The organism is Paucihalobacter sp., from assembly GCF_036825875.1.
In the GTDB taxonomy this organism is placed as follows: Bacteria; Bacteroidota; Bacteroidia; order Flavobacteriales; family Flavobacteriaceae; genus Paucihalobacter.
The window spans coordinates 1-41,222 of the sequence record NZ_DAISXK010000028.1; the positions used below are offsets into that span (position 1 = coordinate 1).

Here is a 41,222-nt window from a genome sequence, read left to right on the forward strand (position 1 = left end):
CATAACTGTCGTAAAGTAACATGAAAATCAAAGGTTTGATTATAGCGTTCCTGGTCTGTTCAACACAGATGTTCTATTCTCAAGAAGATGATGGAGTAGTTGCGCTTGCTTTACCGGTACGAAATTCTTTGATGTTCAACCAGTACATGATCAATCCAACCTTTAGTTTTGTCAGACAACAAAACAGGTTTATAAATTTCACCAATAAGCGCGAATGGGTTCAGTTTAATAATGCACCTGAAACTTATATTTTTGGTTATTCAGGAAGGTTTGCTGAAAACATTGGTGCTGGTGTAGGATTGTTTCAACAAAATTTTGGTGTTTTAACAACCTTTGGAGGTGTTGCCAACTTTGCTTACAACGCACGATTAAATACCGATAGCAATCTAACTTTTGGCCTTAATGTGGGCGCTTATAAAAGTGGTTTGAATAGTGGCAGCGTTATAACAAATTTTCCAGATCCTTCTTTAAACAACATTCCTTCAAATTTTTTACTTACCATAAACCCAGGTATCAATTACGGTATGGCCTTTTTAGATATTGGAGTGGCCATTAATAATTTGGCGGTTTACAACTTTAATACCTCTGAATTAATTCAAGACAATCCTGAACAAAGCATTCAAGCCCATTTGATGTACACGGGTTATTTGGATAGCTACGGATTTTTTGCAGAAAGCAGATTTACAGGCTTGCTCCGATCAGAATTTAAAAAAGACCAAACAGTCGTTTCAGGAATTGCGATGCTTCTAGTTCCAAAAGGAATATGGGCACAAGTTGGTTATAATAGCTTGTATGGCGCCTCAGGTGGATTGGGTTTAAACATTACCAAACAAATTGCCATAGAATACAATTATGAAATGGCCATCGGTGAGTTGATGGATTTTGGTCCATCGCACGAAATCACTTTAGCATATAAAATCAGTAGCTACCGAAACTACGATTACAGTCGCGAAGATGAAATAAGCGCACTTATTTCTGGTGATAAGAAAAGAAAACCAGCAGTTAAGAGCACTATCACGAGTGCTCAAGTAGCGGCCAATAAAGAAGCCAAAGCGAATGCATTAGCTGAAGAAAAGGCTAAAGCTGAAGCAGCAGCCCAAGCCAAACAATTAGCGGACGCTAAAGCGAAAGAAGAAGCTGAAGCCGCTAGAAAAGAAGCGGAAGCGAAAGTAGCGGCGATCGAAGTAACCGCAGAAGAAGCACAAAAAGCCAAAGCAGCTGAGGAAGCGAAAGCTAAATTAAAAGCTGAGAACAAAGCCAAAGCGGAGGCTGAAGATCGTTTACGTCAAGACGCTCAGGAAAAAGCTAGAATCATTCAGCAGGCTAGAGTGGAAGCTGCGGCAAAAGAAAAAGCTGAGCAAGAAGCCAAGAAAGCAGCCGAGGCCAAAGCAATTGCAGATGCTGAAAAAGCAAAAGCAGAGGAACAAGCAAGACGCGATGCCGAAGTTTTAGCAAAAGCGGAAGCCGAAAAAGCAAAAGCTGAAGAACAAGCCCGATTATTGGCTGAGGCTAAAGCGCTAGCCGATACTGAAGAAGCAGCAAGATTAGAGGCAGAAGCCAAAGCAGCGGCAGAAGCTTCATCACCAACAGTACTAGATGATAATATGGCTGCTTCCGTGGATGCTATTGATAAATTGACTGAAGATTCCAATGCCTTGATGGCAAGATTCCAGGCCGCAATTGAGAATAAAAATAAAGATTTAATAGATTTAAAAGAGGAGAATGATTTAAGTGATCAAGGCATTGTTACAGATCCAAAACCTTTCAAGAGTGTCACTGCCGAAAACAATGCCATTGAAGCGATAAAAGCTGATTTAGACGAAGTGATAAAAAAGCGAGAAATACGAATAAAAGAATTGGAAGAATTGTATGATGAAAATCAAAGATTTGCTACCATAGTTAATGATACTGTGATGTTATTCTATAAAAACACCATAAAAAAATTAAAGGCAGAGCAACTAAAATCAATTCAATCTAAAGCACTATTAACAGCCACTTTAAAAGATATAAATGAAGCTACCGAATTTGAAAGAAAGCGTCGCATTAAACGTGCAGCTTTTGATAGCGAAAAAGATCGAAATACTCAGGATAAAGCCACTTTACAACGTATTAAACAAACCACACCATTAAGTTCTGAACCCTTAAAAGAAGCGGATTTTGATTTTGGAGAAGAGCAAAGCGGAAATATTCAAATTTTAAAGAATATTAAAAATATTGAGGAAGGTTATTATGTGATTCTTGCGGTACATGGTGCTGTTGACAAAAGAGATGATTTTTTAACCAAGGTGGTCGCAACAGGAGAGAAAAATATCGACTTTTTCTATGACGTGAACACCAGTAAATACTATGTATACTCTCAAAAATTTGAGACTATTGAGGAAGCTAATGATGCATTAAAATCGAAAGGAAGCAAACCATTTAATGGCAAACTATCCATAGTTAAAGCAGAGAATTAAGATTAAATATAATTAAGGTAAAGACCTATTTTTTTACAGTGCCCCATGTGAATAAATAGAATAAAAAAATGATAACCATGAAAAAACCTACTTTTTCAAAAACCGTACTTATTGTTTCCTTTGTGCTATTGGGATTACAATCATTTGCCCAAAACTATGTACCGTTCACACCGCGTTACAATGAAGACATAAAAGGCGATATCGTCCTTATCGGAAACAACATTTTGGGTCCGAATAATGACGCATTTAACGATGTTACCATGTTTAATCACTTGGTCGATATGCAATATATTGATATTGATAGCGATCCATCAACCTTTAGCTCTTCTAGTGCAGACCTAGAAATTGCGAATCCAAATTGCTACCAAATAAAACACGCAGGTTTGTATTGGGGAGCAGTAACCGCAGGAGATGCCTCTATCACCAATGTAAAATTTAAAGGTCCAGAAGGTGATTATTACGATATAGTAGGCGATATTATATTCGATGCAGATGGCACCTCTGTTGATGGTGGTAACAGCTTCTCTTATGCTTGTTATGCAGATGTAACATCTATAGTTACAGGTTTAACAAATGATTTAGGAACTTACACCGTGGCCAATGTTTCAAGTGCAACTGGTAGAACAGCTTCATTTAATCCCTATAATGGAACAGGTTATTCAGCAGGATGGTCTCTTTTTATAGTTTATGAAGATCCTACCTTACCAGGAAAGTCAATTACAAGTTTTGACGGTTTTAGTGCCATTAGCGTGGCTGGTGCAAACCCAACTCTCGATATTCCTATTACTGGATTTAGAACAGTACCTGCACCAACTCCGGTTAGAGCCAACTTTGCATTTGCAACTTTGGAAGGTGATGCACCCATTCAAGGTGATAGATTGAGGTTGAATGGCGTAACATTGTCAACTGCTGATAGGCCAGCAAATAACTTCTTTAATAGTACAGTTACCCAATTAAGTGCCTTGCCTGTAAATAATAGAAATCCGAATAGTGCTAACACTTTAGGATTTGATACTGGTGTAATGGTAGTACCCAATCCTGGTAATACAGTTATTGCCAATGATGCGACTTCTGCTACCGTACGATTAGAAACGAGTCAAGATACTTATTTTCAATATTTTTTCGCTTTTGCGGTTGAAATTATAGAGCCCAATATTGTTCTAACTAAAATAGTTGAAGACGATTTAGGAAATGACATAGGTGGTCAAACCGTAGGACTCTCACAACCATTAAATTATGTTATTGGCTTTCAAAATACTGGTAATGATAATGCTACCAATTTTCAAATTAGAGATATTCTTCCTATCAATATCATTTTTAATTATCCCGAAGACCTTGTATTACCTCCTGGTGTCACTGTCTCTAGTTACGATTCCGCTACCCGAGAACTCGTTTTTGATATTGAAGATTACCTTGTTGAAGAGAATGATCCAGCCTATGAAATTCGAATTGAGGTTATGACCGTTGAAACTTGTAACCAACTTGCCGATGCTTGTTCAAATATTATAAATAATCAGGCATATGCCACCTATAACGGTTTTTTTAATCCCAATTTTACAGTTACAGACGATCCTAGTTTTAGTATAAACACAGGTTGTTTAATAACGCCTCAAGCGACTAACTTTTTAGCAGATCTAGACGATTGTATTTTTCAAGAAGATATCATTCTTTGTGGCGCTACGGTTGAACTGACTGCAGCTAACGGTTACGATGCTTATTCATGGTCAACAAGCCCAACAGGAACGCCTGTAATCGGCACAACACAAACAATCACAGTGTCATCTACTGGAATTTACTACGTTCAAAATACAGCAACAGCACCTTGTCAATCTATAGAACAGCAATTTAATGTTACACTTTTTGGGGGTGATATCTCCAATCCTGTAATTCCATTTGCTGATGAGGTAGTAATCTGTCCAAATGATGGAAAACTACTACCGCTTATATTATTATGCGGTGAAAATGATTCAACCGAAATTCAAACCAATATTTCTGGAGTATCCTCTATTATTTGGGAACAATTAAATGAATCTAGCTGCGATGCTGTATCCAATCAGGATTGCGCCAATGAAAGTACTAATTGTAGCTGGAACCAATTAGGAACCGGACCTAATTTCAATGCGAATTCTGCAGGGCAATTCCGATTAACAATCAATTATTCTGGTGGTTGTTTTAACAGATTCTATTTTAATGTTTATCAGAATCTGTTGAATCCCAATGTAACAGCTACAGATATAGTTTGTAACACTCCGAGCAGCATTACGGTTGGCGGTGTGCCTTCAGGATATGAATACAGTTTAGATGGTATAAACTATCAGCCAAGTAATATTTTTTCGGTTACTTCACCTGGTATTTATTCAGTAAATATTAGACAAATTGGTGTTGATACAAATCCATGTATTTTTTCTGTACCCGATGTACAAATAAGAGAGCGCAATTTTACGGTTTCAACTGTTGTTGAACAACCGCTTTGTAATGGTGATTTGGGAAGCATTTATTTGGCAGCAAATGATGTGGATCCGCAGTATTTCTTTTCACTTTATCAAGGTGCAACTTTAGTGAATAGTGTAGGACCCATCGCCGAAAACACTTATATATTTGCCAACTTAAATCCAGGCACTTACACCGCGAATATTGAAACAGAAGATGGATGTACGCATTCAGAAGATATAGAAATTATTGAACCACCTTTACTAACAGCCACCGCAGCCTTAACCATACCATTAACCTGCACCGATGGTGAGATTACGGTTTATCCAGAAGGCGGAACAGCACCTTATTTTTACTTTGTTAACGGTTCATCCGATTTTCAAACTGTGCCGGAAATTGAGGTTACAGCACCTGGAGTTTTTAATATCTTGGTCATTGACTCCAACAATTGCGAAGCCAATACAACCATTACTGTCGAGGCTATTCCACAGCCAGAATTCGATGTTTCTTTTACAGATATTCTTTGTATGGATCCTAATTCTGGAACCATATCAGTTAATGTCAGTAATGCCAACGGAAATACTTTACAATATAGTATAGATAGTGGTTCAACTTTTTCAGGGTCGTCAGTATTTACAGGTTTATCGGCTGGTGACTATGAGGTTGTTGCTCAGTATAGTTTTGCTTCGTCGGTTTGTTTATCAGATCCGCAAACTATTATAATTTCTGCTGATGATCCTATAATTGGAACCGCAACTTTAACTGCGCCTTATACTTGTGATTCTGACGGAACCATTACTGTAACAGATGTTTCTGGTGGCTCTACACCATATACTTACAGTATTGATGGTGTTAATTTTCAAACAGGAAATACTTTCACTGGCTTGGCAAATGGAACCTATACAATTACTGTACAAGATAGCAGCGGGTGTGCTGAGAATATTAACACCATTACCATAGAGGCTTTAAATCCACCAACCGATTTAACATTTAGTAGTAGTGCGTTGTCTTGTCCATCAAACACTTCAACAGTTACTATCACAGGAACATCCGGTGGTGTTGCACCTTTAGAATATCAAATAATTGCACCAGCATCTGCTGCAACAGCCTACCAAACTTCCAATGAATTTGCAGATTTAGCACCAGGAACTTATACCTTTCAAGTTAGAGATGCTAACGATTGTACCTACAGTGAATCGTTTACCATAACAGCTTTAGATCCTATTATTGTGGTTGGCCAAATTTTGAATGATGTTTCATGTTTTGGGGCAGATGATGGTTCCGCTCAATTCACTGTGTCTGCTACTACTAATTTTTCGTACACTTTTAACGGTGGTACCGCCACCGCAGGTACTTCGCCTGTAATCTTATCAGGATTAGTAGCTGGAACATATACCATTGTTGTGACTGATAATACCACCAATTGCGATGGAACTGCAACGGTTACCGTCAACCAAGCGGCCGTTGACTTGTCTATCACAACAAATGTAAATCCTATTACTTGTTTGCAAAATGGTAGCGTTGTAATCAATGCATCTGGTGGTTGGGGCGGAAATGTATTCAGTTTGACCTTGCCTGACGGAACTGTATTACCCAATCAAAGCAATAACAATTTTACAAATTTAACTCAAGATGGAACCTATACAGTTACTGTTACCGATTCTAACGGCTGTATTGCAACAGATACATTTGATTTGAATACGCCAAATTCGCCTGTCGCTTCCATAGATACAACTTCAGATTTTTGTTACGATACAACCAATGGAGCAAGTATTGAAGTTACCGTGACCTCAGGAGAAGCGCCTTTTGAATACAGTTTGAATGGTGGAGCTTTTCAATCTAGTAATATTTTTAACAATTTAACCCCAGGTGCTTACACAGTTACAGTGAGAGATGCCTTTGGGTGTGTTGTTACCCTATCAGAACAAACCATTGCGCCTCAATTATCTGTGAGTACTGTTTTAACAGACGATTTAGACTGTACCGCTTCACCTGATGCTTTGATTTCAGGAACTATAGTTGGTGGCTATGCCCCGTTTAATTATGCTGTATCTGTTAACGGAGGAGCCATTACTGCTCTGGGAACAACAGGTCCAAATTTTACCTATTCTACAGGAACAGCTGGAACCTATCGTTTTGAGATTACCGATGCCCAAGGCTGTATCATCCAAACAGGTACCACAACCATCAATCCAATTACACCACCAGCTATTAGTACTGTATTACAAACCCAAGATATTTTGTGTAATGGTGATTCTAATGCTGCAATTCAAGTGAGCATCGATACATCATCGGGAACAGCGCCATTTGTTATTAATGTGAATAACGATACAACAGGCGTTAATTACGGCACACAAACTTCAGGATTGCCAGCCGGAACTTATACGGTGACTGTTACTGATGCTAGATCTTGTACTGCTACAGAAACAATTACTATTTCTGAACCAGATGATATTGTTGTTGACTATTTTACCATACCAATTACATGTACCACTGGCGGTATTTCACAAGGTTCTATTATTATTAATAGTGTAAACGGTGGAACAGCACCTTACAATTATTTTGTAACCGGAACCAATGGTTATTCTAATTCTGAAATGAACGCCACAGGTTCTACTTCGGTTAGTTTTGATGTGGTAGATTTTGGATTGTACCAAATTAATGTAGTTGACGCAAACGGATGCTCGGTATTGTTCCAAGATGTTTTGGTGGCTTCCCCACCAGATGATTTGGAAATTACTATCAATACCTCAGTAGATTGTCTAACGGGAGGAGAAGCGGTGGTAAGCGTTAGTTCTACCTTAGCTAGTTCTGGTCCGTTTTTCTTTAGTATTTACCAAGGACCTATTTCGGTGTATCCAAACCCTGCTGGGTCATGGATTCCAGAAGATTCCCCAGGAAGCCAGTCGGCTACCTTTACGGGATTAACTCCTAGTGTGTTATATACATTTATTGTTTACGACGAATCAACGCTATGTAGTTACTACGAACCAGCAACTACACCAATTCCAACCAATTCAACTTTAACAGCCTCTACTGTTTCTGCTAATAATATCACCTGTACAGGCAGCGCCGATGGCAATGTCACTTTTACTGTGAATAGTGTTTATGGAACAGCAACCAACATTTCTTACGAAATTTTTGATTCCTTGTCTCAAAATACTACTGGTATTTCTGGAACAGGCGTTGTTCCTGCATCAGGTTCTGTTACCGTAACCGATTTAGGTCCGTTGCCTTTCGGGAATTACTATGTGCTGATCAGTGAAACCTCTGGCCCAAATACAGGCTGTAGTGTGGTAACTGTAGCGTTTAATATTACTGAGTCTGCTATTCCTTTAAATTTATCAGTTTCAGTTGATCAAAATGCGAATTGTAACGCCGCTTCAGGGGTTATTAGTGCCATTGGTCAAGATGGAACTGCACCGTATCGATATCAAGTGACTACAACAGCTGCGGCTCCATTAGCATCAGACCCGTTATGGGCTTCTGCGAGTAGCTTCAACTTAGACGCTGGTAATTATTATGTACATGTATTAGATGCTTATGGATGTATTGTAACGTCTTCTGAGGTTATTTTACCATCAAATCCTTCACCTGCTATTTCAGCAACAGTCACTAATGATTGTACAGCGGTTGAAGGCGCTTTTGAGATTGATGTGACCTTAGCTTCTGCTGGTGTTGCACCATATAGTTATCGCATTAACGGAAGTGCTTTCCAAACACAAACATTACCATTCACCATATTTAATTTAAACTCGGGTAGTTATACCATTGAGGTAAGAGATGTTAATGGTTGTAGTGATGTGGTGACGGTCGATATTGAAGCACCTATAGGATTAACACCAGCTATTACAGCTTTACCGAGTTGTACAGACGATGATGGTGCGATTACCATGACAGGAATAGGTGGAACTGGAAATTACGTTTATACTATTAGTCCCAATCCAACTTCAATCACCTTATCTGGCAATGTGTTTTCTGGAGTGCCTTCAGGAACTTATACCATCACCATGACAGATACCGTTACCTTGTGTACGGAAGATGTTTCAGTAACGCTTCAAAATGCAACTCCAGTCATTTTCACTACTACTGTAGACGAAGTAAGTTGTCATGGAGGTAGTGACGGTATGATTACAGTTAACTTACCACCAAGTAATAATAACCCGGTATATACATACGAAATTATTGCGCCCATCAGTATTGCGGCTCAAACCTCGAATGTCTTTACAGGATTAGCTACAGGAACCTACACAGTTCAGGTTACCTCTGGTAGAAATTGTGTTGCCACGGAAGATGTTACTATAGGAGAACCTTCGCTATTAGATGTATCGGGAACAGCAACCGATTTTGCTTGTGCTATTGATAATTCGGTGAATACATCTACTCTTACTATTACAGAAGTAGGAGGTACTGCACCTTATTTATATAGCATTAATGGTATTAATTATTTCAGCACAAATACCTTCAATATTATTGATAATGGCAGCATCCAAAACATTACTGTTTATGTGCAAGATGCTAACGGATGTATAGCAACCAATTCAGTAATTGTTAATCCTCTTGAAGAATTAACATCAGCAATAGCAGCGATTGCCACACCTATTGATTGTAACAGTACAGGTACTGTTGAAATTATGGTTACCGGTGGTTCAGGTAATTTTACTTATGAAATGCTTCCAAGCGGAACGCCACAAGCTTCCAATATTTTTGATATTTCAAGTCCAGGCGATTATTATTTCCAAGTAAATGACATTGGTACCGGTTGTTTTATTTCGACCGCACCAATTACTATCGCCCCATTTAATTTAATTGATGTGACGGCGACTGCTAGTACTGATATCACATGTTTTGGAGATACTAACGGTGCAATTCAAATAAATGTGAGCGACTACAATGGCAATTATACATATCAAGTTTTTGACGGTTTAGGAACTGCGGTAACTGGAGTTATTGCTGCCAATACAACTGCTAATCCACAAGAAATAACAGGATTATCAGCTGGTAACTTTACCGTTGAGGTCAATGCAACTGATAGTCCATTTTGCACTGCAACATCCAATGTTGTAACAATTGTTTCACCGCCAACCCCATTAACATTAACACTTACAGAAACAGCAAATGTTACTTGTGATAATAATTCAGGAACGATAACTGCCATTGCTAATGGCGGATTTGGAGGTTATGAATATGAATTAACAGGCACTGCCTCGGTTGCTTATTCTCCTAATGGAAGTTTCACGGGCTTATCGGCTGGTAATTACGTAGTGAATGCGAGAGATGCTGGTGGCTGTATAGTGTCAGAAAATATTGTTCTAATTGAACCAGCTCCAATTACGACAACGTTCACACCGAACATCACTTTGTTATCTTGTTTTGGAGACCAAAATGCAAGCATCACAGTAAGTAACGTAACAGGCGGACAGGGAAATAATTACAGTTACACCTTAAATACCATTTTACCAACTTCAAGTTCGTCAGGGCCACAATCATCGCCAGTATTTAACAATTTAGCAGCTGGAACATATATAGTAACCGTAACAGACGCCTTAAATTGTGATTTCACATCATTAGAAATTGTAATTTCTCAACCAACTCCAATTAATGCAAATCTCGTCGTTGCATCTACACAAACATGCGAGACTGAAACAACACTTACTTTAAGTGCTAATGGTGGAACAGGATCTTATGAATATAGCACTAGCAGCAACTACGCTTCGGTATTGGGAACATTTGTATCATCAGTTACCTTTCCGGTATCCGAAGGAACCTATGCTTATTATGTGAGAGATGCTAATGGATGTGAGGCTAATATTTCTAATGAAATCACCATAGATCCACTTCCAGAGTTAATACTAACTTTAACTTCGACCAATCCAAATATCAATTGTTTTGGTGATAATAACGGAAGCATTACCGCAACTGCTCAAGGTGGTTTGGGGAATTATGTTTACACCCTTGAAGACAACATGGGTAACACCATTCCTGCAACTCAAAATAGTCCTGGTGTGTTTACTGAACTGGTAGCGGGCGATTATGTTGTGATTGTTGAAAGTGGCGACTGCGATGTGGTTTCACAACTGGTAAGCATATCTCAACCGACAGCTCCGTTAGAAGCTACTTTTAATGTTAACGACGTGACTTGTTTTGGTGGCAATGACGGATTTATTGAAATTATAGCCACTGGAGGTACTGGAAACATTCAATATGCTATTTCACCTCAATCCAATCAATTTTTTGATACCAATCGTTTTGAAAATTTAGCACCGGGCGATTACGACGTTATTGTTCAAGATGTTTTAGGTTGTTTTTTAATTTTCAATTTTACAATCACTGAACCAGAACCAGTAATTATTTCAATCGTTGCGGATTCTATATTCCCAGAAGTTTGTGAAGGTGATGCAGATGGTGAATTTAGTATAGAGATTTCTGGAGGAACGGCTCCTTATAGTGTGAGTTTAGATGACTATGATGGTCCATATACAGTTGGAGCTGCAGGGCAAACCCAATTTGATTTTACCGACTTGGGTGGTGGCGACCATGTAGTGTTTGTAAGAGACAGCGAAGGTTGCGAGTCTGAATGGAATATTACCTTCCCCGAATCTGTAAGTTTTAATCCAATGTTACTTATTGAATCTGTTTGTGTGAATGATGCCACAGAAAATGTAGTGACTGTTAACGTTGAAGGCGATATTGATCCTGCGGATTTGGATTATGCTTTAAATGGAGGCGCCTATCAAATGAGTAATGTCTTTACGAATGTACCTGTTGGAACTGATCATTATATAGAAGTACGCCATACAAATGGCTGTATTCAAACAACAGAATTTTTTAACGTAGAGCAGTATGAACCATTGGTAATAGCTTTGAATGAAGGCAATCTTAATGAAATAATTGCAGTAACTGCTGGTGGTACTGGTGATTATCAATACACATTGAATGGGGTAGATTATGGTGACACTAGTACCTTCACAATAACTGAAACTGGAAATTACACGGTGGTTGTTACCGACAACAGTGGCTGCTCTGCTTCAGCTACCATATTTAGAGAGTTTGTAGACATCTGTATTCCTAATTACTTCACACCAAATGGAGACGGCGTAAATGATGGATGGGCGCCAGGTTGTGTTCAGAATTATCCAAATTTAGAGTTTGACATATTTGATAGATACGGACGTAAGGTTGGCACCTATAGAGTCGGTCAATACTGGGATGGAAGATATAACAATAAGGAACTGCCAACTGGCGATTACTGGTATGTAGTTAGGCTGAATAGCTCTACTAATGACCGTGATTTTGTTGGTCACTTTACACTTTATAGATAAAAATCATGAATAAGCTGAGTTAATTGAAAAAACGAAAAGACATGAAAAAATTTCTAAAATATTTCCTCTTTATAGCAGTTACATATACCTATGGACAAGAGTTGAATTTACCAGTTTGGACTCAGTATTTGGCGGATAACGAGTTTGTGATATCGCCAACATTTGCAGGAATTGGCGATAACTTGAGAGTTAGAGTGAACGGCTTAACACAATGGGTTGGTATTAAAGACGCTCCTGACAACCAATCATTTTATGTTGATATGAGGATATCAAATCGGTCAGGAGTAGGTGTGTCTGCCTACAATGATAAAAATGGTAACACGCGCCAAACAGGCGTGAAATTCTCCTTTGCCCATCATTTGGTTTTAGATTATTACACCAAACAGTTTTTGTCTTTCGGACTTTCCTATAACATCAACGCTTTTAAAATTGATATTCATAATTTTCAACCAACTATTGAGATGCCAATTTTAGATCCAGCAATTACCGATGATAGAGCCATCTCAAATCATAACTTCGACGTTGGATTTTTATACCGGTACAAGGAGTTTTTCTTTAGTTTTAATGCTAATAATATTTTAGAAAAAGACATCAATGATTTTAATGGCTTTGAACCAAATACCATCAGAAATTATCAAGTGTATTCTGGATATGTTATGAGAAGTAATTATAACAAAAATATAGAATACGAACCTTCAGTGTTTTTCCAATTATTTGGAAGCGATGGCCGTTCAGCTACCGATATCAATTTTAAATATAGAAAGTATACGAGAGGTGAAGATTATTACTGGATTGGAGCATCGTATCGTTTTTTAAACGATCAGTTTTTGAAACCTTTAAATGTTGGCCCAATGGCTGGTATCATGAAATCTAAAATGTATTTCGCATACTCATACCAAATTACGACTAACGATTTAGCAGGATACAATTCAGGGACGCATATGGTCACTATTGGATTAGATTTTCTTCAAGGTATTAGTGATTGTCCGTGTACGAAGAGTAAAATCAATAAGTTTTAACACAATAACAAGCTGCTTAGTCTGGGAATAGTCACCATCACTTCAAAAGTTAAAAATGTTATATTTTAAGAACATAAACTTTGTCTTTAATTTTATTCATCGTAATATTGCAATATATAATTGTAAGTGAATCGTTGTACTTATATAAATCTGTTCCAAATGAAACTATCCGAAATCAAACAAATTTTAGTCAACCAAAAAACTATTGCTTTTCAACTACCCGATGGCCAATTAGTGCCTGCTCATTTCCACGTTACTGAGGTTGGTAAAGTTCAAAAAGACTTTATTGATTGCGGTGGCACTGTTAGAAGTGAAACTGTCGTAAATTTTCAATTGTGGGAAGCCAATGATTATGATCACCGTTTACATCCCGAAAAATTATTGAATATTATAGAATTATCAGAGCGTATTTTTAATTTGCCTAATGCCGACATTGAAGTAGAATACCAAGCGCAAACCATTGGAAAATTCGGATTAGATTTTGACGGTAAAAACTTTATGTTAACCACCAAAATGACCGATTGTCTCGCTAAAGATAATTGCGGTATTCCACCTGAAAAACTAAAAGTAAGAATTGGCGAAAGGCAAAAATCTACTGCTTGTTGCTCGCCAGAATCTGGTTGTTGTTAATTGTAACAAGATTTAATTTTTCAACTTAACTGATATAGATAATTAAGAAGTAGGTTTAGTTTCTTTCGAGAGCTAACTAACCAATTTTCCGTAACTTTATAAAAAATTGCACGCCTCATTGTTAACGAGGCCATTTAATCATTTCAGTTGAAAATCATTAGGTTCACCAAAAAAGGACTGTACTGCATTCCCGGAAAATTTTATCTCGATCCTTGGGGTCAAGTTGATTATGCTGTAATCTCCCACGGACACGCGGATCATGCCCGATGGGGTATGAAACACTACCTTTGCGTAGACGATTCTAAAGCCATTTTAAAACACCGCATTGGTCAAGATATTTCTATCGAAAGCTTGCCTTACGGAATAGAAAAAACTATCAACGGCGTCAAATTGAGTTTCCATCCGGCCGGGCATATCATTGGTTCTGCTCAAATTAGATTGGAATACAAAGGCCATGTCACCGTTTTTACTGGTGATTATAAAACAAATGCCGATAGTCTTACTATTCCTTTTCAACCCGTAAAATGCCACACTTTTATTACCGAAAGTACTTTTGGATTGCCTATTTATCACTGGCAGGACGATGCCATCATAAGACAGCAAATGCAGAATTGGGTGCTAAGCAATCAACAGCAAAATAAAACAAGTGTTTTTGTGGGTTATTCGCTTGGGAAATCGCAACGCATCATGTCCCTATTAGATGGCTGTGCGCCTATGCTGGTTCACAATGCCATTTATCAATTGAATGAAGTTATTAGAAGTTCTGGTATCAAACTTCCTCAAGCCGATTTATGGCAAGCCACCACCGATAAAAATTTGCTTCAGAATAACATTGTTATCGTGCCACCGGCTTTAATTGGAAGTAATATGATCAAACGCATTCCTAATGCCGCCATTGCCTTGTGTTCGGGTTGGATGCAAATAAGAGGGCACCGGCGTTGGCAAGCGGTTGATGCTGGATTTGTAGTAAGCGACCATGCCGATTGGAATGGTTTAATTTCAGCAGTAAAAGCCACCGAAGCCGAACAGGTTTACGTCACACATGGCTATCAGGAAACTTTTGCCCGTTACCTTAACGAGATTGGTATTTCTGCCGCTGAGGTCAAAACAGAATACGGAAGTTACGAAGATGCAGAAGCCAAAGAAACTGAATTACCAAAAAGTGCATGAAACAGTTTGCAGCACTCATACAGCAGTTAGAGCTCACCAATAAAACAAACGCCAAAATTGAGGCGATGGTGCGGTATTTTAGCACTGCACCCAATAAAGATAAACTTTGGTTGATTGCATTGTTCACAGGTAAACGTCCCAAACGTCCTGTAAAAACATCATTGATGAAAGAATGGTGTCTTGAAATCACTGGTCTGCCCGAGTGGTTGTTTTTAGAAAGTTACAGTGCTGTGGGCGATTTAGGCGAAACTTTGTCGCTTTTATTACCGCCCCCAAAACAGCAAAGTGATAAAACTTTAAGCCAGGTCATTCAAGACCTAAAAGTGATTAAAAACTTTTCGGATGAAGAGAAAAAAACATATATCCTTGAAACATGGGACAGTTTTGAAACACACCAACGCTTTTTAATAAACAAACTTATTGGAGGTAGTTTTCGGGTGGGTGTTTCTAAAAAACTACTGGTAAATGCGTTGTCTAAATATTCAGGAGTTGAATCTAATCAACTTATGCACAGTATTATTGGAAATTGGACGGTAGATGATATCACTTTTGAGGATTTAATTGAAGGTAAACATATTAATTACGACAATTCTAAACCGTACCCGTTTTGCTTGGCTTATGCTTTGGATAAACCTACCCACGAATTAGGTGATGTTCAAAACTGGCAAATAGAATACAAATGGGATGGTATTCGCGGACAACTAATCAAGCGGGATAATACGGTGTTTATTTGGAGTAGAGGTGAAGAACTAGTCACCAAACAATTCCCAGAACTGGTTGAAGCAGTTCAAAATTTACCAGATAGTTTTGTCTTGGATGGTGAGATATTGGCCATGAAAGATGCCAATGTGCTTCAGTTTAACGATCTTCAAAAACGTCTCAATCGTAAAAATGTAAGCAAGGCCTTGATGGCTGAAGTGCCTGTAAATTTTCGAATTTACGACATACTCGAATGGAATGGCGTTGATATCAGGAGTGAAGCATTGATCAACAGACAAACACATATCAATAAAATTCTGAATTTTGAAAATCAAACTGCCTTATCACAATCTCATGAACTAAATGTTCGTTCGTGGGATGATGTAAAAGCGTTTCGTGAAGAAGCGCGCAGTCAAAATTCGGAAGGGTTGATGCTCAAATTAAAACAATCCCCGTATCACACTGGTCGCATCAAAGGCGATTGGTGGAAATGGAAAGTAGATCCGCTATGTATCGATGCGGTATTAATTTATGCTCAAAAGGGTAGTGGTAGGCGCAGTGGCTTTTACACAGACTATACTTTTGCTGTAAGAGATGGCGACAAACTAGTAAATATTGCCAAAGCCTATTCGGGGTTGACCAATGAGGAAATTAAGGAAGTCAGCAAATTCGTTACCAAAAATGCCACCGAAAAATTTGGCCCTGTACGTACTGTTATACCCGAATTGGTATTTGAAATTGCCTTTGAAGGCATTGCGCTCAGCAATCGGCATAAATCTGGTGTGGCCTTGCGATTCCCAAGAATTGCCCGTTGGCGAAAGGATAAATTGGTATCTGAAATTGATGATATTGATTCGGTCAAACTACTTATCACAGCCAACTCATGAAAAACACCTTCACAACAACAACTGGCTACGAAATGGTAGTGCAATGGATGGCCAAAAACGGTAACGCACCATTCGATTTTCAGCAGAAAAGTTGGAAGGCATATCACGAAGGTAAAAGTGGGATGGTAGTGGCGCCTACGGGTTTTGGAAAAACCTTTTCAATTTTTTTAGCGGTGGTGATTGATTATTTAAATCATCCGGAAGCCTATCAAAAAGGATTAAAATTGCTTTGGGTGAGTCCGTTGCGTTCCCTAGCCAAAGATTTAGCCAAAGCCATGAGCGAAGCCATTTTAGATATTGGTTTAGATTGGGAAGTTTCGGTACGAAATGGCGATACGCCTCAAAATATGCGACGCTCACAAGAGCGCTTAATGCCAGATATTTTAATCACCACTCCAGAAACCATCCAATTAATGTTTACTCAAAAGGACAATTCCCGTTGGTTTAAGCACCTCAATTGTTTGGTGGTAGATGAATGGCACGAGCTTTTGGGTAGCAAGCGCGGAGTATTGACCGAGCTGGCCGTTTGCAGAATGTTAGAAATCCAGCCAAAACTCCGCATATGGGGCATCACTGCCACCATCGGAAATTTGGAAGAAGCTGCTGAAGTTTTACTGCCATATTCACAGCTTAAAATACAATTCATCACTTCAAAACTCAAAAAGAAAATAGACATCCAACCGGTATTTCCAGACACGGTTGAATTGTTGCCATGGGCGGGTCATTTGGGTAAGAGTATGGCGACCAAAATTATCCCCATCATTCATAAACACCGTACCACACTAATTTTTACCAACACCCGCGGACAAGCAGAATTGTGGTATCAAATTATTTTAGAAGCGGCGCCAGAGTTGGCTGGTTTGCTGGCCATTCACCATGGATCTATAGATGGGAAATTACGTATTTGGATTGAAGACAGCATCGCTTCAGGGCAGTTAAAAGCGGTGATTTGTACCTCGTCTTTAGATTTGGGTGTGGATTTTAAACCAGTAGATTGTGTGATTCAAATAGGATCAGCCAAAGGTATTGCCAGATTTGTACAACGCGCTGGTCGCAGCGGGCATTCGCCTTATGAAACGTCGGTTATTTATTTGGTGCCCACCAATACCTTGGAATTGTTAGAGGCTTCTGCTTTAAAACAAGCCTATAAAGACAACCATTTAGAAACCCGAACACCCATTGTTTTAGCTTACGATGTACTGGTGCAGTATTTGGTGACGCTTGCCACAGGTGAAGGTTTTAAGTTGAAGGAAGTTTTCAATCAACTAAAACAAACCCATGCGTATCATTATTTAACTGAAGCAGATTTTGCCTGGGCTATTCAGTTCATCACTCAAGGTGGTAGCACTTTAAAGTCTTATGAAGAATTTCATAAAGTGATGAAAGACGACGAAGGAATTTATCGTGTGAAAAACCGCCGCATCAGCATGTTGCATCGCATGAATGTTGGTGTGATTGTGAGTGATGCCATGTTGCGGGTTAAATTTATATCGGGAGGTTATATTGGTATGATTGAGGAATTTTTTATTTCGAAATTAAAACCAAAATCAGCCTTTATTTTAGCGGGTAGAACTTTGGAACTCGATAAAGTGAAGGACATGACCGTTTATGTTAAAAGTTCGAAAGCAAAAAACGCCATAGCACCTAGTTGGATGGGCGGAAGATTGCCCCTAAGTTCTAAGTTAAGTTCTTATTTAAGGTTGAAATTATCTGAAGCCAACACTCCTAATAACGATAAAGAATTGCAGTTTTTGAATCCGTTATGGAATTTTCAACTCAGTCAATCTCATATTCCTAAACACGACGAATTTTTAGTAGAATACATCCAAACCAAAGATGGCTATCATTTATTTATGTATCCGTTTGAAGGCCGATTGGTGCACGAAGTCATGTCTGCACTCATCGCCTACCGACTGGGCAAGCTTAAACCCATTACTTTTACGATGGCTATGAATGACTACGGATTTGAGTTATTAAGCGATTTGCCAATTCCTGTAGATGAAACGGTTTTAAAGACTTTACTTTCCGAAGACAACTTAATGGAAGATGTGATTGGCAGTATCAACGCTTCCGAAATGGCCTCCAGAGCATTTAGAGATATAGCCGTGATTTCCGGATTGGTGGTGCAATCGGCATTTGGACAATCAAAAACCAACAAAAGTTTGCAGTCGTCTTCAGGATTAATTTTTAGAGTTTTGGAAGAGCATGAGGCTCAAAATTTATTGTTGCGTCAGGCTTATGAGGAAGTATTCAATCAGCAGTTAGAAGAGGCCAGACTGCGCGAAGCCATTCAACGAATTAATAAAGGCGAATTGGTGTTTAAAACTTTAACCTCATTCACACCACTTAGTTTCCCAATCAAAGTAGATAGCTTGCGAGAATCGTTAAGTAGCGAGCAATTAGACAAGCGCATCAAGCGACTTCAGCAACAGCAACAACAATGGCAAAAAATTTAAATATAGTCGAACATACCGTTGAATTTGCTGGACAGCAATTGGTGCTCACCAATTTGTCTGCATTATATATACCTGAACTAAAAGCTTTGGTGTTAGCAGATATACACATTGGTAAATCCACTCATTTTCAGAAGCATGGAATCGCCATACCGAATACTATTTTCAGAAATGATTTGAATAAACTTGAAATGTTAATTCATCATTTCAACCCTCAAAAAATCATAGTGGTTGGAGATATGTTTCATGCTGAAAACAATTCAGAAATTCAACAATTTAAAGATTGGAAAACACAAAACTCAGATGTTCAATTTGTGCTCATTAAAGGCAATCATGATCGCTATTATCACTCAATTTATAAAGATTTGGATGTTGAAATTATGCAAAATGAATTGACATGGGAAGGCATCACGTTTATACATAATTTAGAACATTATAGAGTTGAAGGTTGCACTGTTTCAGGACATTTACACCCTGGTATTTATTTAAAAGCCAAAGCCAGACAACACATCAAATTACCATGTTTCGCCATTGGGAAACAGCATTTAATACTGCCTGCATTTTCAGAATTCACAGGTTTAAATGCCCGATTAGATAGTCATAGTTTTAAGTTTTTTGCTTTTACTGAGACGGGATTTTTTGAGTTTTAATACTTATTGGAATACAGCTTTTTAACCACTAAGTTCTCAAAGTATGCACAAAGTACTCAAAGTAAAAAACATGATAATAAAAAAACCTTTGTGGTCTTTGTGTTGATCTTAAATACCTTTGTGGTTATAAAAAATCAAAGACAAAGTTAGAAGATATCAACCAAGCTTTATATTTAAATTATTTTTTTTCTGCCTTGACTAGGAATATAGATTAAAGTTTAAGTTGCGTTTAATCGTTCCACAATATTGCACTTTACTGTAAGTTCAGTTATCTTTACGAAGTAATACCATATCTCAATGAAAGAACTACTACAAACCAATTACGGATACCTATATGAAGATGCCTTACTTGAAGAAATTAATAAAGTTGGCGAATTAAAACATATAAAAGCAGGCGAGAAATTAATTGAAATAGGTGATTACATTCGTTCTATGCCTTTATTGGTGAGTGGTGCTATCAAAATTTTGCGCGAAGACGATAACGGTGATGAATTGATTTTGTACTTTTTAGAACGAGGTGATACCTGTGCCATGACCTTATCTTGCTGTATGGGTCAATCTAAAAGTGAAATTAGAGCTGTTGCCGAGACTGATACCGAAATTATCATGATTCCCGTTCAAAAAATGGACGAATGGATGCGCACCTATCGGAGCTGGCAAAGTTTTATTTTACAAAGCTACCATAATCGTATGTCTGAACTGTTAGAAGCAGTTGATACCATTGCCTTTTTAAAAATGGATGAGCGTTTGCTTAAATACTTAAAAGATAAGGCTATGGTTAACCACAATGACGAAATTCAAGTCACACACCAGCAAATTGCACATGATTTACATACATCTCGAGTGGTAATTTCCAGACTTCTTAAGAGTCTTGAGCGTTCTGGAACCATTAAACTCAATCGGAATAACATCAAAGTGTTGAAAATGTAACAATTGTTACTTTAAATAAAACCCATGTGCCATAACTTTGTATTAATTTTAATACAATGAAAACACCTTTATATTTATTGCTCATGATTTTCACTTTTTTTCAGTCCTGTACTGATTCAAAAAAGGAAGGTACCTACACAAGTAATTCAATTCAAAATCAGCAGAATAATCAAGAGCATCCCGGTAAAAAATTAATGGAAACCAACTGCTACGTTTGCCACAGCCCAACGGCTGGTCATGACGACAGAATTGGTCCACCAATGATTGCCATTAAACAACATTATATAAATGAGCATATAACTAAAGAAGAATTCGTAGAAAGTATGCAATCATGGATTAAAAACCCTAACGAAGCCGATGCTAAAATGAAAGGTGCCGTTCGTAAATTTGGTGTCATGCCAAAAACACCCTATCCCGAAGCCACCATCCATAAAATTGCCGAGTATATGTACGATTATGATATTGAACAACCAGAATGGTTTGAAGAGCATTTCAACGAAATGAATCCTGGTGTGAAAGGCAAAGGTATGGGTAAAGGTCAAGGACAAGGAATGGGCAATAGAAATCGTGCCAATGACAATCAACAACAAGTAAAATCTTATGAGGATTTAGGATTAGAATATGCCATGAGCACCAAAGCAATTCTAGGTAAAAATTTGATGGGTCAAATTCAAAAAAATGGGACGGAAGCAGCGATGGATTTCTGTCATGTTCAAGCAATTCCTCTAACCGATAGTATGGCCAATGTGCACAATGCTAACATAAAACGTGTTACAGACAAGCCAAGGAATACAGCCAATCAAGCCAACAAAGAAGAACTAGAATATATTACACATTTTAAAAGTGTGGTGGCCAACAACCAAGAGCCGGAAGCTATCGTGATTGAAGATGAGAAGACTGTAAGGTTTTATTACCCAATTACGACCAATGCTATGTGCTTGCAATGTCACGGCAAGCCAACTGAAAATATAACACCAAAAACATTGATAACTTTGAAAGACCGGTATCTAAATGATAAAGCCATTGGTTATGGGTTGAATGAAGTGAGAGGTATTTGGAGCATAAAATTTGATAAAAACAATGAGTAGTTTTAACGATATCATCAATCAGGATAAACCAGTTTTGGTTGACTTTTTTGCTGAGTGGTGCGGACCCTGTAAAATGATGGCGCCAATTTTAACAGACGTCAAAGCGGCTTTGGGAGATAAAGTAAGTATTATTAAAATAGATGTAGACAAAAACCAATCGTTGGCAGCCAAATACCAGGTTAGAGGAGTGCCTACACTTTTGTTGTTTAAAAATGGGCAGCAATTATGGCGTCAATCGGGCGTAGTTCAAAAGAATGATTTAATCACACTGGTAAATATTCATAATTAAACGATACTTAGAATTTTTCTATAGCAGAAAAGGCATCTGGATTAAACAGATGCCTTCTCAATTCAAATTAACATTTGAAGAAAAAAAATTGCTATTAATTGGTTTCTGGATTAACTGGTAACTTTATATTTTAATTTTAAAATTTCTTCCAATTTTTGGGTGTTAATTGGCTTTACGAGGTAATCGCTTACCTCTTTATATAGTTTTGATTTTTCTATATCTTGATTGGCTATCGACGAACTAGCCATGAAAATTGTGATTTGTTTTGAAAGTTGCCATTTTACTTCAATAAAAGCTTCTAAAAATTCCCATCCATCCATGATGGGCATATTTATATCGAGCAAAATAACATCAGGAAGTAATTCGGGATTGTCCTTATTGTCTAGGATACCGTAGAGCGCTTCCTGACCGTTATTATAACAGTTGACAGCAATTTCAAATGGAAGTTTGAGAATTGATTTTTTGAGTAATAGTTTATAAAGTCCATCATCGTCAATAATACATACGGAGGTTTTCATAAGTTATTTTATTAAGATTGTAAAGGTGGTACCTACATTAACTTCACTTTCAATTGAAATACTTCCTCCCATAGCTTCAATTTGATTTTTAGTCATGAAAAGTCCAAGTCCTAAAGCATTTTTGTTACCGTGAAAGGTTTTATACATACCAAATATTTTGTCCTTATTTTTTATTAAATCAATGCCTAAGCCATTATCTCTAATTTTTAAGATGGCGCCGTCTAAATGTTTGACCGCTGAAATTTCAATTTTAGGATCTCTATCTGGATGTTTGTATTTTAAACTGTTTTGAATAAGATTTTGAAGTACACTTTCTAGATAACCCTTGTTAAAGTTAATTTCTAAATTGGCTGGAATATTTATTTCAATTTGTCCATGTAATACAAGTTTGTTTAAACCTTTCAATGATTTTTGGACGTATTCTAGTAAAACAAGTTTTTCTGTTTTTATAGTTTTATTAGATTGAATAGATACCACTTCATTTAAATTTTGTAGAGCATCATTTAGTGAATTAGAAACTTCTTTTAAATAACCTGTCATTTCTATTCTCTGATCTTCACTTTCACAGTCTGATAAATGATCTATAATTGTACTTAAATTACTTGCGTGCGAACGCAGATTATGCGAAACGATATATGAAAAATTAAGAAGTTGGTCATTTTGTGCATATACCAAGTCTAAGGAAGTTTTAAGTTCTTGAGTTTTGCGTTTTCTTTCTGTAATATTTTGCATTACAATAATATACTGGTAAATTTCCGCATTTGTGTCAGCGAAAGGAATTACAGTGCCATTCACCCAAAAACGGGTGCCATCTTTTGCGGTTCTTTGTATTTCGCCTTTCCAAATTTCTCCGCTTGAAATTTTACTTTTAATTTCGGAATATAGCGCAATCTCTTCGTCGTTTTCGCCATTGTCAATTAAGTTTACACCAATCAGTTCGTCTTCTGAAAATTGCGATACCCTGCAAAACTCTTTATTTACATAGGTTATAAAACCTTCGGTATCGGTAATGGCAACAATCGAGCTTTCAACCAAAGCCACTCGATAATCTGTAAGTTCTTTTAAGGTTTTTTCTAGTTTTGTGCGATTGAGTTTAGCCTCTGTAATATCGCGGAAATTGGTTACAAATCCGCCAATTCCTGGAGATAGTCGTGCATCGCTAATTATGGCTTCTCCCCAAATATAATGGCCATTCTTGTGTTTGAGTCGTTCTTCCTTTATAACAAAATAATTGTCGTTTTTATCAATTAAATTATTGAGTTTTTTGGTTCTCATTATGAGATCATCAGGGTGAATATAACTTTCAACTTGGGTGCCAATAAATTCTTCCTGAGTGTAGCCAAGTACATTTTTTATAGCTGGGCTCACATAGGAAATGATACCCGCTTCATTATAAGCAATTACAGGTTCATGAGAATGTTCAATCAAACCTTTGTAGCGCTGCGAATCTTCCCAACGTTTTTGTTTAACCTGTTTAATGAGATTCTTTTCTTGACTATGCCTTAAGGCTTTATAAATAGAGGCAGGAAGTTCATGCAGATTTTTTTTTTGAATTAAATCGTCCGTTCCTTGCTTCAAAAGGTCAAGTGAGGTATCGTAGCAATAATCATCTGATATGAAAATGAAAGGAATTTCTGTGAAAAATACTTTACATAATGTAAGTGCTTTTTTACCACAAAAGTGAACAAGATTTAACTTTGAAATTATTAAATTTGGTTTAAAATTTTTAAGAAGTGATTTGTAATCAACTTCATGCATGGCAACCTCCAACTGAAAACTAAAGTCAGTTAACAGCTCCAGCTGTTCCATTATAGCAATATTGTCATCATTGGGATTCTGTAATAACAACACGCGAATATGGTTGGTGTCAATTGCACCAATTTTTGGGTTACTAAGTCTCATTAGTTTTTAGAGGAAAATTATTATTAGTTTTTAGGGTTCAAAACTCTAATTTAGGGGTTAGAATCTTGTATTTCTGTAATGCAATCTATAAGTTTATCAAATTCATACGATTTATCTAAAAAGTAGGCAGCGCCCATTTGTTTACATTTGTTTCTATAAAAATAATCACCTTCATTAGATAAAATTATTGTCTTAATTTCAGGATGATTTTTGGTCACAAACTCAAGTAGCTCAATTCCGTTTTCATCTTTTAATTTTAAATCCAGTATTATGATATCCGGTTTATTAGTTTTTAAAAAATTATAAGCTTCATCTAAATTTTTAGCGTTTCCAGTTAATTCTATGTGGTCTAAATCGTTTAATAAATATTGTAATTGTTTAAATATAATTGGGGCATCATCTATCGCTAATATTTTCATGATTTTTTAATGCTGATAAAATAGACTCAAAACTGCATTATAAAATCAATAATTAAAATAGGTTAATGTGTGATTTTCTTGTCACATTTTATACTACAAGACCTTTTAATTTTGTAATGATTTCATGTTCCTGTTATAATATTCAATCTCTAGTAAATCTTCGATGGTGTGAAATTCAAACGACTTATCGATGTAATGGCTTGCACCCATTTTTATACTTTTTTTGTTATATATAGAATCTGCTAAGTTGCTTAACATAAATACTTTTATATTAGGATATTTCTCTTTTAAATGCTTAAGCAAATCGAAACCGCTTTCATCTTCTACCATAATATCTAAAAGCACCACATCTGGATTAAGAGTTGTTGCCATTGCTTTACCACATGAAATTTTAAAGGCATGACCAACCCAATCGATATAACTTAAATCTTTAAGTACATATTCTAAATGAGAAAAGATGGTAGGTGAATCATCAACCGATAACACTTTTAGTTTTGTAGGGTTCATTTTAGTTTTGGGTTTTACTGTTGTCTAAGTTCTATAATCATAGGTAATTAAATTAATTCAAGTTTACATCGTTGTTATTTACTAAGTTGAACAATTGCAAACACAAATAAAACACATAGTAAAAGCAAAACGAATCTGAAACCTATTTTTTGAAATATGCGTACTACCATTTTCATTACAATTTTATTTTAAAGGGATATAGTGCAAATGTAGCGCTAAAGGAATCCTCACAAAATAGTCTGAAATGCAATTATAGTGTAGTGAAATGTACTACAAGAAAATTTAAACTAAATGATTTTCAATGGCGTATTTGGTTAATTCGGCATTGTTTTTTAAGTGAAGTTTATCTAGGATTCTTGATCGGTAGGTGCTAATAGTGTTCACAGTAAGTGATATTTCGACAGCAATCTCTGAAACTGTTTTTCCAGAAGCTATGAGTTTTAACACCTGAAATTCTCTATCAGACAAGGTCTCGTAAAGGTCTTTATTAGATTTTACTGAAAAAGATTGGGCAAGATGACTGGCAACTTCAATAGAGATGTATTTTTTTCCCATTAGTATTTGATCGATGGCTGTGAGCAGTTTCTCTGGTGCGCTGTCTTTGTTAAGATACCCAGATGCTCCAGCTCTTAAAACTCTCACTGCATATTGATCTTCAGGTTGTACACTTAAAATTAAAATGGGTGTTTGAATACCTTCGGTTCTGATTTGCTTTAAAGTTTCTAAACCACTTCTGCCTGGCATTGAAATATCAAGTAAAATTAAATCAAGATGGTACTTACGCGCTATGTGTAAAGTTTCGGCACTGTTACAAGCTTCATAATGTCTTAATGAGGGATAGGCATCTTTTAGAATCTCAATAAGACCTTTTCTTAATATGGCGTGATCGTCAGCTATTAAAACATTCATTTAAAAAAGTATTTATTTTAAAGGTACAGATACTTTAACTATTGTACCACCTTTAGACTGTTTATTAATTGAAAATTTACCATCTAATATCTCTGCTCTTTCTCTCATTCCTGTGAGGCCAAGGGATGAGGTATTTTCTTTTCTAGCATCTGATATACCTTTACCATTATCTTCTATATGTAAATTTAATACATTATGTTCTTCAAATAAAAATACTTTAATCATAGAGGCGTCGGCGTGTCTTGTGATATTAGTTAATGCCTCTTGAAAAATTCTATAAACAGCTGTGTCTATTGTTTTAGTGTAGTTATTTCTTAATTGGTCGGTTTGAAATGTAATATTGATATTTGTTTGTTTTTTAAATTGTTCTAAATGCCATTCTATTGCAGCCTCCAATCCAAGGTCGTCTAAAACTCCAGGCCTTAAATCTGTGGCCAATTTACGCACTTTATTAATAGTGCCGTTTACGCCTTCAATCAAGCGTTCTATGCGATCACTTCCTTCTGGATAAATAGTTTTAATTTTATTTTTAATCCATGAAGCATCTAGTTTTATGCCTGTGAGGCGTTGGCCTAATTCGTCGTGAATTTCTCGAGCTATATAAATCCGTTCTTCTTCGCGTGCATTTTGAAGATGTTCGGCAAGGTTTCGTAAGCGTGTGTTTGATTCTAATATTTGCTTTTCGTTTTCTTTTTGTGTAGTAATATCGCGTATAGAACCTATCATCCTGATCCCTTCTCTGTCCATGTTTCTAATTACGATTCCCCTATTTTTTATATAAGCATAAGTATTGTCTGCTTTTAAAAAGCGGTACTCATGAGTCCAGTTTCTTAGTCTTTTATTATTAATTACGCTATTTAAGCTAGCCATCATTTCTTCTACATCATCGGGGTGTATTTTCTGAATCGCTTCTTCCACATTGGTCGTGAATTTTTTATATCCAAAAACGGTTTTCATTCCTTCACCCCAAAACACTTCGTTTTTTATTAAGTCCCAGTCCCAAATCACATCAAAGGTTGCCTTGGTAACGTATTGAAAGCGTTCATTGCTCAATATTAACTTTTGTTCGGCAAGGGCTTTTTCTGTGACATCTAATACGCTGGATATCATTAAATCTTGATCGAATAAAGGTATATTCTTAGCGTTGATGATGCGTTTTTCTCCTGTTTTTGTGGTTATTTCTACGCCTTCCCAATTCATACGCTCTGGATCGCTACTTGCCATATCGGTTAATACTTGATCTTTAATTTTTGCGCGGTATTCTGGATTTGGATACACTTTTTCAAAAAAAGTTTCTACTTGATTAATTTCAGCTCGTGACCAACCATAAATATTGCTGAAGTTTTTATTCATCAAAGTAGACTGTCCGTCGCTTATTCTGTTTACTGCTATGCCTATTGGTAAATTTTCAATCGCCGATTTAATAAAATTGTTTTGCTCTTCAAGTTCAATTTGTGCAAGCTTTTTGGCATTTATGTCTTGAACAGTTCCTTCAAATTTTAGGGGTTGTTTATTTTTATCAAGAATAATTTGTCCGCGTTCATGTACCCATCTTACTTCACCTGATGGTAAATTGATTCTATGTTCAAAATTTATGGGTACATAATCCTTTAAAGAGGTGTTATTTGCTTCATGAAAGGCTTCAATATCATCTCTATGTACGGTGTCTAGAAAAGCTTGCATGGAAAGTTTAAATTTGTGTTTATCAACTTCCCAAATTGTGTAAACTTCATCAGACCAATAGAGCTCATTTGTGATTAAATCTAATTCCCAATAACCAATTTTACCAATTTCTTGTGCGGTGGTCAGTTTTTTATTGATGTCTATTAACTGATTTTTGATTTTCCTCTTTTCGGTTATATCTCTTGAATAACAGGCAGCACCTTCAACTTTACCATCAATAATAATTGGATTGAAGTTGGTTTCAATAATAGTTTCACTTTGAGAGTTAATCGCAGGTGCAGTAATTTCGTAAGTAAAAGTTTCGCCTTCTAATGCGCGCTTATATAATTTTTTCCAGAGCATGATGTAGTCATTTGGGGCTAAATCTTGATTTCCAAGTACATTATCGCCAATTTTCATACCGGTGTCCGAATATTTTTTTGTGGTTTTAAGAAACGCATGATTAGCTGCCAACAACTTATATTCTTGATTCACACTCCACATTAAGTTTTGGGTACTGTTGATAAGTGCTTCTTTGTCTTTTCGCTCAAATTCTTTGAGGCGTTCGTTAATTTTACGTTGGGAAATATCTGAGATAAACCCGATAAAATATTCTTTACCGTTAAACCTTGCATTACTAATACCAATAGAAACTTCAAATTCCTCTCCTTTTTTATTTAAGGCAGTAATTTCAGCAGTGCGATCAATCATTGTTTTTTGACCCGTATTTATATAGCGTTACATACCTTGTTCGTGTGCATGTTTGTGTTGTTCTGGTATAATAAGATTACTCAGTTTTTTACCAATGGCCTCTTCAGCGCTCCAACCAAATATAAATTCCGCTTTGGGATTCCAATTATTAATATAACCATCTTTATCCATCACAATCACGGCATCGATGGCATTATTAAAGATGGAAATCATTTCTTGCTCACTTTTTACCAGTTCGTCTACTGCTTTTTTTCTTTCAGAAAAATCGATTCCAGTACCTAGCAGACAATCCATGTCTTTATACTTTATGGTAACGCCGGTGAAATAGAAATAAATTTTTTGTTTTTGCTTGGTATAGAAATAGGTTTCGGCGAAAGACTTGCCTGTTTTGAAGGTTTCAAGAATTCTGCTCTCTAAATATGGCTGTTCGGGCTCATCAAAGAAGTCTAATGGATGCATTTGCGATATTTCGTCGTCACTATAACCCGATACTTCTTCAAAGTTTTTATTCCACAACAAAAATTTTCCTCCGATGTTAAACAAATAGAAAATGCCGGGTAAACTATTAATTACCGTATCTAAAAGTGCTTTTTCCTTAAATTTTGATTCTTCAGCTATTTTTTCATCTGTTATGTCCTTACAATTTATTACGATGCCATTGGTAGATGGTTCGTGTTTTAAATTGGTGATATTCGATTCAAACCACCGCCACGAATTGTTTTTATGCTGGATTCTATAAAATATGTTTTTAAGAGTTTTATCTGGATTTAAGTTGATCGTTTTCAGAGTTTTAAGAAAATACTCTTTATCTTCTGGATGAATGAATTCAACTATTTTTGTACCAATAGTTTCCATTTGAGTATAGCCCGTAATGGTTTTTATTGAAGAAGATGCATAGCTAATAAAACTGCTGTCATCTATAATTAATGCGGCACCAAAGCTATGTTCTACTAAGTTTTCAAATTTGTTTTTGGTTTCGGTAATAATTTTAGTTTGTTCATGAATTTTTAATCTCAACTTTTTCGGTTGTTTTGCAATAAACCATGCAAGAATTCCTGAAGTTATTGCGAAAAGAAAACCTAAGAAACCAATGCGCCAAAGGTCATCAAATATGGTATTTTTCTTTAATTTCACATGAATTTTCCAATCGCCTTGTGGCAGGTATAATTTGGCTACATTTTTACCAAATAACGACTCTTTATTAGGGTCTATAAAAAATTCTTCTTTACCGGTATTTGGATTAACTTTTGAAAAATCGTAATAATAATCGCCCACTTCTTGATTTATATCAATAGTTTTTACCAAAGATTCCATTTTTATAACAACAGCTGCAAAATTTAAGGAATCGTTTGTATTTTTTATAGGAACTCTACCAACAATACCCAAACCACCCTGACGCAGTTTAAATGGACCACCAAAATAAAAACCTTTTTGTTTAAATGATTTTAATAGTTCTTTATCGCGCATGGTGTCTGCCATAACATCATATCCTATAACGCTGTTATTAGGGTCGTCAGGATAATTTTGAGTAATGACGCCATTTTTTAATATTTGAATGGCATGAATACTAGGCTTATTGTTAATTATTTTTTTTGCTAAACTGTCGAACGATTTTGGTTCACCATAGTTTTCTACAAGAAAAGATAGTGTTTTGGCTGTATTTAAGGCATCTGTAAGATTGGTTTCAATCTTGTCCTTTACGTATTCTAAATAGTCATCAGTTTTTTCATTTTGTTCTGCAACATTTAGTAGATATTTCTGATAGGTAATAAGTTGGGTGACTATTAAAACAGAAATAAAAACCGCTATGCCAAAAACTATGGGCTTTTTTTCGATATGGTTGAAGAAGGAATTCGCCATAGCTATTATAGGCTTTAGTAATTAGGGGATTCAAAATATTTATCATAAATATATAGGAATTATAATGAATTTAACAATTTTAAGGTATTTTTATTCAAACTGAAAAGGGTTTTTATATAGCAAATTATATGATTTTGGTCATTTTTTATAAGTTATAGACTCATTAATTTTGTATCGTAAATAAATAAACATAACATGTTACAGACTTCTTTCGCTCTTTACAATTGGAATAATGGTGTTATTATGATTGGCGTTTTTGCCGCTGTTTGTGTGATTTTAATTATCATGTTAATTTCATTTATAACCAGTGGTAAAAAGAAGGGCGATTCAGAAGAATAGTAATTATTAAATTGGTTAGTAGGAAAAGAGGCTAGTTTCATTCAAATTAACCTCTTTTTTTATGTAACAAATGTTGCAGACTATCAATTTTGTAAGTTATAATTTTGGCTAAATACCAGAAATCATGGCAAAAATAGTCGTACTAGGAGCTGGAATATCAGGTCATGTGGCAGCTGCTCATTTAAGACGTAAATTGTCTAAAGAACACACCGTAGAGGTGGTTTCGCCTAACAGCAATTATCAATGGATACCTTCAAATATTTGGGTTGGTATTGGACGAATGAAATCAAAAAGCATTTTATTTCCACTTCAGCCTTTATACAAAAAAAAAGGTATTGACTACAAACAAGCCAAAGCAGTGGCTTTTTATCCCGAGGGTGACACCCAAGTTAAAAAACCTTATGTAGAAGTAGAATATGTGGTTGGAGCACAAAAAGGCACCAAACAAAAAGTCACTTACGATTATTTAATCAATGCTACCGGTCCAAAGTTAAATTTTGAGGCTACCGAAGGTTTAATTCCCGGAAAACACAAAACTTATTCTGTTTGCACTTACAATCATGCTGAACATGCTTGGGAAGGTTTGTACGCCTTGATAAAAGAGATGAAACAAGGTAAAAGGGCTAAAATTCTTATTGGAACCGGTCATGCTAAAGCTACTTGCCAAGGTGCGGCCTTTGAATACATTTTAAATGTTGAACAGGAGTTAAGAAAGCATAAGGTTCGGGATATGGCCGAAATAACATGGATTTCGAACGAATATCAGTTAGGCGATTTTGGCATGGACGGTATGTTGTTATCTTACGTCGGAATGACTATGAAATCGCATGAAATGGTTGAAATGATTTTTGAAGACCGCGGCATTAAATGGATTTTAGGTGCCGGTGTTCAAAAAATTGGATACGGCATGGCCCATTACGAAAACTTAGAAGGCGAATTTAAAACTGAAACCTTTGATTTTGCCATGCTTATTCCTTCTTTCTCCGGTCATGGTTTTAAGGCTTACGATAAAACAGGTAATGATATTACTGAAAAATTATTTAAGGGATTTATGGTGGTTGATGCTGACTACACTCCAAAACCTTACGAGGAATGGACGGTACAAGATTGGCCTGAAACCTATCAAAATCCTACTTATAAAAACATATTTGCACCAGGTATTGCCTTTGCACCACCACATAGTATTTCTAAACCGAGAAAAAGTAAAAACGGTACCGAAATATTTCCGGCACCACCAAGAACAGGTATGCCTTCAGGAATTACAGCAAAATTGGTAGCAGATAATATTATCGACGCCATTAAAAATGGAAATCATCAATTACATCACAAAGGCTCCATGGGTAACATGGGTGCGGCTTGTATTGCCTCGGCTGGCTATGGTTTATCGTCAGGAAGCGGTATTAGTATAACCACCTTTCCTATTGTGCCCGATTATAAAAAATATGCCAACACACAAGGTAGAGAACTAAGTAAAACCTTTGCATCTATAGGTTTGGCAGGGCATTGGCTAAAGCTCGCCCTTCACCATGCTTTTATTTATAAGGCTAAAATGAAACCACTCTGGTGGTTAATTCCCGAATAACAACTTAAATTATGACACAAAGAATCTCAAAATATCAACGTTTTAAAATGATGAATCCCATCATTCAATTTTTCAAGTTTATTTATCTAAGCTTAAAAATAATGTTGATTGTGGCCGGTGGTCACGGCGGAACGCGAAAAGTATACTAGCAGTAATTGTTGGTTTTTATTGGTTAGTAATGGAGGAGGCTGCACAATGTGGCCTTCTTTTTTTTTTGGTAACAAAGGTTACTGACCAGCGTAGATTTCAACAGTAGTTTTGCAATATAAATTACTTAATTATGAATAAACACAAATACATCTTAACATTTGGTTTGATTAGCTTAGGTTTTTTACTTCAGGCCCAACAAATAGCTCCTATTAGTAAGCTTGAAGTTTTAAACCGAGTTAAGGAAGAAAACCGAAACATCAAAATATCTCAGGAAGCATTTAATCAGGCCAAAGCAGAATACCGCCAAACCAACGCTGTATTTCTTCCTAACATTGCCGTGTCTCATACTGGTTTTACAACTACCAATCCGTTAATGGCATTTGGTTCTAAATTAAACCAAGGTATTTTAACTCAAGGCGATTTTAATCCGGATTTACTCAATAATCCTAGCCAAACGCAAAATTTCGCTACAAGATTAGAGGTAGAGCAACCGCTCATTAACATGGATGGTTTTTATCAGCGAAAAGCGGCTAAGTCTAAAATGGAATCAACTTCTTTGCAGTCGAAACGAATTACTGATTATATCAATTTTGAAGTTGACAAGGCCTACATGCAATTGCAATTGGCCTACAAGGCTGTGGATGTTTTAGAAAAAGCTTTAGAATCGGCTCAATCAAATAAAACCATCGCCGTTAATAGTTTTAAACAAGGCTATCGCCAACGTGCCGATGTTTTGGCGGTTGAAGTACGCGTTACCGAAGTTCAAAACCAATTACAAACTGCTAAAAGCAATGTGAACAATGCTTCCAATTATCTATCGTTTTTAATGAATGATAATAGTGATGTTGTTTATCAACCTTCGGATGTCTTATCGCTTGAGGTGGTGAATTTGGTAAATTCCGACAATGTTTCTACCAATCGCGCCGACATCAAGGCCATGGAAGTGGCGACCGAAGCTTATAAAACCATGCACAAAGCCGACGGTATGGCGTTTCTGCCAACTTTAAATGCATTTGGTAGTTATGAGTTGTACGACGATCAAATATTTCAAGGCGATGCCAGCGGTTATTTGGTAGGCGCACAATTAAAGTGGAATATTTTTGAAGGATTTACCCGATTTGCCAAGTCTAAACAAAGCAAGGCTCAATTTGAGAAATCGAAGTTGGAATACGAACAATACGTATCTCAAAGCGAAATGGAATTAAAACAAGCCAAGCGTTTATTAACCGATGCCGAAAACCGATTGAAACTAACATCATTGGCTTTAGAGCAATCAGACGAATCTTTAAGAATTAGAACCAACCGATTTAAAGAAGGTTTAGAAACTACATCCGATTTATTAATCTCCGAAACCCAATATGCTCAAAAACAACTGGAATATTATCAAACCATATTTGAGTTTAATTACGCACAATCTTATTTAGAATATTTAACAAAAAGCAACTAATCATAACTACTATAAATTAATTAAAATGAAGCAAATATATATAATAGGTTTAATGATTACCGCACTGGTTTTAAACAGTTGTGGCGGTAAAGAAACACAAGTAACTACCAAGACTGAGACGGTTAAGGTTGAAGTTTTAAAGGTTGATACCAACGATCGTGGCGGATTTCTATCTACCAGCGGAACTGTCTCGGCAGTGAAAACAGCTAACCTAAGCACCAGAAACATGGGTTATGTAGATAACATTCATGTATCGGTTGGCGATAAAGTGACGCAAGGTCAGTTGTTGTTAAGTATCAACAATGCCGATTTAAAAGCGAAACAAGCCCAAGTGAACGCACAAATTACAGAAGCTACCGCTGCATTTACCAATGCTGAAAAAGATTACAATCGTTACAAAAATCTCTTTGCTCAAAACAGTGCCTCACAAAAAGAGCTAGATGATATGTCAGCCAATTACAACATGGCCAAAGCCAGATTGGAGGCCGCCAACCAAATGAAAAACGAAATCAACGCTCAGTTTGCCTACGTAAACATTAAAGCACCGTTTAGTGGCGTGGTTACTGGAAAGTTTATTGAAAAAGGCAATATGGCCAATCCTGAAATGACCTTGCTCACGGTTGAAAACCCCGAAGTACTTGAGGTGAAAACCCGCGTGCCCGAAACACAAATTGCAAAAATCAAAGAAGGGATGCTTGTGAAAGTGATGGTTAAATCTTTAAACAAAGAGCTTGATGCGAAAATCACAACCGTGAGTACTTCTTCTCAACAAACTGGCGGACAATTTTTAGTATCGGCTGTGTTAACCGAGACTCAAGAAGGTTTAAAATCGGGGATGTTTGCTACTGTTAATTTTCCTGTGGAAAGTACCGATGTTGGTGGCGCTATTTTAATTCCGTTGGAAGCGGTGGTGAATCGCGGACAATTAACTGGTGTTTATACGGTAAGTGAATCTAATACAGCTATTTTAAGATGGTTGCGATTGGGCAGAACTTATGGGGGTGACGTAGAAGTATTGTCAGGGTTGCAAAATGGTGAAAGCCTGATTGTAAGTGCCGATAGTAAATTATATAACGGCGCAAACGTAATTATTAACTAGACTCAAATGCGTTAGGGATAGCAGCGAAAATCCTTTTTGTTTTTTTTGTAAACAAAAAGATTGCAGCGGATAGCCCGTTAAAACGCCCAAAAAATATACAATAATGAAAGAAGGATTAGCAGGAAAAATAGCCAAAGCATTTATGACTTCAAAGCTCACCATATTGCTTATGGTAGTGTTTATGGTGGTTGGTGTATATAGTTCGTTTTTAATTCCGCGCGAGGAAGAACCGCAAATTGATGTGCCTATGGCCGATATTTTTGTGGGCTACCCAGGCGCGAGTCCAACTGAAGTAGAATCTCGGGTTTTGAAACCTTTAGAAAAGTTAATTTCTAACATAAAAGGTGTGGAGTATGTGTATTCTACCGCTATGAACGAACAGGGAATGGTGATTGTTCAGTTTTATGTGGGCGAAGATATTGAGCGCTCGTTTGTAAAACTTTACAATGAGATTAACAAGCACATGGACCAGATGCCGCAAGGTGTGACTTTTCCACTTGTGAAAACGCGCGCTATTGACGATGTACCTATGCTTGGATTGACCTTGTGGAGCGAAAATTACGATGATTATGAGCTAAAAATGATGGCTCAGGAACTCACCAATGAAATTGAAAAAATTACGGATGTCGCCATTACGCACCGTATTGGTGGTAGAGACCGTCAAGTACGTGTAGTGTTAGATAAAGACAAATTAGCTGCTAGCGGCTTAGATTTCTTAACTGTATCGCAAATGATACGCGCCAGCAATCACCAATTAAGCGCTGGTAACTTTAACAACATGGATACGGAGTTTGCTGTAACCACAGGGGAGTTTTTAAAAACCACTAGCGATGTAGAACAACTCATAGTTGGCACGCGCGACAATCAGCCTATTTATTTAAAACAGGTGGCTAGTATTACTGACGGACCAGAAATTCCTCAAACTTATAGTGCTTTAGGTTTTGGTGCGGCTAGTGCTAAAAAATCAAACTTTAAAGGTGAATATCCCGCAATAACCATTTCGGTAGCGAAACGCAAAGGCGCTGATGCCATGAAGATTTCGGATGTTATTTTGAATAAGGTTGAACACTTACGTAGTAACTTAATTCCTGATGATGTTCATGTTGAAGTCACCCGAAATTACGGTGAAACCGCCTCACAAAAAGTATCAGAATTACTGCTACATTTAATTGGTGCTATTATTGCCGTAACCATTGTGGTGATGCTGGCCATGGGCTGGCGCGGTGGCTTGGTGGTGTTTTTATCGGTGCCCATTACTTTTGCCTTAACCTTATTAAGTTATTATCTGCTCGATTATACTTTGAACAGAATTACACTATTCGCTTTGGTATTTGTTACTGGTATTGTGGTGGATGATTCCATTATCATTGCAGAGAACATGCACCGGCATTTCAAAATGAAGCGATTGCCCTTTAAACAAGCTGCTTTATATGCCATAAACGAAGTTGGAAATCCAACTATTTTAGCCACGTTTACTGTTATAGCATCAGTCTTACCGATGGCTTTTGTAAGCGGATTGATGGGGCCATATATGAGTCCAATGCCTATTGGTGCTTCCATTGCCATGATTTTATCCTTGTTTGTGGCCTTGACCATCACACCATATTTAGGTTATATCTTTTTATGTGAAAAAGACAAGAAAAATGAAGCTGGCGAAGTAGAAGAAGCCAAGGATATTTCAGATACCATGATTTACAAGATTTATGCAAAATTTGAAATTCCGCTGATCGAAAACAAAACCACGCGTTGGTTATTTTTGGGGATTACTTTCATTTTACTTCTAGGGTCGGTTGGGCTGTTTTTCACGAAAACCGTTGCTGTTAAGATGTTGCCGTTTGATAACAAAAACGAATTTCAGGTAATCATTGATATGCCTGAAGGAACAACCTTAGAGCGAACTGCCGTTGTAACTCAAGAAATTTCACAGTATTTGGCTACAAGACATGAAGTGGTGAATTATCAAAGTTATGTAGGTACTTCGGCACCGATTACTTTTAATGGTTTGGTGCGTCATTACGATTTGCGCGGTGGTAGTAACATGGCCGATATTCAGGTGAATTTGACTGATAAGCAGGATAGAAAAGCCCAAAGTCATGATATTGCAAAATTACTAAGACCAGACATTCAAAAGATCGCTGCTAAATTCAACGCCAATGTGAAGTTGGTAGAAGTACCACCAGGACCACCAGTATTATCTACCATTGTAGCTGAAATTTACGGACCAGATTACGAAGAACAAATCAAGGTCGCCAATGCTGTTCAGAACATTTTAATCAACACTACGGATGTGGTGGACGTAGATTGGATGGTAGAAGCCGATCAAAAGGAATATCAACTTATTATTGATAAAGAAAAAGCTATGCTTTATGGCGTGATGCCAGAGCAAATTACATATACCATGAATATGGCTTTGGGCACGCGTGCCATTACCAATTTATATGATGAGAATGCGTCTAAACAAGTGGGTGTTGTCTTAGCTTTAGCTGAACAAGAAAAATCGAGTATTGAAGATGTGTTGCGTTTGCAGATTAAATCGAACACCGGTAATATGGTACCAATATCTGATTTAGTGACCATTGAAGAAGGTCTGAAACCCAAAAGTATTTACCGCAAAAACCAAAAGCGCGTGGTGTATGTGATGGCCGATATGGCAGGAGCGCTTGAGAGTCCGGTGTACGCCATTTTGGGCATTAGCGATAAGTTACAAGCTATACCATTACCAGCAGGTTACAAACTAGACGAACTTTACATCAACCAACCAGATTTTGAAGATGATTACACTGTGAAATGGGATGGCGAATGGCAAATTACGCTGGAAGTATTTCGAGATTTAGGTGTGGCCTTTTTAGGTGTGATTTTCATCATTTACATTTTAATTGTGGGATGGTTTCAAAACTTTAAAGCACCAATCGTTATGATGGTTGCCATCCCATTATCCTTAATAGGTATTGTGTTAGGTCACTGGCTTATGGGCGCGTTTTTTACTGCAACATCTTTTATTGGGATGATTGCATTGGCGGGAATTATGGTGAGGAACTCTGTGTTGCTTATAGACTTCGTGAATTTAAGATTAGAAGAAGGTATTCCTCTTAAACAAGCCGTTATTGAAGCAGGAGCAGTTAGAACTACACCAATATTGTTAACAGCAGGAACGGTGGTTATTGGTGCCTTTGTGATTTTATTTGATCCTATTTTCCAAGGATTGGCAATTTCCTTAATGGGTGGAACTATTATTTCCACGTTCTTAACCCTGTTGGTGGTGCCGTTGGTGTATTATATGATAGAAAAGAAAAATTATAAATAATATTAAAATCCAGACCTCACAGTCCCAACGCATCGGGATCAAAACCTGTGAGGTCTAAATAAATTGAAAAGATGAAATTAGTAATCGTAACAGCAGTTGAAGACTTTCAAGATGAGGTTTTGAAACTCTTTAAAAAAGCCAATATTGAGAGTTTTAGTGGCTCTGAGATAGAAGGCTACAAGAATCATAATGATTTGTTAGCCACCGCCAGTTGGTTTCCCAGCGTTAAAGGCGCTAGTGAATCGGTGATGTTTTTTTCGTTTACTGAAGACGACAACATCAATACCTTATTTGAACATATTAGTGGTTTTAATAATACTATAGAAACCAACAACCCAATACGGGCAGTGGTGATTCCAATCGAAAAATCTATTTAACTAAAAACATAAAATAATGAAAAACAGAATTGTAAGAGGTATCGCGGGTACTTTTATTTTAATCAGCTTGATTTTAGCCACATACGTGAATATTAATTGGTTGTGGTTCACTGCTTTTGTGGGTGCTAATTTGCTGCAATCGTCTTTAACTAAATGGTGTTTGATGGATACTATTTTGGAGAAACTTGGCGTGAAAAATTAAAAAGGCTATATATTATGAATATTCAGTAAGTTAAGTTCAAAATTTAACTATAAAAAATAGACTTATGATTAAATAATTATAAATTTGTATTATTGGTTAATAGCGACTTAATTTAAATTCAATCATCATGCTGAATAAATTAATTTGCTATCGTTGTAGCTTTCCCGTTCTGAAAACCCTGTTTTTAGGACTTTCATTCTTTTGCCTTAACATAAATGCACAACTTCCTACTGGTTACTCAGATGAGTTGGTACAATCAGGATACAATGCAATAATGGGTTCTGTTTTTACCGATGATGGCACTAAAATGTTTGTTTGGGAAAAATCTGGTAGGGTTTATGTTTCAAATTTCAATGGAACCACTTATGTGAAACAATCGCAACCTGTTTTGGATATTTCTGATGAAGTAGGAGATTGGAGAGATTTTGGGTTTTTGAGTTTTTGTCTCGATCCGGATTTCAATAACAATGGCTTAGTTTACATGTTTTATGTAGTGGATCGCCATCATTTAATGAATTTTGGTACGCCAAGTTATAGCCCAAATACAAATGAATATTTTGCAGCATCTATTAGCAGAGTTACAAGATATCAACTTAATATAGGCAGTTCACCACTTACAACTGATTACGCTTCAAGATTTGTTTTACTTGGCGAATCCGTTTCTACAGGCATACCACTAACCCATGAATCGCATGCAGGTGGCACCATTTTATTTGGGGATGACGGAACCTTAATAGTTACCACAGGTGATAATGCCAGTTACAATACCACCGATACAGGAAGTGTAGGACATACTTATTACCAGCAGGCCATTAACGATGGTATTATGCGACCTGAAGAGAATGTAGGTTCATTTAGGAGTCAACAAATCACTTCGCTTTGTGGTAAAGTTTTGCGTTTAGATCCCAATACAGGAGATGGCATTCCATCCAACCCATTTTATGAACCAAGCAGTTCGCGTTCTCCAAAATCTAGAATGTATGCCATGGGATTGAGAAATCCTTTCAGAATGTCTATTCAAAAGGGTAGTGGCAGTACCAATCCGGAAGATGCAAAACCTGGAGTGTTGTTTGTTGCAGATGTGGGTTGGTTTTCGTGGGAAGATTTACATGTATTTGATAAACCAGGATTAAATGCTGGCTGGCCTCTGTATGAAGGTCAAACAACTATGTCTAATTATTGGAATGCCAATATGACCAATCCAGATGAAAATAACGAACGATTTAAAGACAATTGTCTTCAACCAACTTCCTTTGTCGACAATCCAAATCCCACCTTGCGCCGCTTTGTTCATAATAGACCTGAAGTGGCTTGGCGCCATGGGTCGAATGAGTCTCGCGTACCTTGGTTTAATGGCACAACACCAACCAATCCCAGAATTGGCACTGCTAACTCACCAACTACTGGAGTAGAATTTAAAGGTAATACCAGTATAGCAGGAACTTACATTCAAGGAATTGGAATGGGCAGCAGTATGACTGGTAAATATTTTTTTACTGATTATATACGGAATTGGATACATGTGGCAACTCTAAACGACGGTTCCTTAAATTGGTTTAGTAACATCGATCTATTTGCACCAACAAATTTTGGTCAAGGAATCGTTCATATGATTGAAAATCCGCTGGATGGTTATGTTTATTATTCAAACATATTCAATGGTCAATTGAGACGACTTGTTTTTGATGGTCCAAAATGGACTATGGAGCCAACAGATTTAACGGTGGAATGTGATGAAGATTGGGATACTGTAACTGAATTTAATAACTGGCTGTCAAGTTTTTCAGGTACGGTTGGTTGCGGTTCACCAAATTTAACTAATGATAGCGTTGAATTAATAAGTAATTGTGGAAATACCGCTTACCAAGATGTAACTTTCACTTTAGCAGATGAATGCGGAAATCAAATTAGTAAAACAGTTAGGTTCGAGATAATCGATACTACTGCTCCAACTTTCGTGGAGGCTTTACCATCCAGTGCCACTGTGGAATGCGATGCCATCCCAACTGCTGAAACCTTAACAGCTATTGATAACTGTGGAGCTGCGTCAGTTACTTTTAGTGAAGTTGAAAACGCAGGAGCTTGTCTTGGTGAATACACTTTAGTAAGAACTTGGACAGCTACCGACGACTGTGGTAATGAAACTGCTCACTCGCAAACCGTCACAGTAGTTGATAATACCGCGCCAACTTTCATTGAAGCTTTACCAGC

General features: G+C 36.9%; 26 protein-coding genes. 19 read left to right on the forward strand and 7 right to left on the reverse strand.

Annotated features, from left to right (window positions below):
• Positions 1-20: 20 nt before the first annotated feature.
• The 11 genes from V7Z48_RS09180 (at position 21) to trxA (ending at position 22,023) form a co-directional block, all read left to right on the forward strand.
• Complete coding sequence (locus V7Z48_RS09180; protein ID WP_334113120.1) at positions 21-2,456, forward strand: PorP/SprF family type IX secretion system membrane protein; 2,436 nt, start codon at positions 21-23, stop codon at positions 2,454-2,456.
• A gap of 77 nt (positions 2,457-2,533) precedes the next feature.
• Positions 2,534-12,208: a T9SS type B sorting domain-containing protein gene (locus V7Z48_RS09185; RefSeq protein ID WP_334113121.1), complete on the forward strand. Its 9,675-nt coding sequence runs from the start codon at positions 2,534-2,536 to the stop codon at positions 12,206-12,208.
• Between the two features lie 41 nt (positions 12,209-12,249).
• Positions 12,250-13,227, forward strand: a complete 978-nt coding sequence (locus tag V7Z48_RS09190) for a PorP/SprF family type IX secretion system membrane protein (RefSeq protein WP_334113122.1) — start codon at positions 12,250-12,252, stop codon at positions 13,225-13,227.
• A gap of 159 nt (positions 13,228-13,386) precedes the next feature.
• Positions 13,387-13,857 (forward strand): DUF6428 family protein, encoded by a 471-nt coding sequence (locus V7Z48_RS09195; RefSeq protein ID WP_334113123.1) that lies wholly within the window; start codon positions 13,387-13,389, stop codon positions 13,855-13,857.
• 147 nt (positions 13,858-14,004) lie between these two features.
• Positions 14,005-15,027: a ligase-associated DNA damage response exonuclease gene (locus tag V7Z48_RS09200; protein ID WP_334113124.1), complete on the forward strand. Its 1,023-nt coding sequence runs from the start codon at positions 14,005-14,007 to the stop codon at positions 15,025-15,027.
• Positions 15,024-16,613: an ATP-dependent DNA ligase gene (locus V7Z48_RS09205; RefSeq protein WP_334113125.1), complete on the forward strand. Its 1,590-nt coding sequence runs from the start codon at positions 15,024-15,026 to the stop codon at positions 16,611-16,613. The genes V7Z48_RS09200 and V7Z48_RS09205 overlap by 4 nt, the downstream gene beginning before the upstream one ends.
• Positions 16,610-19,069, forward strand: coding sequence for a ligase-associated DNA damage response DEXH box helicase (locus tag V7Z48_RS09210; RefSeq protein WP_334113126.1), 2,460 nt, complete (start codon positions 16,610-16,612; stop codon positions 19,067-19,069). Before V7Z48_RS09205 ends, V7Z48_RS09210 begins: the two co-directional genes overlap by 4 nt.
• Positions 19,054-19,716, forward strand: a complete 663-nt coding sequence (gene pdeM, locus V7Z48_RS09215; RefSeq protein WP_334113127.1) for a ligase-associated DNA damage response endonuclease PdeM — start codon at positions 19,054-19,056, stop codon at positions 19,714-19,716. The genes V7Z48_RS09210 and pdeM overlap by 16 nt, the downstream gene beginning before the upstream one ends.
• Before the next feature lie 297 nt (positions 19,717-20,013).
• Positions 20,014-20,646, forward strand: a complete 633-nt coding sequence (locus V7Z48_RS09220) for a Crp/Fnr family transcriptional regulator (RefSeq protein ID WP_334113128.1) — start codon at positions 20,014-20,016, stop codon at positions 20,644-20,646.
• Positions 20,647-20,702: 56 nt separating this feature from the next.
• Entirely contained in the window at positions 20,703-21,734 is a 1,032-nt protein-coding gene (locus V7Z48_RS09225; protein ID WP_334113129.1) for a DUF3365 domain-containing protein, read from the forward strand.
• Entirely contained in the window at positions 21,727-22,023 is a 297-nt protein-coding gene (gene trxA / locus V7Z48_RS09230) for a thioredoxin (protein ID WP_334113130.1), read from the forward strand. The genes V7Z48_RS09225 and trxA overlap by 8 nt, the downstream gene beginning before the upstream one ends.
• 110 nt (positions 22,024-22,133) lie before the next feature.
• Here trxA and V7Z48_RS09235 read toward each other — a convergent pair whose 3' ends face one another.
• The 7 genes from V7Z48_RS09235 to V7Z48_RS09265 form a co-directional block, all read right to left on the reverse strand.
• Complete coding sequence (locus V7Z48_RS09235; protein WP_334113131.1) at positions 22,134-22,541, reverse strand: response regulator; 408 nt, start codon at positions 22,539-22,541, stop codon at positions 22,134-22,136.
• 3 nt (positions 22,542-22,544) lie between these two features.
• A complete protein-coding gene (locus V7Z48_RS09240) occupies positions 22,545-24,443 on the reverse strand; it encodes a PAS domain-containing sensor histidine kinase (protein ID WP_334113132.1) in 1,899 nt (632 codons plus the stop codon).
• Between the two features lie 50 nt (positions 24,444-24,493).
• Complete coding sequence (locus tag V7Z48_RS09245; protein WP_334113133.1) at positions 24,494-24,862, reverse strand: response regulator; 369 nt, start codon at positions 24,860-24,862, stop codon at positions 24,494-24,496.
• 105 nt (positions 24,863-24,967) lie between these two features.
• Positions 24,968-25,369 carry a response regulator gene (locus V7Z48_RS09250; protein ID WP_334113134.1) on the reverse strand — a complete coding sequence of 134 codons (402 nt, stop codon included), beginning with the start codon at positions 25,367-25,369 and terminating at the stop codon, positions 24,968-24,970.
• Positions 25,370-25,651: 282 nt separating this feature from the next.
• Positions 25,652-26,278: a response regulator transcription factor gene (locus V7Z48_RS09255; RefSeq protein ID WP_334113135.1), complete on the reverse strand. Its 627-nt coding sequence runs from the start codon at positions 26,276-26,278 to the stop codon at positions 25,652-25,654.
• Positions 26,279-26,290: 12 nt separating this feature from the next.
• Positions 26,291-28,651, reverse strand: coding sequence for a PAS domain-containing protein (locus tag V7Z48_RS09260; RefSeq protein ID WP_334113136.1), 2,361 nt, complete (start codon positions 28,649-28,651; stop codon positions 26,291-26,293).
• Positions 28,652-28,678: 27 nt separating this feature from the next.
• Positions 28,679-30,511, reverse strand: coding sequence for a PAS domain S-box protein (locus tag V7Z48_RS09265; protein ID WP_334113137.1), 1,833 nt, complete (start codon positions 30,509-30,511; stop codon positions 28,679-28,681).
• Between the two features lie 195 nt (positions 30,512-30,706).
• On the opposite strand from V7Z48_RS09265, the gene V7Z48_RS09270 reads away from it, so the two are divergent.
• The 8 genes from V7Z48_RS09270 to V7Z48_RS09305 form a co-directional block, all read left to right on the forward strand.
• Positions 30,707-30,850, forward strand: a complete 144-nt coding sequence (locus tag V7Z48_RS09270) for a hypothetical protein (RefSeq protein ID WP_334113138.1) — start codon at positions 30,707-30,709, stop codon at positions 30,848-30,850.
• A 124-nt stretch (positions 30,851-30,974) separates the two neighbouring features.
• The gene (locus V7Z48_RS09275) at positions 30,975-32,432 is read left to right on the forward strand and encodes an NAD(P)/FAD-dependent oxidoreductase (protein WP_334113139.1); all 1,458 of its coding nucleotides are present in this window, start codon (positions 30,975-30,977) and stop codon (positions 32,430-32,432) included.
• Between the two features lie 280 nt (positions 32,433-32,712).
• Positions 32,713-34,029 (forward strand): TolC family protein, encoded by a 1,317-nt coding sequence (locus V7Z48_RS09280; RefSeq protein ID WP_334113140.1) that lies wholly within the window; start codon positions 32,713-32,715, stop codon positions 34,027-34,029.
• Positions 34,030-34,054: 25 nt separating this feature from the next.
• Complete coding sequence (locus V7Z48_RS09285; RefSeq protein WP_334113141.1) at positions 34,055-35,128, forward strand: efflux RND transporter periplasmic adaptor subunit; 1,074 nt, start codon at positions 34,055-34,057, stop codon at positions 35,126-35,128.
• Between the two features lie 103 nt (positions 35,129-35,231).
• Positions 35,232-38,432 carry an efflux RND transporter permease subunit gene (locus V7Z48_RS09290; RefSeq protein ID WP_334113142.1) on the forward strand — a complete coding sequence of 1,067 codons (3,201 nt, stop codon included), beginning with the start codon at positions 35,232-35,234 and terminating at the stop codon, positions 38,430-38,432.
• Positions 38,433-38,503: 71 nt separating this feature from the next.
• A complete protein-coding gene (locus V7Z48_RS09295; protein ID WP_334113143.1) occupies positions 38,504-38,809 on the forward strand; it encodes a hypothetical protein in 306 nt (101 codons plus the stop codon).
• A gap of 16 nt (positions 38,810-38,825) precedes the next feature.
• A complete protein-coding gene (locus V7Z48_RS09300; protein ID WP_334113144.1) occupies positions 38,826-39,011 on the forward strand; it encodes a YgaP family membrane protein in 186 nt (61 codons plus the stop codon).
• 127 nt (positions 39,012-39,138) lie between these two features.
• Positions 39,139-41,222 (forward strand): PQQ-dependent sugar dehydrogenase (locus V7Z48_RS09305; RefSeq protein WP_334113145.1); only part of this gene is annotated, 2,084 nt, incomplete at its 3' end.

Coding starts and splice junctions, on each gene's coding strand:
- pdeM (WP_334113127.1), top strand. CDS start 19,054: ATGGCAAAAAATTTAAATATAGTCGAACATACCGTTGAATTTGCTGGA.
- V7Z48_RS09180 (WP_334113120.1), top strand. CDS start 21: ATGAAAATCAAAGGTTTGATTATAGCGTTCCTGGTCTGTTCAACACAG.
- V7Z48_RS09250 (WP_334113134.1), bottom strand. CDS start 25,369: ATGAACCCTACAAAACTAAAAGTGTTATCGGTTGATGATTCACCTACC.
- V7Z48_RS09220 (WP_334113128.1), top strand. CDS start 20,014: ATGAAAGAACTACTACAAACCAATTACGGATACCTATATGAAGATGCC.
- V7Z48_RS09295 (WP_334113143.1), top strand. CDS start 38,504: ATGAAATTAGTAATCGTAACAGCAGTTGAAGACTTTCAAGATGAGGTT.
- V7Z48_RS09240 (WP_334113132.1), bottom strand. CDS start 24,443: ATGAGACTTAGTAACCCAAAAATTGGTGCAATTGACACCAACCATATT.
- V7Z48_RS09235 (WP_334113131.1), bottom strand. CDS start 22,541: ATGAAAACCTCCGTATGTATTATTGACGATGATGGACTTTATAAACTA.
- V7Z48_RS09290 (WP_334113142.1), top strand. CDS start 35,232: ATGAAAGAAGGATTAGCAGGAAAAATAGCCAAAGCATTTATGACTTCA.
- V7Z48_RS09280 (WP_334113140.1), top strand. CDS start 32,713: ATGAATAAACACAAATACATCTTAACATTTGGTTTGATTAGCTTAGGT.
- trxA (WP_334113130.1), top strand. CDS start 21,727: ATGAGTAGTTTTAACGATATCATCAATCAGGATAAACCAGTTTTGGTT.
- V7Z48_RS09260 (WP_334113136.1), bottom strand. CDS start 28,651: ATGATTGATCGCACTGCTGAAATTACTGCCTTAAATAAAAAAGGAGAG.
- V7Z48_RS09245 (WP_334113133.1), bottom strand. CDS start 24,862: ATGAAAATATTAGCGATAGATGATGCCCCAATTATATTTAAACAATTA.
- V7Z48_RS09300 (WP_334113144.1), top strand. CDS start 38,826: ATGAAAAACAGAATTGTAAGAGGTATCGCGGGTACTTTTATTTTAATC.
- V7Z48_RS09195 (WP_334113123.1), top strand. CDS start 13,387: ATGAAACTATCCGAAATCAAACAAATTTTAGTCAACCAAAAAACTATT.
- V7Z48_RS09210 (WP_334113126.1), top strand. CDS start 16,610: ATGAAAAACACCTTCACAACAACAACTGGCTACGAAATGGTAGTGCAA.
- V7Z48_RS09265 (WP_334113137.1), bottom strand. CDS start 30,511: ATGGCGAATTCCTTCTTCAACCATATCGAAAAAAAGCCCATAGTTTTT.
- V7Z48_RS09275 (WP_334113139.1), top strand. CDS start 30,975: ATGGCAAAAATAGTCGTACTAGGAGCTGGAATATCAGGTCATGTGGCA.
- V7Z48_RS09190 (WP_334113122.1), top strand. CDS start 12,250: ATGAAAAAATTTCTAAAATATTTCCTCTTTATAGCAGTTACATATACC.
- V7Z48_RS09285 (WP_334113141.1), top strand. CDS start 34,055: ATGAAGCAAATATATATAATAGGTTTAATGATTACCGCACTGGTTTTA.
- V7Z48_RS09255 (WP_334113135.1), bottom strand. CDS start 26,278: ATGAATGTTTTAATAGCTGACGATCACGCCATATTAAGAAAAGGTCTT.
- V7Z48_RS09225 (WP_334113129.1), top strand. CDS start 20,703: ATGAAAACACCTTTATATTTATTGCTCATGATTTTCACTTTTTTTCAG.
- V7Z48_RS09185 (WP_334113121.1), top strand. CDS start 2,534: ATGAAAAAACCTACTTTTTCAAAAACCGTACTTATTGTTTCCTTTGTG.
- V7Z48_RS09270 (WP_334113138.1), top strand. CDS start 30,707: ATGTTACAGACTTCTTTCGCTCTTTACAATTGGAATAATGGTGTTATT.
- V7Z48_RS09205 (WP_334113125.1), top strand. CDS start 15,024: ATGAAACAGTTTGCAGCACTCATACAGCAGTTAGAGCTCACCAATAAA.